A 46,882-nucleotide genomic window follows, 5' to 3' on the forward strand; every position below is an offset into this window, starting at 1 on the left:
ATCTCGTACCAGTACATGATCCGCGGCGGCGTCCTGGCCGCGGCCGTCATCTTCGACGTTCTGACGCGCAAGAAGAGAGCTTGATTTTAAGGAGCCGTCCCGGCCCGCCGCGCGATTTGCGGAGGCAGGGGCGGCTTTTTGCCGTTTGAGACGGGTGATGCGGCCATCGACTGCTATACAGCAGGGGATGGCGCCAGCATGCCCGTAGATTCTCCAATCGCCTGCTATATAGCAGGCGATGCCGCCCGCGAGTCCACAAACTAACTCAACGCCTGCTATACAACAGGGGATGCTGCCGCCTCGTCCACAAACTAACTCAACGCCTGCTCTACAGCAGGGGATGGCGCCAACGTGCCCGTAGATCCCTCAATCGCCGTCACTACAGCAGGCGTTGCGACACACGCCAGGCTTACGTATTGACACACTGAACAGATTTAACTAACATCTAATTAGATAATTACCTAATCTTTAGTGTGGAGGTGTGTAACCCATGCAGCTCGACAAAGTCGTCGCCTACCACAAGGCGCTGGCGGATCCGACGCGGCTGCGGATGTTGATATTGCTGGCCGGCGGGGAACTGAGCGGGCTGGAGCTGGCGGAGCGGCTTCATCTGACGCCCGCCACGATTACGCATCATGCGGCGAAGCTGCGCGAGGCCAGTCTCGTTCGCGAGCGGCGGGAGAAAAATACGATTTATTTCTCGCTCAACGACTATTTTCTTAAAAACAATGCAAGCGCGGCCGTAGCGCTCATCTATAAACACAGGGAAGGGGGCACGAACGAAGTGGACATCGAGCAGGATACGCGTCTGAAGGAGACGGTAGTCAAAAACTTCTTCACCGCGGAAGGCAGACTGAAGCATCTGCCCGCGCAGCTTAAAAAGAAGCTGATCGTGTTGGCTCATCTCGCGTCCAAGCTGGAAGCGGGGCGCCGCTACGGCGAGCAGGAGATCAATGCGTTTATCAAACTTTATCACGAGGACTTCGCGACGATTCGAAGAGAATTCATTATGCATCAGTTCATGTTTCGGGAAAACGAGGTGTACGAGCTGAATCCGCCGGAACTGTGGGCGAGAACGTAACGTAAGCGACCAAACCGGCGAATTCCGAACAATTCGCCGGTCTCATAAACCCGTCTTTACCGCACAAGCTCCCGCGCCAGCAAGCGAAACACGTTGAGTCGCTCGGCCATGCCGTGCGGCGTGCTGTTGATCATCACTTCGTCGAAGCCGTAAACCTCCTGGTCCCGGCGCAGCTGGTCGGCGACCTCGGCGGGCGTGCCGACGAGATGGAGCTTGCGGTTTTCGCGGATGATGGCGAGGTCGGTCTCGGTCAGCGGATAATCCCGCGCCTCCTCCGGCGTCATGATCTGCTGCAGCGAGCCTCGCATAAGCGACAGACGCATCAGGTCGGCCGGCTTCGCAATATATTCGGCTTCCTCGCGGGTCTCTGCCACCGTGGCCGCATACGTCACGAGAATGAGGGGTTTCGGCATGAAGTAGGACGGCTCGAAGTTGTCCCTGTAGGCGTCGAAAATCTCGCGCGTCATTTCACCGTTAAAAAACTGAGCGAACGAATAGCCCACCCCGAGCCGTCCGGCCCGGACGGCGCTGTTGCCGGTGGAGCCGAGCAGCCAGGCTTCGGGCAGCGGCACGTCGTACGGGGAAGCCAGCAGACCTTCGTACAGCGGGTCCTTCGGCGCGCGGTCGGCGATGAGCTGCATCGTCGTATACAGCTTGTCGTACAGGTCGCCGGGCAGATGCGCCCTTCCCTCGGCGAGCGCGCGTGTCGAGTAGTGATCGCCGCCCGGCGCGCGGCCGGCGCCGAAGTCGATGCGCCCGGGCGAGAAGGCGCTGAGCGTCTTGAATACTTCGGCCAGCTTGAGCGGCGAATAGTGCATCATCATGACGCCGCCGGTGCCGATCCTGATGCGCTTCGTCAGTGCAGCGAGCCGCGCGGCGATGATCTCCGGCGCCGTGCTCGCGAAGTTGCGTGTATTGTGATGCCCCGCCATCCACATCCGATGGTAGCCGAGCTCGTCCGCAAGGACGGCGATCTCCTCGGCGTTACGCAGCGCCTGGGGCGCGTCGCTGCCTTTCACGATCGGGGCTTGATCCAGGATTCCTACTTTCATGCACGCACATTTCCTTTCCGAATTCCGTCTTCGCATATTCCATGCCTATACCGTAGCATATCCGCGGCCATAAAAAAAAAGCGCCCGAAGGCGCCCGGCTTGCGCTATTCCTTGATCAGCGACAGCGCGGTGTCTGCTTTAAGCACGTCGTGTTCGACCTGCTTTTCCACGTTGTAGGGATGATACATCTCGTTTTCGATCATATATGCCGCGATCTTCTGATGCGTGTCGATCGCCGTGTCGAGCTGTGCGCGCAAAATTTTGTGAACCTTCGGGGTCGCCGTCTCGGTCAATGCGATGGCGTAGCTCCGTACGGCGGCTTTCGCCGACAGCAGCATATCCGTCGCGATCGCCAGATCGTCCAGCGGCGCAGTCGCTTTTACCAGCTCTTCCTTTTTCATCGTCGTCGTTGCCATGCGGATCACCTCTTATTGTAGGATGGACTTCAATTCTTCGATCGCCTTGGAAGAGTTCACCAGGTCCTGCTCGATCAGCGCCTTCAGCTTCTCATCCTGCGCGAATGCCACCATCGCGCGCGCCTTCGTGGCGCACGACGTCTTCAGCGTCAACAGTTCATGAACCTCAAGCTTCTCGTGCAGCGCCAGTTCCTTTGCCATCTCGATCGCTCCTTCCGTTTGGGTGCCACCAACAACATACCCCGTCCGCATGGCGGGATAAACACTTTTCGGCATATTCCGCCGGCACGCGTCGATCGCGCGCATGCGCCGTTCGTTTGACTGTGGTATATTGAATCATAAATAGCGGAGGAGGCGCCGACATGCTACCGATTCAAACCGTGGAAATTCAGAACAGGATCGATTCGCTCAAGGATCAGGACCTGTACATACACCTGGAATTGACGACGGGCGCTTATGCGGCCCACAATGATAGTACCAAACATCCTGCGGCCAACTTTATTACGAACGCTTTGATCCGTTACGGCATCGGCTCGATCTCGGGCAGCGGACCGTATCGCGTCGGCTTAAAAATGGAAAAAGGCTGGATTTACGCAGAGGGTCTGACGCATTACGACGAGACCGACGCGGATCGCCTCATTATGGCCGGACACGACAGCTCGGGCAAGCTGGTCGTCGCACTGCAGCTCAGCCGTGAGCCCTTTTAATCTAACGACCGGGAGAGGAAGAGATCGATGGAACAACGTATACTAGTCGTGCTGCCGCATCCGGACGACGAATGCTTCGGCATCTCGGGCACGCTGGCCAAGCATATCGCGGCGGGCGCCCATGTCACTTACGCTTGTCTGACGCTAGGCGAGCGGGCGCGCAATATGGGCAATCCGCCTTTCGCGAACCGCATCACGCTCCCGCAGATCCGCAAGGGCGAGCTTGAGCAGTCCTGCAAGGCCATCGGCATCCAGGATCTTCGCCTGCTCGGCTTTCACGACAAGACGCTTGAATTCGAGGATCAGGATCTGCTGGATCTGAAAATCGGGGAACTGCTCGCGGAGCTCGATCCGACGCTCGTCATCACGTTTTTCCCGGGCTTCGCGGTCCATCCGGACCACGACGCGACCGGCGCCGCGGTCGTCCGCACGATCGGCAAGCTGGATCCGTCCTCCCGTCCGCCCGTGCACTGCCTTGCCTTTTCGCACAATCACCAGGAGTCGATCGGCGCTCCCGACGTCTTTGTGGACGTGAGCGACTTTCTGAAGCAGAAGATCGCGTCAATCCTGTCGCACCGCTCGCAATTTTACGTCCCGCAGCTGTTCGAGAAAAATCCGCACAAAAACCGCGAAGTGCAGGAACGCTTCGGCACGGAGCGCTTCTGGACGTACAAGTTCGCATAAAGAAGGACGCGCGCCTTCGGGCGCGTGGCCCCGGCAAGGCTGCCGGCGTCAGGAAAACGTGACTCGGCAGCCTGTTCGGGATCGCTACGCCCGCTTCAAGCGGCAACTATCGATCTATGTGCACACTTCACACCCCAACTCCGACCGCAAGCGCCAACGATCGATCTACGTGCATACTTAACGCCCCGACTCCGGCCGTAAGCGCCAACGATCGATCTACGTGCATACTTCACCCCCCGACTCCGGCTGCAAGCGCCAACGATCGATCTACGTGCACACTTCCGAACCTCATGGCTCACGGCGCTCGCCGGCACGCTTCCCTATTGCCTGCTTCTCTCGCAATTTTGTTCTATTCGCCCTCGAATTCCCTCATTTTGTTCTATCGCCTGCATCATTTTGTGGCTGACGCGGCCCGCGGCCCGCATGATACGATAAGCCTGTCGCCGATCCCGGCGGCCGTTCATGCAAGCGCTTCACCGGCGTCCGCTGCCGAAGCGGCCGCTCCGCAAGCTGCGGTTCATTCCAAGCGATGGAGAGGAGAAGGTGGATGATGAATTGGAAAAGTCAGCTCAAAACGTGGATCGCGGGGCTCGCGCTCGCGTCGCTCTTGCCCGCTGGCACGGGAAGCGCGGCGGCGACGCTGACGCAGGTGCCGTACGCGATGGATTCGAGCAATCAGGCGGGCTGGTGGAGTCCGCTGGAGACGTACGGAACCGGTCTCGAATACGCCTATATGGCGTACAATGCGCCGGGCAGCACCGCAGGCAAGCACAAAGTGTATATCGCGAGGCGGGACGGAGCGGGGGCTTGGTCGAATATCCCCGTCATGGACGGCACGGCCGTAGCGGAGTACGCCGACGACAACGGTCACAACCAGCCGTCGATCGCGCGCGACGGCAGCGGACGTTTCCACGTATTCGCCTCCATGCACGATTCGGCCTGGCATTACTTCAGGTCGGATACGGTCGGCGGCGTGCCGCAGAATCACTCGGCCGATATGCCCGACCAGACGATGAAGGTCACATACCCGATCGTGACGACGGCGCCGAACGGTGACCTGTACCTGCTCGTCCGGTCCAGCCAGGACGCTGCCGGCAAGCGCAACGGCGTGTTGCTGCGCTGGGACAATGCGGCTTCGACGTGGAGTCAGATCGCGGTTATCGCCTCAACGCTTAATCGCTCGGTGTACCCGGACGACCTGGCGTTCGACGCAAACGGCGACCTGCATATTTTGTTCGAATGGGCGTACTTCGCGGCCAGCCCGCTGCGCCATCAGCTGTCGTACCTTAAATACAGTCCTTCCACGAACGCGTTCTCCAAAGCGGACGGCACGCCCGTATCGGTACCCGTATCGCTGACGACGGCCGACATCGTGCAGCCGATGGCGCCGACCGAGGCTTACGTGCAGAGCGGCAGCGATCCCGGCGGCCCCGGCGTGCAAAGCGCCAAGCTCACCGTCGATTCGGCCAACCGTCCGGTCATCGCTTACCGTTACCGCGAAGAGGGAAGCACGACGTTCTCGGTCAAGCAGGCGACGCGCGGATCGGCAGGCTGGAGCTTGCAGACCGTCTACGACGCTTCCGAGACGACGGCCGCCATCGACGTCACCTGGACAGGCGCGCAATCGCGCGTCTACTTCGTGACGGCGGCCGGTACGGACCGCGCCTTCATGGCTGTGCAGTCGGGCACCGGATGGAGCCAGTCGTCGCTCGCGCCGGGCATCCCGATCCAGCGCCTCGCGGTGGAGCGAAACGCGAACGGCGTCGATATTTTGTATCTGGTCGATATCGCCAATCTGAAGCTGTATTACGGACGCAACTAAGCCGATGCGGTCGGGGAGCGGTCGGACGCGCGCGGCGTCGGGCCGCTCTCTTTTTTTTCCATCCGTTGACAACAAAAAGAGGGAGCGATTATAGTTAGTGCACGAATGCAACTCGGGAGAGAAGCCTTATGAACGTGTTCCGAACGCTCCGCACGCGCAAGTTTCTGCAGCGAATCCTCCTCAGCTTCATGCTCGTCGTCGTCACCCTCGCGGTGACCGCCTATTTGCTCAACGTCAACGCCCGCGGCAAGGTGCTCAGCCTGCAGAACGACGCCGACCGCAAGCTGCTCACGCAGATCAACTACAACATCGAGAACATGAACGGCATCGTCAAGGACATGGCCGTCTCCCTGTTCAACGACGACGAGTTGATCGCGCTGAAGGCGGGGGCCGACTACCGGCAGAGCATTCTGAAGATCGACAGGCTCGATCGTACGGTCGCCGAGTCGCCCTATTTGCATGCCGTGGCGTTTTACAACCCGAACCAGAAGCGCTTTTATTCCTCGCTGAACCACGGGATGGACAACAGCCGGTTATACGAGGTGTTAGGCGGATACCTGCAGCAGCACCCGGACGTTCCGAAGCTCCAGCTCATGCCACTCGACCTGGACGGCGGCGGCAGCGGCATCGACGTTTTCGCCTGCTTTCTGTACGACGGCCCTTCGCTAGGTTCGGTCAACGGCAGCGTTCTAGTGCTGACGGTGAAGCCGGACTGGATGCTGGACAACGTGAAGGCGCTCAACAAGCTGGCGGACCGGGAAAAGGACCTGCTTCTCGTGACCGACGGAGACGGCAACGTCCTCATGTCCAGCGAGCCGCTGACGCCGGCCCAGCTGGCGCTCAAGGACGAGGTGATGCCGCGGATCGCGGCCTCCTCCAGCAGTCTGGAGGACTTCGTGCATCGGCACGCCGGCAAGAAGTACAAGGTCGCCTACTTGGGTAAAGGGATGAACAATTGGCGTATTTTGAGCCTGCGCGATTACGATGCGGTGCTGGGCAACGTGAACCGGATGAAATGGACGGAAATCGGGGTCATGCTGTCGGTCGTCCTGTTCGCTGTGCTGCTGTCGGTATTTTTCTCCCTGCGGCTGTACCGCCCCGTCGGGCGACTGCTCAGTCTCATTCCCGAGGATCCGCGCGGACACCTGCAGGTAAAGGACGAGCTGACGCTCATCGAATCCAATTACATCGGTATGGTCGACAGGCTCAGGGGTTTGGAGCGCGACGAGGCTTCCAAGCGCAACATCGCCAAGGTGTACCATCTGCGGAGCCTGCTCGGCGGGAGCGAGGCCGTATCGGAACCCGAGTTCTTGCAGAACCGCGAACAGTACGGCATCGATATCGCGGCATCCGGCGCGCTGAGACTTGCGGTCGTACGTCTCGACCGTAGGGAGACGCTCGTCGCGGCATCGGGCGCCGGCTCCGAATCGCTCTTTACGTTCGCCATCGCCAATATCGGCGAAGAGCTGCTTCGCGGCGACTACGACTGCGAGTACGCGGATATGAAAGACGGCCATCTCGTGTTTATCGTCAGCGGCAGGGGAGAAGGGGGCCTTGAGGCGCTGGGCGAACGGTTCCGCGAGCTGCAAGCGACGATTATGTCCTTTTACCGGGTATCGTTCACCGTTGCCTTGAGCCGCCCCTTCGGTCATTACCGCGACATCTCGCGGCACTATGCCTTGACGCTGCGGCAGTCCGACTACCGGATGAGCCTCGGGCACGGAGCGGTCATCGAGCCGGAGGATATCGAAGCCAACGAGCGCAACGAGCAGTTCCGGATTCCCGGCGAACTGGACAAGCAACTGATCGAGGGGCTCAAGAGCGGTAACCTGGCGCAGACGACCGAGGCGATCGAGAGCTGGCAGCGGGCGATCGGCGCGTTTAGCTTCGAAAATATGTTTTCGGCGCTCCTGCAGATGGGGATGACGATCAGCAACACGCTCGGCGAGATGAATCAATTCAATCTGAATCCGGTATCCGTCGACCTTCACGCGGTCAACCGGCGCCTGGTCGGCACCGAGACGCTGGACGAGGCGCGGGACGTGCTGCTCGCCGTGGCGCGGGAGATGTTCGAGCAGCGTCAGAGCGGCAAGGAGGACAAGAGCCGGCTGCTTGCCGACACGATCGCGGAGATCGTGGACAAGCACTTCGCCGATCCGGACCTGAACGTCCAGAAGATCGCCGACATGCTGAAGATGAACCCGGTATACCTCGGCCAGGTGTACAAGGCGCAGGCGGGGGAGACGGTCGTCGACCGGATCAACGCCGCGCGGCTTGCGCAGGCGAGACTGCTGCTCGAGCAGCAGGACTTGACGGTGTCGGAGATTATGGAGCGGGTCGGCTTCGGCAATGAGAGCTACTTTTACCGGCTGTTCAAGCGCCGGTACAGCGTTACGCCCAAGGAGTACAGACTCAAATCCGCTATCGAACGCAATACGTAAGCCATCGTGAGCCATGCCCGTCCGGTAACCCGGTACGGGCTTTTTGCTGCGCAAATTTACCGAGTCGAACTGGCCCGGGTGAGGGCGTTGGCTGGTTGGCGGATCAAAGTAACGTTTACGGACGTTACTTCCGGGACAACGGGCGGTTGGTGTGTCGAAGTACCGCTCACGGACGTTACTTTCGCGAAAACCGCGGGTTAGGGAGCAAAGTAGCGTTCACGGACGTTACTGCGACGCGATAGTCGGGCGGATGTGCGAAGAGGTGCCGATTGAGACTTCTTTTGACTCGCTGGTCAGGCGGATGTGCCAAGTAGTGCTAGCTGAGACTACTTTCGGCGCGCTGGTCGGGCAGGTGGGCGAAGAAGTGCTAGCTGAGACTACTTTCGGCGCGCTGGTCGGGCAGGTGGACGAAGAAGTGCTGACTGAGACTACTTTCGGCACGCTGGTCTGGCGGGTGGACGAAGAAGTGCTGACTGAGACTACTTTCGGCGCGCTGGTCGGGCAGGTGGGCGAAGAAGTGCTGACTGAGACTACTTTCGGCGCGCTGGTCGGGCGGGTGGACGAAGAAGTGCTACCTGAGACTACTTTCGGCGCGCTGGTCGGGCGGGTGGACGAAGAAGTGCTACCTGAGACTACTTTCGGCGCGCAGGTCGGGCGGGTGGACGAAGAAGTGCTGACCGAGACTACTTTCGGCGCGCTGGTCGGGCGGGTGGACGAAGAAGTGCTAACTGAGACTACTTTCGGCGCGCTGGTCGGGCGGGTGGACGAAGAAGTGCTGACTGAGACTACTTTCGGCGCGCTGGTCGGCCGGGATATCCGGCTGGCTTGTTTGTCGCGAAGCTGGCCGCACCACCGTACCTGTACAGCACACTGTACGCCACCTGTACAGCCCGCAAGCCGCGCCGTTACAACATTCTGGCATACGTACAGCCTGCGTTTACAGGAATCCTGCATATGTACAGTACCGCCTCCGAAGCCCTCTGCGCTATCGTTAGACCTGCAAGCGGGAGCAACAACGCAGCAAGGGGAAGCAAGGGAAGGAGCATTCGTCATGCCGAACAAAGCATCGGTCGCCCTGAGCGACCAGAGCCGCACAAGCGCATTAGCCGACGCACAGTCGTCGCCGGCAGGCACCGCCAACAAGCCGAAGCGCCAATCGTTTATCCGAAGAGAGCTCAAGCATTTCAAGAACAACCGGGAGCTGTTCCTGCTGTCGCTGCCCGGCCTCATTTACAAATTGATCTTCGCGTACCTGCCGATGATCGGGCTCGTCATCGCCTTCAAAAATTATCGTTACGATCTCGGAATGTTCGGGAGCAAGTGGGTCGGCCTGGACAATTTCCGGTTCCTGTTCACGACGGACACCGCCTGGCGAATCACGCGCAACACCGTGCTGTACAACGCCGGCTACATGCTGATCACGACGCTCGGCGCCCTGTTACTCGCGGTGCTCATGAACGAGCTGAAGGCGAAGTATACGAAGTTTTACCAGACGGCGCTGTTCCTGCCTCACTTCTTATCCTGGGTGCTCGTGGGCTACATCGCCTACGCGTTCCTGAATCATTCGGACGGCTTCATCAACCGGATGCTGATCTCTCTCGGGTTCGATCCGGTCAGCTGGTATCAAGATTCGGGTCCCTGGCCGGTCATCCTCATCGTCGTACACCTTTGGAAGGCGATCGGCTTCACGACACTGATCTACTTCGCGGGCATCATGGGCATCAGCGGCGATTATTACGAGGCTGCCCGAATCGACGGCGCGACCAAAGCGCAGATGGCGCTCAAAATCACCGTGCCGCTGCTCACGCCGCTCATCATCATCATGCTCATTCTGTCGATCGGCGGCATGTTCCGCGGCGACTTCGGGCTGCATTACTTCATTCCGAACAACTCGGGCTTCCTGTTCTCTTCCACGGACGTCATCGACACCTACGTATACCGGGCGCTTCGCGAAGTCGGGAACGTGAGCATGTCGGCCGCGGTAGGCTTCTATCAATCGATCGTCGGCCTCGTCCTGGTGCTCACGGCGAACGGCATTGTACGCAAAATCAACCCGGATCACTCGATGTGGTAAGGAGGAATCGCAGATGCAGCAAGCAAGACCGATCCCGCGCACGTTTATCCACCTGTTCTTCGTCATCCTATCCGTGGCGATGATTCTGCCGTTCCTGCTCGTCGTTTCCGTCTCCTTCACGGACGAACAGGCGCTGACGCAGCATGGCTACCAATTCTGGCCGAGCGACTTCAGTCTGAACGCTTACCGCTACATGCTCGACTCCCCGGTCATTCTGTTCCGGGCTTACGAGGTGACGCTGATCGTGACGGTCGTAGGCACGATCGTCAGCCTGCTCATCACCGCGATGACCGCTTACGTCGTCTCCCGCCCGGATTACCGGTACAACCGGATGACCACGTTCTACGTTTTCTTCACGATGCTGTTCAGCGGAGGACTTGTTCCTTCTTACATTTTGGTCACGCAATACTTGCATTTGAAGGACAGTCTGCTGGCGCTGATCCTTCCCGTCCTGCTGTCGCCTTTCAATATCATGGTAATGAAAGGGTTCCTGTCGAAGCTGCCGTTCGAGGTGATCGAGTCGGCCAAGATCGACGGGGCGCGGGAGTTCAAGATTTTCTTCCGCATTATCCTGCCGCTGTCCACGCCGGCGCTGGCGACGATGGGCCTGCTCATCGCATTCGCCTACTGGAACGAATGGTTCAACGCCATGCTGTACATCGACGACCCGAACAAGGTGCCGCTGCAGCTGCTGCTCGTGCGGACGCTGAACAGCATCGAGTTCATCACGGCCAACTCGGACTTCGCCCAGCAGCTGGGCATCGATCTGTCGCACTTCCCGAACAACTCCGCGCGAATGGCGATCGCCGTTCTGGCGGGCGGTCCGATGCTCATCGTGTTCCCGTTTTTCCAGCGTTTTTTCGTCAAAGGACTTACGGTTGGCTCCCTCAAGGGTTAACATATTCAAATCAGAGCACAAAACTAGGAGGTCACAGGAATGCTGAAAAGAAAAATCGGCTCCACGGCGGCGATCGCGCTGCTGACCGCAACCGCGCTGGCGGCTTGCGGCAACAACAACAACGGGGGCAATTCCGCCGCTTCGCCTAGCGCGAGCGGTTCGTCCCCGGCGGCGTCCAGCGCGTCGGCGACGGCATCGAGCGGCTCCGAGCTCAAGCCGGTCGAGCTGACGTGGTACTATCCGCTGAACCAGATGCAGCCGGACCAGCAGAAGGTCGAAGACGCGGTCAACAAGATCGTCAAAGAAAAGATTAACGCAACCGTCAAACTGAAACCGGTTGCATTGGGTGACTACGTGCAAAAGATGAACACCGTGCTGGCCGCCAGCGAGACGTTCGACATCATGTGGACCGGCTACCTGATCAAGCCGGAGGAGCTCGTCCGCAAGGGCGCGCTGCAGCCGCTCGACGATCTCATCGAGCAATATGCGCCGGCGCTGAAGGCCGACATGCCGCAGTATATGTGGGACGGCCTTACGGTTGACGGCAAGATCTACGGCGTCGCCAACCAGCAGATCAACGGCTCGCGCTACGGCTTTATCATCCAGAAGCGTTTTGCCGATAAGTATCAGCTCGACACCGCCTCCATCAAGAAGATGGAAGACATCGAGCCTTTCCTCGAGAAGATCAAGCAAGGCGAGCCGGACATCATTCCGTTCAACGGCTACTACAATACCGTGCTGCACGACGCGACGTACTGGGGCGTGCCGGGGCTTGACGACCACTTCTTCATCAAGTCGGGCGACCCGACCTACAAGCTGTACCGCTATCCGGAGGAAGAGCTGAACACGTTCAGACTGGCAAGCAAGTGGTACAAAGCCGGTTACATCTACAAAGACGCAGCTACGGCCAAGATGACGGATTACCAGGCGAAAGGGCAGATCGCGGTCGATTTCCAAAACGTCTTGAAGCCTGGCGTCGAAGCCGAAGTCAAAGGCCGCAACGGCGGCAACGACGTGATCGTCGTGCCGATCAGCGACTGGTTCACGAACGGCTACTCCGCGACGACCAACCTGTCGATCAGCCGCACGTCCAAAAATCCGGAGCGCGCGATGATGCTTATCAACCTGATGAACAGCGACGCGGAGCTGTATAACCTGATCAGCAACGGCATCGAAGGCGAGCACTATACGAAGAGCGCGGAAGGCTTCATCACGCCGAAAGAAGATTCCAAGTACCGTCCGAACATGGACTTCATCTTCGGCAACGTGTTCAACAGCTACCTGAAGGAAGGCCAGCCGAAGGACGTATGGGAGCAAACGAAGAAAATCAACGAAACGGCCGAATTGAACCCGGTCGGCGGCTTCAAGTTCAACTCCGAGCCTGTCGTCACCGAGATCGCCAACCTGAACGCGGTATGGGGCGAGTACAAGAAGGGCATCCAGACCGGCACGCTCGACTTCGACAAGACGTGGCCGGGTCTGTACGAGAAGCTGAAGGAAGCCGGAGAAGAGAAGTACGTCGCCGAGGTCACGAAGCAATTCGAGGAGTACCTGAAGACGTCGGGTCTCAAAAAATAATCGAAAAATAATCGCATAAACGGTTCGCGGCAACGAGAAAGGCGCCGAAGTCGGGCGCGGTGTTCCAGACTCATACGTTAAGGAGAGATGGAAACGCATGCACATGAAAAGACGGATGACGGCTTGGCTCGCAGGCTTGATGGTATTATTCTGCGCTTTTCCGATGATGCAAGTATCCGCTGCGACCGACGAGGCGCCCGGTAACGGCGCGGTCCTGTACGTCGCGACGAACGGCAGCGACGCCAATGCCGGCACGATCGCCGCGCCCTTCAAGACGCTGGAGAAGGCGCGCGACGCCATCCGCGACATGAAGGAGAACGGCGGCCTGCCGGACGGCGGCGTCACCGTCTACCTGCGAGAAGGGCTGTACGAGCGAACGTCGAGCTTCGAGCTCGGCGCGGACGACTCGGGCGAAGCCGGCAAGACGATCACGTACATGGCGTACCCCGGGGAGACGGTCCGCCTGTCCGGCGGCCGCGACATCCCGAAGAGCGGGTTCGCGCCGGTGACCGACTCCGCCGTGCTGAATCGCATCATTAGTCAGGACGCGAGAGCGAAGGTGCTGCAGATCGACCTTGCGGCGCTCGGCATTACCGACTATGGCGTGATGAGCCGCCACGGCTACTATCTGGCGAACGACCTGAGCCAGGTGCCGCCGATGGAGCTGTACGTGAACGGCCAGGGCATGACGCTCGCCCGCTGGCCGAACGAAGGTACGGTCCAGATGGGGGACATCATCGACCCGGGCCCGACGCGCAAGGACGCGGACCTGCAGCAGCGCGGCGGCACGTTTACGTATACGTACGACCGGCCGCAGTACTGGACGCAGGCGGACGATATCTGGCTGGACGGCATTTTCGGCTACAGCTGGGAATGGTCGTACAACAAGATCGCCAATATCGACACGACGAACAAGACGATCACGCTGCGTTACGGCGAGATGAGCGGGTTGTACAAGAACTGGTACCCGGACTTCCACTTCGCGCAGAACCTGCTCGAGGAGATCGATATGCCGGGCGAGTACTACATCGACCGTGGCACCGGCAAGTTGTATTACTTGCCGAACGCCGAGTTTAACACCGCGAATCCCGAAATTACGGTGACGATGCTGAAGACGCCGATGATCAATTCGATCGACGCTTCTTATATCGACTTCAAGGAGCTTATTCTCGAAAACGGGCGGGACTCCGCGGCCGTCATCGTCGGCGGCAGCCACGTGCGCATCGTGAACAGCGAGATCCGCAACTTTACGAACAGCGGCGTGCTGATCAACACGCAGAGCCGGTTTTTCTACAACATCTTCGACGGCGCGCCGGGCACCGATCTCGGCGTCGTAGGCTCGCATATCCACCATATCGGCGGCACTGCGGTCACGCTGAGCGGAGGCAACAAGACGACGCTCGCGCCGGGCAACAACTACGTCGAGAACTCGCATATTCACGACTTCGCCTATTATCACAAGGCGTACAATCCCGGCGTCATCCTGTCGGGTGTCGGCAACCGGATGTCGCACAACGAGCTGCACGACGCGCCGCACCCCGGCGTACTCGTCTTCGGCAACGACCATCTGATCGAGTACAACGAGATTTATGACGTGTGCAAAAGCTTCTCCGATCTCGGCGCCATTTACATGAACGCGGGCGAGACGCCGCAGCAGCGGGGCACCGTCATCCGGCGCAACTATTTCCACGACATCGGCACGAGCAAGGCCGGCGTCGAGGGCATCTATCCCGACAACTTCACGATGGGGCTGAAGATCGAGGAGAACGTCTTTTACAAAATGGGCAATTCCGCCATCAAGAACAACGGCGGCTCGTACATTTTGTCGCGCAACAACATTTTCGTCGACGCGAAGGTGCCGTACGATTATGCGGACATCTATCTGGGCGATAAGCCGGATGGGCAGATTGCAAAAAACTACATGCCGAAGTGGCAGGCGCTGTTCGCCGCGAACAACAACTTCGTTGGAACGCCGTACCTGACCAAGTATCCTGAGCTCGCCACCTTCTTTGACGAAAACCGATACTATCCGGACTCGAACACGTTCCAGGGCAACATCGTCTACAATCCGAATGTCGCCCGGAGCGTGACAACCAATGTGTATGGCGCCTACGACAAATTTAATCTGGTCCAGTACGCGAACAACTGGGTGACGACGACCGATCCCGGCTTCGTCAACCTGGCCGGCGGCGACCTGACGCTTGCGGCGAATGCGCCTGCTTACACACAGATTCCAGGTTTCCCGCAAATTCCGTTCGGCGACATCGGCACGTCAGGAACACCGGGAACGACCGCGGGGCCGCATGAATTCCCGGTCACCGGCGTCGCTGTGTACAACGACGACATCGCCGTCGACCGCTTCAAATCGGTAAAGCTGCAAACGGCGGTCTTGCCGTGGAACGCCACTCAGTCGGCGCTCACGTTCGTCTCCGCCGATCCGTCGATCGCCACGGTCAGCGCGGCCGGCGTCGTCACTGGACAGTCGGTCGGCGATACGACGATCACGGTCGCCTCGGCCGTCAATCCGAGCCTCACGGCCGTCGTATCGGTGCACGTCGAGACCGGCGACGGCGTCATGGACCGGACGGACTTCGAGTCCGGATCGGGCCTGTGGCCGCAGGATGCGAACCGCTCGATCGTGAAGGTCGACGACAATCGGTGGTATAAGCTACTGAACAACGCGTCGACGCTCATCAACAAAGATTTTACCGACTACGAGCTGACCTTCAAGTTGAAGACGCCCGAAGTCATGCCGGCTTTCGCTACGCTGTACATCTTCGATAAGCAGGTGGGCAGCGGCTCGACACGGATCGGCTACAAGGTGCGGGAGGACGGCACATCATCCTGGATTTTGTACAACTCGGCCTGGGCGGTGCTCAAGGAAGTGAAGCTGCCGGGGCAGGACCTGCTGCCGAATACAACGTACGATATTAAGGCGCTCGTCAAGGGCTCGGACTACAGCGTCTACGTGAACGGCGCATTCCGGATGAAGGGCTCGGATCCGGGACATAACGCGACCGGCAAAGTCGGCTTCTACGTCAACAACGTCACGAACATGATGTTCGACGATATTCAGTTCAAGGCGTCGACGACAGACGTGTCCGGCGTATTCCCGACGGAAAATCCGGTGCGCATCACCGCCGGGGAGACGAAGCAGCTCGCCGTGTCTTTCGATCCGGTCGACGCGGCCAACAAGGGATTGACCTGGACGTCGAGCGATCCGTCGGTGGCGACGGTGAGCGCGAGTGGCGTCGTTACAGCGGTGAGCGAGGGCGACGCGACGATTACGGCGACCTCGGTCGAAAACGCGAAGGCGACGGCGGCCATCCAGGTCATCGTGTCGAACGTCTTGCACTTCACGAACTTCGAATCGGGCGGCAACGGCTGGCCCGTCGACCCGAACCGCAGCATCTATGCGGACGCGAACGGGAACCGCTGGTACAAGATTTTGAACGGCGCCACCGGAATTCTGGATAAAACGTTCTCGGATTATATGCTTGAGTTCAAGCTCCGCACGCCGCCGACGCTGCCGACGGGCGGGGGCACGCTGTACATTTTCGACCGGCAGGATGCGACGGCTTCAACGCGCATCGGCTACAAGATGAAGACGGATGGCACGTCGGATTGGGTGCTGTATAACGGCAGCTGGGCCGTGCTGAAAACGGCGCCTCAGACCGGCTGGGATCTCGCAGCCGATACGACGTACGACGTGAAGGTTCTGGCTGAGGGCGGACATCTCAAGGTATACGTAAACGGGGCGCTGCGTCTGGACGCCACCGATCCGGGCTACCGCCCGTCGGGCAAGGTCGGTTTCTACGCCAGCGGGTTCAGCTACCTGCTGTTCGACGACGTCCGCTTCTCGGTCTTGCCGCAGGAGCCGGCGCCGGCCTTGTCGACGCCGCTCGCGGTGGCGCCCGGCAGCGCGCCGGGCTCGACCAAGGTGACCGCCGTCGCTTCGGATGCGACGCACAGCCTGCACCTGGTCGTCTCGGCGGCGCCGCTCGCGACGCCGAAGCTGGGCAGCGCGGCGCTGCCGGACGGGGCGGTTCCGCTGGAGAGCGGAACCGCGCTCGAGGTGCCGGCGGCAGCGGCCGGCGCTTACGTCGGCGTCTACGAGACGGCGACGGCGACGGGCAAGATCACGCGGTTCGGCTCGCGGCAGCTCGCCGCGGCCGACATCGCGCCGTATCCGGCGGCCGCGCTTAGCGTGTCGGCGGCGCCGGGCACGGCCGCGGGTACGACGCGGCTCGCGGTGGGCGACGTGCCGGCGGGCCATGCGCTGAAGGCGGCCGTGTATGCGTCGGCGGCGGAGCTGCCGGCGGCGCCGGATCTGGGCGGCGCGGCGCCGGAAAGCGCGGCCGACTATGCGGCGGACAGCGATCTCGCCGCCGCCGAGGGCAATGCGGTCGCCGTCTACGAGCTGGACGCCGCAGGCAAGATCGCGGCATACGGCACGGTGACGCTGACCGCGGAGCAGATCAAGGGCGAATTGCCTACCGAGGGGCCGGGTCTGCCCGGCAAACCGGTGCTGTCGAGCGACAACGGGTACGACACGGGCTTGCTCGACGGCGACTACAAGATCACGATGAATCTCTGGTATGGCGAGAACGGTACGGTCTACAAGCTGTACGAGAACGACGTGCTCATCGATACGAAGTCGCTCGCCAGCGCATCGCCGGCCGCGCAATCCGCGGTCACGACGATCTCGGGACGGACCGATGGAACCTACCGCTATCGGGCCGAGCTGATCAATGCGAAGGGCAAGACGATCAGCGAGACGCTCACCGTCACCGTCAAGGACGCGAAGCCGGGCAAACCGGTGCTGTCCGCGAACAATTGGGACGGCGACGGCAGCTACGACGTGTCGATGAACATGTGGTGGGGCACGAACGGCGGGACTTACCGTCTTTACGAGAACGGCGAGCTGATCGATACGCAGCAGCTCACTGCCGGGACGCCGTCCGCGCAATCCGCCAAGACTTCGGTTTCCGGCCGGGCGCCGGGCAGCTACGAATACCGCGCGGAGCTCGCCAACGCGGCCGGCGCGACGACAAGCGAGACGCTGGTCGTGCAGGTGACGAAGTGAAGTAAGGCAAGGCAAGGCAAGGCAAGGTGGACCATACTTAAAAGAAACCGTTCCTTTATGAAGATGACTGCGATAAGCGGTCGTTTGCGGAGGGGCGGTTTCTTTGCGCGTTGCGGCGTTTCTCCAAACATCGGTTGAGCTTGGCCTTGCGAGCGAATAAGGGATTTGCGGTCCGCCAGCCTGCAGAGTAACTTTTTGCCCTTACAGCTTCCTGTAGACCGAGATACCGCAGCAAAGGATGGGCTAGCGTCACTTTTGCGCGATAGATTGAAAAGAACGCCATACTCTCCTGAGCGAAGCAGCGGAACTCTGGCGATCTCCGGTCCGCGCGTACGCATCTTAATCTGTTTTTTTGAAGCTAATCTCTTTTTTTGAAATAGCGAAATAGTTGCACGGATCGCGATATCCGTTCATATACGGCGGCCGAGAGGCTGGGCTACCATAGGCGTGTACGGAAGGGAGGCTTGATCGAAAGCGTTTCCAATGCGGCGATGCGAGACCTGCCGGCAGCAGTCTGCCTGACGAATCACATCTATTAGGCTGAAAAGGAGCTGGGACGATGAGGGGTTGGACGAAGAAAAAAACGATGGCGTTCGGCATGGTCATCGCGATGTTCGCGAGCCTGCTGAACGTCGGTGTCGCCTTCAAGAGCGCACAGGCGGAGGAGACGGGCCTAGCCTGGCCGGCGTCGGTGTGCGGCGGCTACAATATGCCGTTCGCGCCGGCCGAAGGTTTGGTCACGACGCAAAATCCGCCGGACTTCAGATGGCCTGCGGTACCTAACGCGACAAGCTACGACCTGCAGGTCAGCCGAGACGTATCGGTATCGAGCGTCACATACGAGAAACTCGCACTGACGGAAAACGTCTATAATTTCCCCAAAGCGTTCGATAGCGGCACCTGGTACTGGCGGGTGCGCTTCCACAAGGCCGAAGGGACGTCGGTATGGAGCGACGTGCGCAAGTTCCGGATCGAAGAGCAGTACACGAAGTTCGAAGTGCCGCCGGTCGCAAAGTTGATCGAGAATGTGCCGGACGGACATCCGCGCATCTGGACGACGCCGGACGGGCTCCAAGGCTTCAAGGATCTCGCCTTGTCGGGCAGCGGGAAGGCATTCATCGAAGCGAAAATCAAAGATCTCGTCTTGCTGAAGGCCGGTCAGGCACCTCCGAAAGATCCGCCGCTTAGTACCGATCCTAATCTTACGGAAAGGGAAAGGTTGGACCAATATGCGGAGAAAGCCAAAGATCTGCTGAACAAAATGGTCGACACCGCCTTTCTATACCTGATTACGGAAGATCAGAAGTATTTGACCGACGCGAAAATTCGGCTGTTCGGCGGCAACAACGTCGCCGGCATCGCCGGCTGGGACCCGACAGGCCCGTCCGGTCAGCAAGACCAGATTCAGCGTTCGGTCGCGCTCGCTTCGGCGATGGCATACGACTGGCTGTACGACGAACTGACGGAGCAGGAACGCACGACCCTTCGGGATCTGATCGCCTTGCATACCATAGCGATGGTAGAGGCGCTCGTCGACAATCCGGATTACAACATTAAGATCAATCCGTACAACTCGCACGGCTGGTCGGCGTTCGGCTATCTCGGCATTATCGCCACCGCCATGCTGGGCGAATATCGCGACGGCATAGCCGAGCAGTGGTACGCTAAGATCGTGCCGGCTTACATCAACATCCTGCCGCCTTGGGGCGGGGAGGACGGCGGCTGGTCCCAGGGTACGGGCTATTGGCAGTGGTCCAGCACCATCGCGCAAGAGTTCGAGGACGTGCTCCTGGCTTCGACCGGGCTCAATCTATACGAAAAAGGTTATTCTCGCAACGCGGGGCTGTACCCGCTATACGTTTTCCCGCATGGGACCCCGAAGGGCGTCTTAGGGGACGACAGCCAATATCTGCCTTCTGGTACTAGCGTCACCATATACAACCGGCTGTCCCAGTTGAGCGGAGACGGACGGCTGAAATGGGCGGGCGAGGCCATCGGCACGGGGCCGTCTCTCACGCTTAACAACAACTACTTCTACGGGGACGACAATCTCGATTCCCGCCCGCCGGTCGATCTGCCGAAAGCCAGGTGGTTCGAGGACGTGGGCGTAGTGGCCATGCATTCCGAGCTGTACGACCCGGACCGCGTCTCGATGTATTTCAGGTCGAGCCCGTTCGGCAGCTACAACCACAGCTATGCCGATCAGAACGGCTTCGTCATCAACGCTTTCGGGGAGTCGCTGGCGATCGAAGCCGGTCATTACGACGGCTATAACACGGCGCACCGAGAGCAGTACACAAGACAGACGTTGGCGGCCAACGCGATTACGTACGACGGCGGCGTCGGTCAGAAGGCCAACGATATCGATGCTGACGGCAAGGTGAAAAGCTTCGTGACGACGCCTGCCTTCGACGCGGTCAGCGCCGACGCGAAAACCGCTTACGGCAACGCGCTGAGCCAGTCGGACCGCGACGTGATCTACTTGCGTCCCGGCATGTTCGTCATGATCGACAGATTGAAATCCGCGGATCCGCAGGGCAATAAGTTCGAATGGCGGCTGCATGCCCAGGATCAACTCGATTTCGACGAAGACCAGGCCGGCGCGACCATTCTTAAAGGAGATGCGGCGCTTAAGGTCCGCTTCTACACGCCGGACAATCTGAGCGCCTCGAAGACGAATCAATACATCGGCGTCACGGGCGGCGAAGTGAAGCCGGGCGGCACCTTCAAGTTGAACGAGCAAGTGCATGCCGTCTTCAGTACGCCCAAGACGGCGTCGACGACCTTCGTATCGACGATGGAAGCGTACAAGCGGGATTCTGCCGCGCAGGACGTCATTTCTGAAAAACACGGCGATTATATGAAGCTGACCTTCGCGGATGGCACGGTCGTGTATGTCCGCCTGACGGCGTCGGCCGGCGAAATCGATGCCGGCAGCATCCGCTTCGACGGTTCGGCGGTCGCGCTAAAGGGCGATTCGGTGCTGCTCGTCGACGGGAAAAAGGTCGTTAAAGACGGCGTTACGCTGATCGAAAGCGACCAGCCCGCGACAATCGCCTACGACGGAGAGCGCCTGTCCGTGTCGGGCCAAGCGGATCCGACGAAGGTGTCCGTCGAAGCGCCGGGCGTTCAGCGCGTTCGCGACTTCGATACCGGGACCGACTTCCCGAGCGGAGGCGCCGTCGCAGCTGGTCTCGCCGATCGCGGCGTGCACTGGGCGGTATCGGGCAGCAAGCTGACGCTGCGCGTCGAGAAGGGGCAGCACGCCTTCAAGCTGAACGACGCGCCGATGCCGGGCGCACTGGAGGACGTGACGCTGCCCGTCGAGATCGACGGCGCGCAGAGCAGCGTGACGATGCAGGTATACAGCGATATTGACAACATGCCTGTCGCATGGGGCAAGCTGAGCAACGAAGCGGGCTTGTATGAGGTTCAGGAAGCGCCGGCGGGCTTGGTGTTCGAAAAGCACGGCAGGCCGAGCAGCGTCTATCTCGAAGCCAACGCTTCCATTCTTGTGCGCGGCGCGGTCGGTCCGCTGAAGCTGACGCGCATCGGCACAAGCCACACGACACCCGCGGAGGTGTGGGAGGAGCCGGACGCTCAGCGGGCTGCGCTGAACATGGTGTGGAAGGAAGCGGAGTTGTACACGTCCATCGGCAGTCCTAATCCCAAAAAGTATTCGCGCGATACCCTCTCGGGCCAAGCCGGTATCGGAGAATGGAAAAAGACCGGGGAATGGGCGAAGTGGACGGTCAATGTGCCCAAGGCGGGCAAGTATGATCTCGTCCTTAAATACGTGGCCGGCTTCGATCCGATCGGTACGATGACGGGCCGACTCACGATGATCGGCGAGCAACCGTATTACATCGAGGCGCCGGTGACGTTGGGAGGACCGGATTTAATTCCCGATTGGGGACGTTGGCCTGAATCCTGGAATGGTCTTCGCGTCCACACCAACCAGCAGCTGCCTGCCGGACCTATCGACATTACGATGTGGAATGCGCAGGGTGCCATGAACCTGGACTGGATCGCCCTGATCGAGAACAAAGACGACGAGGTTCGCCCGAGCGTGCCGGGCGGCGTGCAGCTCGTCTCCCGCACGAATACGACCGCGACGGTCTCCTGGACGGCGTCGACGGACAACGTGGCGGTGAAGGAATACGCGATCTTTGCGAACGGCGAGCAGAAGACGGTCGTGCCAAACGGCCAGACGACCGCTACGGTCACGGGGCTCGTGCCCGGCACGGCGTATGCCATCATCGTGCGGGCGATCGATACGAGCGACAATCCTTCGCTGGACAGCGTACCGCTTGAACTGCCGGCCAGCGATACGGAGCCGCCCGAATGGGGGAGCGCTGCCCTTAAAGCAAGCCGCCTTTTCACGAACACAGCCAGATTAGCATGGGATGCCGCAACGGACGACTCCGGCAGCGTGGCCTCGTACGAGATCTCTCGCAAAACGGCGTCGCAGACCACGTTCGAAAAAATTGCGACGGTCGCGGGCAGCGTGTATGCGTACGATGCGACCCAGCTGCAGTCCGGCGGCGCGTATACGTTCAAGGTCGAGGCGGTCGACGGGGACGGCAATCGTTCGGAAAACGGGCCGAGTTTGACGGTGACGCTGCCTTCCGCAGCCGGCGGGGATTATTACGATTCGTTCGACGAATATCCGGCAGCCACGCTGCCGTCAATGCCAGGCTGGACCGTCACGAAGGCGAGCGGCGACAATGCGTCCGCCGTCACGGTAGAGGCCACGCCGGGCGGCGCCGGACGATCGCTGCAGGTCAAGGACGACTTTTCTCCGAACAACGACAGCTATACCGAGAGCCCGGTCGCGAAAAGGACGACGACACCGATCGCGGGGAAGGTCAAGTTCGAGACCCGCTTCATGTTCAACAGCCTGTTCAAGGACAACGCGACGGGCTACGAGCACGGCAACTACGAGCTGTATTTGCGGGGGAATGGCGCGAATATCGTCCGGTTCACCGGCTTTACGGGAGGCACCTTCGGCTATTATGTAGACGCGGGGACAGGGAACGTTAAGATCCCTGGCAACGCGCTCGACTTCAAGCTGCCCAAGGATCAGTGGATCACGCTTCGCATTGATCTTGACACGGATACCGACACCTACGATTTGACGCTGCAAGCGGACGCGCTTAAGTCCTACGGCGGCATCAGTGTGCCTCCCGGCGCGCTGGACAAGGAGAAGGGAACGTACACCGTACGAGGCATTCCTTTCTTGAACAACCAGAATGTGAACACCGTCGATACGTTCCAGTTCAGCGGCAACCGCTACAAGAGCCAGTTCCTGTTCGACTACGTTGCCATGTACAAGGACACGACGCCCGCGACTGCGGACACGTCCGCGCCCACGACGACCGCGACGCTGTCGCCCGCGCAGCCGGACGGCACGGGCGGCGCTTACGCAAGCCCGGTCACGCTCACGCTGAGCGCGACGGATGCCGGCGGCTCGGGCATCGACAAGACCGAGTACAGCCTGAACAACGGCACCGCCTGGCTGCCCTACGCAGGGCCGGTCACGTTCGACCGCCAGGGCACCTACAGCGTGCGGTACCGGTCCGCGGACAAGGCGGGCAACGTCGAATCCGCCCATAACGTCGGCTTTGCGCTCTCGACGACGACCGTCCGCGCGAAGCTGGCGGACAGCGCGGGCAACCCGATCGCGGGCGCGACGGTCAGCTATTACGACGGCGACTGGAAGACGTTCGGCACGACCGATGCGACCGGGACGGCGAGCAAGATGCTGCCGGACGGCAACTACACGATCGCCATGACCTATGAAGGCAAGACGGTGCAGAAGACGCAAAATACGGGCATCGACAACGTCGCTGCATTCCAGACCGCCAAGGTCAAAGTACGGCTGAAGGACAGCCAGAACAACGCGTTAGACGGAGGTGTCGTCTCCTTTTATTCAGACGGCTGGCGGACGTTCGGTCCGGCGACGGGCGGCGAGGTTACAAAGGAGCTGCTGCCCGGCTCGTATTCGTTCACGATGACGTACGAGGGCACAAGCCAGCAGAAAGAGCAAAACACCGGCGACAACGCCACGGTCGACTTCCGGACGGTCAAAGTGCGGGTGCAGCTGAAAAACAGCCAGGGTGCGCCGCTCGAAGGCGGAGAGGCAGCCTACTACGCGACCGGCTGGCGCACGCTCGGCACGACCGCGGCTTCCGGCGAGACGTCCAAGGAGCTGCTTCCGGGCAACTATGCGTACGCCGTGACTTACGCGGGAGGCATCCTTCAGAAGAGCCAGGATACGATCGTCGACCCGATCGTCGTGTTTCAGACGACGAATGTCGCGCTTCAGTTGAAAGATGTCCAAGGCAACATGCTCGAAGGCGGCGAAGCCGCGTACTACGCGGGAGGCTGGCGTACGTTCGGTACGTTCTCGGGCGGCATCGCGAGCAAGGAGCTTCTGCCCGTCACGTACACGTTCAGCGTCACTTTAAACGGCACGATCAAGCAGGCTTCGGCGGACATCGCCTCGAATCCGACGGTACCGTTCATCATCTAATTTCGCGCTAGGCGTACCTCTATTAGGGCGATCCCCGGATCCAAGCGGATTCGGGGATCGCTTTTCTGACGCGGCCGGGATGTTCCGATTTACACGTGCGAATAGGCTTGTTAAGATTGAGGTGCCCGATCGGCGAAGCACATTATTTTCCACGCTTGGGGGACGCATGAGACAACTTCAGCCGTTGCTTTTTTTCCGACGCAGATCCTATTCGCTGTTCATGCGGCTCATCGCCGGGTTTCTGTGCATCATCGTGCTGCTCGTCTCGCTCACGGTGTATGCGATTTCCGTATCCAAGCGCAGCGTCAAGCAAGAGATCGTCAACTACAATACGCTCATGCTGGACAACGCGATGAACGGCTACGAGAAGCACCTGGATCTCGTCAAAAAACAAATGTACCTGTTCTTCAGCGAAGAAGTGCAGCGGCTTCAGGCTCCGCCCCGCTACGACGAGTTCCCGCAGATCATCGGCGATATCTCGACCTGGGTCGCCAACCCTTACCTGTTCATAGATAACATCGCTTTTATCGTCGACCAAGGCAAGACGGTGCTGGAAAAAAACACGAGCACGAGCGCCAGGGCGATGTTTGGCAAATTTTACGCAAGCGAAGCGTATCCGCCGGATTTTTGGACCGCACAGTTTTCCGAATCCTATACCTACCGGGTGTTCCCTTCGGCCCCTTTTTATAATTCCATGTTCAAAGGCGGCTCCGAGCCGATTGGAGACTTGATTCCGATCGTGTTCAAATACGACGGAAGCGCGGAATTGTACATGGTCGTGTTCCTTAACGCCGGGAAAATGTACGACGCGTTCCAGCAAAGCAAATACGACGACTTCGTCGTCTACGACAAAGACGGGCGCGTGCTCTACCGCAGAGAAGGAGAAAGGCCGTTCCTGAGCTATGCCGAGCTGACGAATCCGGGCAAGGACCGATTCGTTCGCGGCGAGGATTACTATTTCATCCGGAAAGGAACCGCAACCGGCTACAGCTATGCGTACCGGGTACCGGCCCAGCAGATCGCCTATCAGTCGCGGCTGAGCGCGACGCTGATCGCCATCCTTGCTGCCGCCGTGCTTCTCAGCTTGCTGATCGCGGTCATGTTCGCCGTCCGCATCAACAATCCGCTGAAGCGCGTCATCGAATCGCTGCGCTCGATGAACGAAGCGATGCCGAACCGACCCGGCATCCGGGAGTTCAACCTGATCGACGACGAGCTCCGCGGGAGCCGGGAGCTGCGCCGGCAGGTCGGCTTTGTCAACCGGCTGAAGGCGATCCGAAGCCTCGAGGCCGACGGCGCGGGCTTTTCCTTCCCGGACAAGCCGTTCGTATTTATCTTGTATCAGGTGCAGCCAAGGCGTCGCGATGCGGGCGATGCCGAGCCGATCGACAAATGGCTCTATTACATGAAAGCCTATATCGACGTCCATCTGCAGGCGGCGTTTCCCGATGCGCAGACGTTTCAGATCGAGCGCAATCAGGTTCTGAGCCTTGTGCCGACCGACCGGCCGGTCGAGCTTATCCCTGTGCTGGAGCGCGCAAAGGAGGTGTTCGATCAGGACAAAGCGTACGGCATCGTGACCATCGTCCTGACGCCGGTCCACCGGTCCTCGGATGAACTGACGTCGGCCTACGAGGAGGCGCAGCAGCTCGTCAGGGACCGGCGCCTGACCGACGAGACGCAGATTATCGTCGAGCCCGCGCCGGTGCAGCCGCCAGTCGAGCTGCCGCCGGACGAGGACAAGGAGTTTCTCGTTCAGTTGAAGGAAGGGAACGGGCAGCGCGCGGCGGCGATCATGCAGCGAATGTTCGACCGGCGGGGGGCGGGGACGCTGCCGGCATCCGCGCTGCTGCGGTTCGCCGAGTCAACGGCGAGCAAGATACGCGTCGCGGCCGTCCAGTCTCCGGCCGATCCCGACCGGCTGACGTCTATCCTCGCGCAGGCGGAAGCGCGGCTTCCGCGATGCGAGACCGCGGCCGAGCTGGAGAGGCTGCTGGCTGATCTTGTACGGGAAGCGGCCGAAGCCTTCAAGGCCAAGAAAGAAGAGAAGCATCCGGTCACCGATTTCGTCATCGACTACGTGAACGCGCATTTGTCGGAGGCGATCTATCTGGACGTGCTCGCGGAGAAGCTGAAGATGAACAGCAGCTATTTGTCAACTTATTTCAAAGGAAAAACGGGCGTCAATATCGTCGACTACATCAACGAGACGCGTATCGCGAAGGCGAAGGAGCTGCTGTCCGACAACCGCGCCAAGATTAACGACGTCGCGAAGGCGGTCGGCTACCAGAACATCACGTCCTTCAACCGAATGTTCAAGAAGTTCACGGGCATGACGCCGAGCGAGTACCGGAAGCGGCAAGATATCTCGTAAGAACGGCAGCGGAATAGGGGGATCCGGCTTGATCGAGTCTAGCAAACGAATAACGGGGACTGCCGCGCGGACGGCGCTCTCCGTCCTGGGCGCGCTTGCCGTCTCGGCCGCGCTGACCGGCTGCTTCGGCGGCGGGGTCACCGATCGGGCGGCTTCGACAGCCGTGTCTTCTAGTGCGGACGAGCGGACCGCATCTGCGACTTTATCGACCGCTGCGCGGCTTAAGATGCTTACGGAGGAATCGCAAGCTTGGCCGGCTAGGCCGGATTGGCCCGTATGGCGGTGGGTACGGGAGGCGACCAACATTGCGATCGAGCAGGAGACGCAGACCGGGTCCGAATCGATGACGCTCGCGATCGCGTCGGGCGACATGCCGGACTTGTTCACGCTGTATCCGACCGACGCGCAGAAGTACGGCTCGCGGGGCGCTTTTCTGGATCTCTCCGAATATCTGGACCGGATGCCTCACGTGAAGGCTTTTCTCGCTTCTAGGCCCGACGTCGCCGCGCGTATGACTTCGCCCGGCGGCGAGATATACCAGTTGCTCAGCGACGGCGCCGGCGCGGGCAATCAGATCGTTTGGTTTTACAGGGACGATATTTTCGACAAACACGGTCTCAAGCCGCCCGCCACCTGGGACGAGCTCTACGAGACCGCCAAGGCGCTCAAGCGCCTCTATCCGGACAGCTACCCGTTCGTGTTCAGGCACGGGCTCGGCACTCTCGCCACGTTCGGTCCGGCGTTCGGCATCCATCCGTCGTTCTACCGGGACCCCGAGACCGGGGACGTCGAGTACGGCCCGACCGATCCGAATTTTAAAAAGCTGATCGAATATTTAAAGAAGTTCTACGACGAAGGGCTGATGCCCCCGGATTGGCTCTCGATGGATTATAAAGCATGGACCCAGTTCATGACGACGAATCAATCGTTCATCACGGTCCAATACATCGGTCAGATCGAGATCATGAACGCGCAGCTCGAAGCCGGCGAGCACCTTTCGTTTATGGCGCCGCCAAGCGGACTGGCGGGATACGCCTATCTCCCGCGCAACGACTACGAACCGCTCGGCTTCGCGATTTCCGCGAAAACGGACCGTCTCGACACGGCGCTGCGCTATCTGGACTTTTTGTACTCGGACGGGGGCATGGACCTGATGAGTTGGGGCAAGGAAGGAGAGACATACGAGGTAGTAGAGGGCAGACGGCAACTACTGCCTCTGTTCAAGGAGCCCAACGATCTGCGCAAGGAAGCGGGCATCATGACGGCGGGCACGTACGGCCGCTTCGACTACGGTTCGCTTATGTCGCTCAGCAGCGCGGGCGAGCAATATGCGTATCGCGAAGCGGCCAAGTACACGTCCCCGATCTCCGGCGAGCCGCCGATGCTGACCGCGAGCGAGATCGCCTGGGCCTGGCCGGCGCTGGAGCAGCTGGACAAGTACTACGGGTCCAACGTCTCCCGGTTTATACTCGGTTACAAGCCGATGTCCGAGTGGGACGCCTTCATCGATGGCCTGGACGAGCTGGGCGTGACCAAGCTGAAGGAATTGTATGAGCTGGCGTTCAATCGGGCAAAGGAAGGCGGGCGACCGTGAACGCCGGAGGCGCGGATGACCGTTTGCGTCTCCGTCATTCAAGCATCCTGCGTCGGGCGATGTCCTGCGCCTCTCGTGCCATGTCCGCGATAATGCGCATCTGTGCGGTCGCCTGTTCGGCATACACGGCCTCCAGCTTCGCGTCCTGAAGCGAACCGAAGTTAATCTCCGCGGTCAGCATAGCAGATCGCGCAGCAGCCTCCAGCAGAATCGCGGCGATCGCCAGATCGGACAAGACGTTTTTGTTGGCGCCTTCCGCGATTCGCAGCGTATGGGTCAACCCTTCCCGGCATTGATCCATGAGCCGTAGGGGCACCGCGGTTGCCTGCAAGGCTGCTTCGCGCAGCGCCGCCCGGCGCTGCGTTTTTTCCTCATCCGTCGCCTTGGGCAGCCGAAGCGCGCTCATGTACCGGTCGAACGACGCAATATCCGCGTGCATCAATGTCTCGCAATCCGCGCTCAGGCGGTTCATCTCCGCGAGCGTCTCTTCGACCTGCGGCCGGATGGCGGCGAACTTGTCGCCTTGCGATAGCCGGCCGACCATCGACGTCATAGCGGCCCCAAGTGCGGCGACCACTGCGGCTACGCTGCCGCCGCCGGGCGTCGGGTCCGCGCTGCCCGCTTGTGCGACGAAGCTCCGAATCGATTGCTCCCACGAGATATCGCTCATGCGCCCGTCGCCTCCTTTCGCTGCCAATCGATCGCGTCCATCAGATTGTTGAACACGATCGCGGTCGTCAGCGTACCGACGCCGCCGGGCACCGGCGAATAGGCGGCAGCGAGCTCGCCCGCGCCTGCGACGACATCGCCGGCGATGCTGCCGTCGGCAAGCTCGTTGATGCCGGCGTCTACGAGCACGAGGCCGGGATGGACCATGCCGGGCGTCACCGTATCCGGGCGGCCGACGGCGACGAAGGCGAACGCCGCACGCGCGAGGTGCTTCGCGATATCCGGCGTGCGGGAGTGGCAGACGGTGACGGTCGCTTGCTCCCGCTGCAGCAGATGCAAGAGCGGCAGCCCGACGGTCTGGCCCCGTCCGATGAGCGTAACGTCGGCGCCCTCGAGCGCATAGCCGTAATGCTTGACGAGCGCGATGCAAGCCTGGGGCGTGGCCGGATAGAGGCCGGCCTCGCCCGTGACGACGGCGAGCTTGTTGGCGGGCGATACGCCGTCGACGTCTTTGGCCGGCGCGATCGCCCGCTCGATACGACGCGCGGACATGTGGGCGGGAAGCGGCAGCTCCAGCAGAATGCCGTGAACGGCGGGATCCGCATTGCAATCGGCGATCAATTGCAAGAGCGAAGCTTCGGTCGCGTCTGCCGGCAGCTCGTGAAGGCGATAGGCGATGCCGAGCCGGTCCGCGATTTTTCGTTTGGCCTGCGCGTAATACGCCGAAGCGGGGTCCCCCTCGACAAGAATAACGTCCAGCTGCGGCAGTATGCCGGACGCCTTAAGCGCCTGCACGCGCGAGCGGACATCGTCGTAGATGCGTTCCGCGGCTTCTTTAGCTTTCATGATCGTCGTCATGCCTTGTTCCTCCTTGAGATGGGAATATGGATTCGTAAAACGAAAAGGACCCGCGGCAGTCTCGCACTCACATACGAGTGCTGCGCGCGGATCCTTTTTTCCCAGGCGAACGGAAGGGTCCCGCCGCATGCTCCCTCGTGGTCGATTCCACTGATCTCGCCAGTCGCATGCGGCTTATTGCTTATATAGTAACAGACCGGGCTGATATTGGATACTGTCGGGCAACGCGAGGGAGCTGTCAGAAGGAGGAAGCGAATGGTAAAATGGACGCAACGCAAAAAAACGAAAGCAGAGGAGCGTGCACTGGATGCCAAAGGGGAGGGGATCGGCTGCCGAGATGGCGGCAGCCGACTTCATGGACAAGCTTGAGCACCCGATGAAGCAGGAGATTGAGGCGCTGCACGCGATTGTGCACGATGCGGACGCTCGTCTCGTCGAGGGCATCAAGTGGAATGCGCCGAGCTACAGCGTTGACGGCCAGGATCGGGTCACGTTTAATCTGCAGGGCAAGGGGATGATCCGGCTTGTCTTCCATACAGGCGCCAAGAAAAGCGATCTGAATGTCCGCGCTGCGCTGGGAGAGGACTCTTCAAGTCTGCTCGAATGGGCGGCCGACGATCGTGCGATCGTTAAGCTCGTCGATATGGACGACGTGCGGGAAAAAGCAGATAAGATCGGCGAAGCCGTACGGCGGTGGCTGGAGGCGACGAGCTGAGACTGCGGTGCTCGGTAAGTTGCGTTTGCAGCCGACGGACCGGATTCGTTGCGACCGCCTGGCGTCAATCGTCGCCGTGCGGCAGCCTTCCAAGAGGAAGCGTTTGCCATAGCGCTGCGGCATGTGTTAGAATCGAGTTACTTTATGAAACGGAGGGTTGCCGTGTGATAGACTACATCCGAGTTCGCACTTTGGTCGGCTAATGATTAGCGCCCAAGCTCTGCCTGCCGGCAGGGGACTCAGATGAAGTCTGTCTACATTCGAAGGCAACCCGCGCGGGAGCTGCGCCGGTTCGCTTGTTCGCGGACGTTTTGACGTTCGCCGGCGGCCGGCCTTTGGATAGGCATGATTTCGAACGCGATTTGCCCTCGTCGGGCGAATCGCGTTTCCTCGATCTGATCACCCTGAGCGCAGGCGGACGACGCCTGTGTTTTTTTGTTTTACCGATCATGAGAGGATGATAAATGTATGGAACGAGAAAATATCGAACCGAACAACCTGGCGCGCGCGATCGTCGTCGGCGTTCAGCTGAACAACGCGCCCGGTTTCGAATATGCGATGGAAGAGCTGCGCAACCTGGCTGACGCCTGCGGCATCGAGACGGTCGGCGAGCTGACGCAGAAGGCGGAACGCGTGAATTCCGCCCATTATATCGGCAGCGGCAAGGTGGAGGAGCTGAAGGCGATCGCCGCGGAGCTCGACGCCTCGACGGTCATTTTTAACGACGAGCTGTCGCCCTCCCAGATCCGCAACCTGGAGTCCGCGCTGGAGCGCCGGGTTATCGACCGCACGATTCTGATCCTCGACATCTTCGCCGAGCGCGCGCAGACGAAGGAGGCGCAGCTGCAGGTCGAGGTGGCGAAGCTCCAGTACATGCTGCCTCGGCTGGTAGGCCTGCGCGAATCGCTCGGACGCCAAGGCGGCGGGTCCGGGCTCAAGAACCGGGGCGCGGGGGAGACGAAGCTGGAGCTCGACCGCCGGCGGATCGAGGAACGCATCTCGCATATGCAGCAGGACCTCGAGAAGCTCGTCGCCCGCCGTCAGGTGCAGCGCAAGCAGCGCCAGAAAAACGAGGTACCCGTCGTGGCCCTCGTCGGCTACACGAATGCGGGCAAGTCGAGCCTCATGAACGCTTTGCTCGCCGCCTACGAACCCGAATCCGGCAAGCGCGTGCTGGCCAAGGATATGCTGTTCGCCACGCTGGAGACGGCCGTCAGAAGCATCTCGCTGCCGGACCGCAAAACGTTTCTGCTCGCGGACACGGTTGGCTTCGTCAGCCAGCTGCCTCATCATCTCGTGAAGGCGTTCCGCTCCACGCTCGAGGAAGTGTCCGAAGCCGATCTGCTCATTCACGTCGTCGACGCGGCCAATCCCGAATTCGAGCAGCACATCGCGGTCACCCGGGAGACGCTGAAGGATCTGGGGGCGGACGAGATTCCGGCCATCTACGCCTACAACAAGGCGGATCTGCTGCCGGACGGCGACTACCCGCGCATCGACGGCGACATCGTCTATCTGTCCGCTGCGGGCGGTCAAGGCATCGAGGAGCTCGTGAAGCTGATTCGGGACCGCGTCTTCGGCGACTATGTAGAGGGCGAGGTGCTGATTCCGTACGATCAAGGGCGGCTCGTCGCTTACTTTAACGAGCATGCCGACGTACGAAGCACCGAGTACGAGGAAACGGGCACACGCCTGTCGCTCAGCTGCAGGGCGGCGGACTACGAGCGGTACCGCGAGTTGTTCGTAAGCGTTAATTAAAGAGGCGGACCGCCTTCGAGGCGGTCCGCTTTTTGAACTTTACTTGTTGCGACGGGCATTATCGTCCTTGGGAAACGGGGCTAAACGCATCTCGAGCGCTTCGCGATCCGCTTTTCTCAGCTTGCTCACGACCGCGTCGTAGGAATGATCGACCATCGCCTTCAGGTCCGCGTCAGGCACGGTGCCGTCGAGGCGCACGGTGTTCCAATGCATCTTGTTCAAATGGTAGCCGGGAATGACGGCGGCGTACTGCTGCCTGAGGCTCTCCGCGAGCACGGGATCGCACTTCAGGCTGACGGAAGGCGGCTCGCCGCGCTCGTCCACCAGCGCGAACACTTTGCCCGACACCTTCAGCACGAGCGGCTGGTCGCCGAACGGATAATCTTTAATAGCGCCTTTTTTGGTCAGGATGTACTTGACCAGCGACGGGACGTTCATCCGGGAGACCTCCATTCGGGAATTGATCCTTCAGATATAACACGTTGGGCGATAAAAGTTAAGCCTTTCCAACGCTCGAATTGCAATCAGTATTTAAAAAAGGAGTTGTTAGTCGATGAGCGAAAAAGACATCGTCGACCGCACGAGGCGGCCGAATACGATAGCGACAATGGCGGCGCAGATGGGACAGCTGGGCGTTCAATCCGGCGACACGCTGCTCGTCCATTCCTCCCTGTCCCGCATGGGCTGGGTATGCGGCGGTCCGCAGGCCGTGATCTTGGCGCTCCTGCAGGCTGTCGGCGAAGAGGGCACGCTCGTCATGCCCGCGCAGAGCGGCGACTGGAGCGATCCGGCCGAGTGGCAGCATCCGGCTGTGCCGGCGGACTGGATCGAGACGATCTACAGCGAGATGCCCGCGTTCGACCCGGCGCTGACGCCGTCGCGAGGGATGGGGCGGATCGCCGAGCTGTTCCGGACCTGGCCGGGCACGCAGCGCTCCGACCATCCGCAAGTATCCTTTACGGCCAACGGCCGGCACGCCGCGTACATCGTAGCCGAGCATCCGTTGACGCCGCAGTTCGGGGAAGCCTCGCCGCTCGGCAGGCTGTGCGAGCTGGACGCCAAGGTGCTGCTGCTCGGCGCAGGGTACGATTCTTGCACCTGCCTGCATCTGGCCGAAGCCCGGCTCCCGGGCATGCCGAGGAAGCGCATGGGAGCGGCCGTCCGGTCGGACGGGGAGCGCTCATGGCGTTGGTTCGAGGACTATGCATACGACGCGGACGACTTCGAGCGGATCGGGGTCCTGTTCGACAAGAGCGGGCATGTCGCGTCCGGCCGTATCGGCGAAGCCGAGTGCCGGCTGTTCGGGGCGAAGGAAGCGGTCGAAGCGGCGGAGAAATGGTTGAGCGCGAACCGATATCGGGCTTGAGACGGGTCAAAAAGAGGAGGGGGAGCTCGCCCACTACGGGCTGCAAACCTGAGACGACTTTCTCGCGTGGATCGCGCGCAGCTGGGACACGCGGCGGTATGGCGTAGGCGATTGCAAAAAGCGCGGCGCGCCTTACCGCAACGCCAATCTGCTGCGAAAGACGGAGGCGCGTTACGCCATCGGCGCCAGCAGCGTGCTCGATCTGGATCGCAGGCACGGGCATATGAGCATGAACGTGTCCTACTCGACGCACGCAGGTCTGCCTTGGCCGGCTGCGCTGAGGCAGCATACGGACCGCGGGCGGATCGAATGCTCGCCTTACGATCACATCGGCGCGTCCGTGAGCGGAGAGACGGCGGTTCGGCCGATCGGCGGCCATGTCGTAGCGGAGGTTTATCCGAAAATATGCAAGGAACGTCTCGCCTACAAGGCGTCTTCTCCGTCCATGCGATACGATATGACGCTGTCGGATCACGAGACAGACGCCTTCGCCATCGCCGAGTGGGCGCAGCAGCGCGACTTGGCAGGCGCGTTCGCGCCATACTTCCGGCTCGAGACGCTGACGCCTCAAGAGCTTCGAACGGCGGCGCTGGAAGGCTGGGTGCTGGGCTGCCTGTAACTGCGGTGCCCCGGTGCCCTTTACCGCGCGGCGCTTTCGTATTTTTCGCGATGTCGCTTCTTCATCTCCAGGTACTCGGAATCCGTGCGCGCCTCGTCCCACTTCCTTTTGAAAATCGCCGCCGACTCCGCCTTGACCGGGTCGTATCGGTCGGGCAGCTCGGCGCCGTCGGCAGACGCATACTTCCGGCCGCTCCGGTGGTTCGCATAGCGGCGGGCGCGGGTGAAGCCCATCTGCAAAAATTTGCGGGCCATATCCATCCCGACGAAGTCGTCCGCCGCCTTGTATGCCAGGAACAGGTCGAAAATTTTCTTGGAAGATGCGACCGCTTTCTCGGGCGTCTTGAACCGCCAATGCGGCAAAATCTCGCTCTTGTAGGGCTCCACCAGCAGCCCGCCCTGCTCGCCGCGGCCCACCGCGTACAGCTCGGGATGCGCGCGCAGATCTAGGCTGGCGTAGTCCAGCGAATAGTCGAATGGCTTCATGCGTTCGCTCCTCCTTCAAACGGCTTCGTGCCGCACTGCATTACCTATGCTTTACCCCGCCCGTCCCCATCTCCTCGCCCGGCCTCGTCGAATCGTTTCCCTTAACCGTACGTTCACCGCTCCCCGATCGCCGGACGGCTCGATTATCATTGTAGGTATGCGTTCACCATGACATAATCGGGACATACAACCGACTTCTATCGCGAGGCGTGATCCATCGATGAACATCTCCAAGCTGTCCTTTCGCAACAAGCTCAAGTCGGCCTTCCTGGTCATCTCGATCTTGTCGATTTTGATTACCGGCCTGTTCTCCTACACGACGACAGCGCGCATTCTGGAGGACAAGGCACTGACGTTGACCCAGGACACGGTCGTCAAGTCGGCGCAGGTCGTCGACGAGAAGCTGAATAATCTGATGATCGTCATGATGACGTTCATGATCAACAATTCGTTCCAGAGCATGCTGAAGGACGCTGCGAGCGGAAATGCGAGCGCTTACTTCACGCATCTGTCCAATATGGACAACGTCTTCTCCCAGGCCCGCATCGCCGAGCCGCTCATTCAATCCATCTATATCTCTACGCCGATCGGCGACTTCTATCCGCTGTCGATGAATTTGAACCGGTCCGTCGCGTTCAAGGATACGGCGCTTTACGCGCGCGCGGCGAAGGCGAAGCGCAACATCTGGATCGAAGGGCACGAGGACCCGCTGTTCAAGGGCAAGCCTCGCGTCGTTTCCCTGATCTTGCTGCCGATCGCCGAGTTCCCGACCCGCGATGTCTATGTCGTCGTCAACATCCGCGAGAACGGCCTGCGCCAGATCGTCGGTTCGCCGGCATCCGGCGGCTCCGAGCGGTTTGTGCTGAACGCGGACGGCGGACTCGTCTACGCGGACGACGATCCGCTCGCCGTACAGACGGCGCGCAGCGGCCGTGCGTCGGCATTTCTCAAGGACGAGGCGCAAGCGGGGTATACGACGGTCCGGCTCGGCCGGGAGGACTATCTGCTCAACTACGCGCGTCTTGAGCTTAACGACTGGACGGTTGTGGCGGTGCAATCCAAGAGCGAGGTGCTGAAGGATCTCGACGCCGTCAAATGGGCGATTCTCTTCATTACCGCGCTTAGCTTAATCGTCACCTTTCTGCTGTCCGGCTGGTTTACCCGCTACCTGCTCCGCCCGCTCAAGGGATTGCAGCTCGTTATGAAGCGGGTCGAAGGCAACGATCTGACCGCGCGCTTCGAGAGCGATAGGGAGGACGATCTAGCGCAAGTGGGCTACCGCTTCAACCGCATGCTGGAGCAGATCGTCGTGCTGATCGACGAGGTCAAGGCGGCGGAGGCGAGCAAGCGTTCCGCGGAGATCAAATCGCTGTCCGCGCAGATGGACCCGCACTTTTTGTACAACACGCTGAACACGATCTATTGGAAATTGAACCTAGGGCAGGTGGAGCCCTCGCAACGGATGGTCGTCGCGCTGTCCCGCCTGTTCCAGCTGGGTCTGAACAAAGGGCGGGAGATGACGACGCTGGACAAGGAGCTGGAACATGTCCGCCAGTATCTCGAGCTGCAAAGCTGGTGCTACGAGAATCTGTTCGACTATACGATCGAGGTCGAGGACGACGCGCTGCTCGTCCGGCCGGTCCCCCGGCTAATCCTGCAGCCGCTCGTCGAGAACGCGATCCTGCACGGCTTCAAGGACATGGAGGACGGCGGCCGCATCGCAATCGAGGTACGGCGGGAAGCCGGCGGCGACGCATGGATCGTGGAGGTCGGGGACAACGGGCGCGGCATGGACGAGATGAACGTCCGGCAGCTCGGTCGCGGGGACGGGGATAACGGCGGTTATGCCTTGGGCAATCTGGTCAGCCGCCTGCAGCTCGTCTACGGCGACGAGGCGCGGCTTGGCATCGAGAGCGCGCGGGAGCGCGGCACGACGATCACGCTGCGCATTCCGTGGAGAGGAGAAGATCACGATGGAAGACGTTGAACAAATCCGCATGATCGTCATCGACGATATCCGCAGCGTGGTCGCGGGTCTGACCGCGATCGACTGGGCGTCCCGCGGCATCGAGTTGGCCGGGTCCGCCTACAACGGCGAGGAGGGACTCGCGCTCGTCGAGCGGACGAAGCCGGATATCGTCGTCACCGATATCCGGATGCCCCGCATGGACGGGCTGGCGATGCTGAAGGCGGTTCTCGCGCTTCAGCCGTCTTGCAAGGTCGTGCTCATCACGGGGTACGCGGAGTTCGACTATGCGCAGCAGGCCGTGCAGCTCGGCGCGTTCGACTTCGTCCTGAAGCCCTTCACCGAGACGGAGATCGCGGACGCGGTGCTGCGGGCGAAGGAGAAGGCGCTCGAGGAGCGAACGCAGTCGCTCGGACGCAAGGAGCTGGAGCGCAAGGTGCGCGAGAGCATGCCGCTGCTCCGGCAGGAATATTTTTCGCTGCTCGTCCGCCATCGCACGCTCTGGGAGCGGGCGGAGCCGCGCTGGACGTTTCTGGGCGTCGAGCTTGCCCCCCGGGGCTTCACGGTCATGCTGATGAAGATCGATGGCTTCCCCGAGCAGGTGGCGGACCTGTCCATCCGCGAGGTGGAGCTTATCCGCTTCTCCCTGCAAAATATCGCGGAGGAGACGATCGCAAGACACGCGGGCTGCGTCGTCTTCCGCGCGGGCGACGACCGGTTCGCCGCCGTGCTGAACGACCCGAGCCTGTTTGGGACGGACGAGATCGCGGAGCGCGTCTGCCAGAACGTGGAGCGGTATACGAAGTTCACCGTATCCGTCGGCACCGGCGGACGCGTCGAGGAGGTGGCCGAGCTGCCGGACTCGTACCGACAGGCGGAATCGGCGCTCGCTTACCATCTGTATACGGAGGGCAACGGAGCGATCGGCTACGGCAGCCTGCCGAAGACCGATCGGCAGGAGCCGATCGCCCTCGAGCACAAGGACGAGCTGCTGCTCGTTCTGCGCGCCGGCAGCGCCGAGCGGGCGACCGCGCTGCTGGCGGAGATGGCGCAGGCGCTCGGACGCCTGGAGCCGCAGCCGAATCCCGACTACCTGCTCGGCCTTTACGAGGAGCTGGCGGCCGCGGCGATTCGCACGCTCTACGAGCTTGTGCCGCAGCCGGAACTGCAGCCGCTCGTCGATCGGTACAAGGCGCAGCGCGCCTCCGCGGGCGCGACGCTGGCCGGCCTGCAGCAGCAGCTTCGCCAGCTGTGTGCGAGCGGTTCTGAGCTGGTGCGCAGCCATGCGCGCTCGGAGGGGGAGGCGGTCATTTACAAGTCGCTCGAGTATTTGAAGTCCCGTCTCGACCGCAACGTGACGGTGAGCGAATGCGCCTCGCGCGCGCATCTGAGCGTGAGCTACTATTCCAGCCTGTTCAAGCGCGTCACCGGCCTGACCTTCACGCAGTATGTGACCGGTGAAAAAATAAACCGGGCCAAGCAGCTCATTCTGAGCGGCAAGCCCGTGCAGGACGTTGCGGCCGAGGTCGGCTACGAGGAACGGCGGTACTTCAGCGAGACGTTCAAGCGGGTGACGGGGATGACGCCGTCCGAATTCCGCGACAGCTACGCCGCGGGCGGCGACCGGCCGCCAAGACCGTAAGATTGTCGCCCTCGACAGTCGACTCGCCGCACGTCCCCGCAGCCGGTCCGGACCTATAATGAACACGTAGCGACAATATACGATTTCAAAAAGGGGTAGTTACACATGTGGAAAAAAAGCCTGGGTCTCGGCCTGACGGCCGTGCTCGCGATCGGCACGGCAGCGTGCGGCAATTCCTCGAACAACGGCGGCGCAAGCTCCGCGCCGGCGTCGACCGCGGCTTCATCGTCGCCCGCTGCGTCGTCCGCCGCGCCCTCCAAGGCGTCCGGCGACAAGGCCGTCATCACGTACTGGACCGACGACCGTCACGACCAGGAATATATCAAATCGCTCATCGACAAGTTCAATGCCGAAAATTCGGACAACATCGAGGTCGAGCTCACCGTGCTCTCCGAGAATTACAACCAGAGCGTGGACATCGCCTTCTCGAGCAACAAGGCGCCGGACGTTCTTCGTCTAAAGAGCGCCAATACGGAGACGTTCGTCAAAAAAGGCTATCTGGCGCCGATCGACGAGTACGTCACGGACGACATGAAGACGAAGTTCTCCTCGCTGCTGCTTGACGGCGTCAACATTTTCGGCGGCAAGCTGTACAGCCTGCCGAACTCGGGGCAGACGCTCCGCCTCGTTTACAACAAGGATCTGTTCGACAAGGCCGGCATCGCCAATCCGCCGCAATCGCTGCAGGAGATGGTCGACGACGCCAAGAAGATCACGGCGGCGGGCAAGAGCGAGGGCGCCTACGGCTTCGCGCTCAACTTCAAAAACCCGAAAAGCGCGTTCGACCGCTCCATGCGCGAAATTTTGTCGCTCAGCGGCTATCAGGGTCTTGGCTACGACCTGAAAACCGCGCAGTTCGACTTCAAGCCTTACAGCCAGGTCGTCGAATACTTCAAGCAAATGTGGGAGGACGGCAGCGTGCTGCCCGGCGCTGAGACGCTCGACATCGATCCGATGCGCGCCCAGTTCGCGGCCGGCAAGATCGGCATGTACCTCTCGTTTGCCACAGAGCCAGGCGTGTACAAGGATCAATTCCCGACGACGATCAACTGGGGGGCCGCGCTCGCGCCGACGCTCGAGGGCAAGCAGGTCGGCACGTCGGAGATCGTCTCCGCCGGCACCTGGCTCGGCATCAGCGACAAGTCGAAGCATAAGGACGCTGCCTGGAAATTCATGGCGTACATGTATCAGGACGATATCTTAACCGCTTATCACGAGCAAGGCTTCGGCATTTCGGTCGTCCCGAGCATCGCGGAAAAAGCCAAGAACCCGGACATCCCCGGCATGGAAGGCTTCCTGGTCGGCGAGCACGATTCGATCTGGCCGGTCTCTCCGAGCGTGACGCCCGAAGGCGCGAACTACGCCGACGCGTTCTTCAAGTACATGCTGGGCGGCGGCGACGTGAGCAAGATCGTAACGGATCTGAATACGCGCTACAATGACGCCTTGGCCAAAGCGGTCGAGAAGGGCGACGTCAAGACGCAGCCGGATCCGTCCTTCGATCCGTCGAAGCTGGGGTCGTAATCGCAAAATTATAGAGAAGGAAGCGGGGCTTTCGTGCGCGATCGGCGAAGGCCCTTCGTTATCCCCGGAAGGAGTGGAAGACATGACGCGCTGGACCCGTCTGAGAGAAAACTCGCTGTTGCTGCTCCCCAGCGTCATCCTGACCGTCGCGCTTGGCATTTACCCGTTGATCTGGGTGCTGCGCTATATGTTTTACGACTACCCCGGCTACGGCGCGGAGACGTTCGTCGGGCTGGACAACTTCAGGCGGCTGCTGCGCGATGCGGCATTCTGGGAATCGGTGCGCAATACGTTCGTATTCGCGGGCGGCAAGCTGCTCATCACGGTGCCGCTGTCGCTGCTGCTGGCGGTCATCCTGAACGGCAGGCTTCGCGGGCGCCATTTCCTGCGCGCGGTATTTTTTATGCCGACGGTCATCAGTACGGCTGTCATCGCCGTCGTGTTCTACTTGATCTTCAACTCGTACAACGGCATGGTCAACCAGCTGCTCATGAAATATCACCTCATCGGCAGCCCGTTCGAATGGCTCGGTCCGAAGCATGCGATGCTGACCGTCATTCTGGCGGCGGCGTGGGGCGCCGTCGGCAACTACATGCTGCTGTTCCTGGCGGGACTGCAGAGTATTCCGCACGACCTGTACGAGGCGGCGTCGATCGACGGCGCGGGTCCCGCGCAGCGCTTCTGGCGCATCACGGTGCCGATGCTCGGACCGGTCATGCAGATCATCATCATGCTGGCTATCATCGCTTCGCTCAAAGGCTACGAGAGCATCATGGTTATGACGGAAGGCGGCCCGATCGGTAAGACCGAGGTCATGTATCTGTATTTGTACAAGCTGCTTTTCCCGGTCGCTACGTCAGGCGCGGTCGTCGACCAGCAGTTCGGCTACGGCAGCGCGGTCGGCTTTACGACGGCCATCATCGTCGGCATCATCACGGCGGCGTATTACGCGATGAGCCGGAAAATGAACAAGGTGTTCTAAGGAGGCGATTCGCATGAACGAACAAACGGCTGCAATGGGCAAGCCGGTCCCGCGCAAGCGCCGGGACGGCGCCGCCTCCGGCCTGGCGGGCGCACGGGTTGCGGCTGTCGCGGGCCGGGCGGTCCTCTGGCTATTTCTGCTGACCGTCGCCGCCCTGACCTTGTTCCCGATCCTGATGACGGTGACAGGCTCGCTGATGACCAACGCCGAGCTGATGGGCGGCGGCCATATTCTGCCGAGCGATTGGCAATTCGGCAACTACGCGGAGGCGTGGCGACAGAGCAACTTCGCCCGCTTCACCTGGAACAGCGTCTACATGAGCGTTGCGGCGACGGCAGGCACGCTGATCGTCGCGGCGGCTGCCGCCTACGTCGTCGATCGCCGGAGCTTTCCCGGCAAGTCGCTGTACGTCGGGCTTCAGGCGTCGACGATGTTCATCTCGGTCGGCGCGGTCGTACTGCGGCCGCAGTTCGACCTGATGGTCAAGCTGCACCTGAATTCCTCGCTGTGGGGCGTCATCCTCATTCTGATCAGCGCGCATGCCAGCACTTTTTTTATTCTGCTCGGCTTTTTCAAGGCGATCCCGCGCGAGCTCGACGAGTCGGCCATGCTGGACGGCTCCGGCTTCATCCGCACCTTCTACCGGATCATCCTGCCGCTGCTCGCGCCGGGACTTGGCGTATCGGGCCTGTTCGCCTTCCGCCATGCATGGAACGAATACATCCTGCCGCTCGTGTTCACGCTGACCGATCCGCATCTGCAGACGCTCACCGTCGGCCTTGCCAATCTCCGGTACGGCGCCTCGGCGGCGATGCAGCTCAATCTGATGATGGCCGGCGCTTGCCTGTCCATCCTGCCGATGCTCATCGTGTACATCCTTGCGAACAAATCGTTCATGCAGGTGACGGCCGGCTCCGTCAAAGGCTAGACATAGAGAACATAAGAAAATACGATGAGATAGACGATATGGAGGATAAACGCATGACTGTATCGACGATCGGCGCGCTGGCGTCCAGTCCGCTCGTTCGCCGCCATCCGGCGAATCCGATTGTGAAGCCGGAGGACGTGCCGTACGGGCCGGCGATGGTGTTCAACGCGGGCGTGACCAAGTACGAAGGCAAATACGTGATGGTGTTCCGCAACGACTACGGCAATGCCGCGCTCGGCACGATCGAGCCGCACAGCACCACGAATCTGGGACTCGCCTACAGCGACGACGGCGTGACCTGGGAGGTGCAGCCCGCGCCATGCTGGAGCTGGCACGACGAGGAAGTGACCCGCGTGTACGATCCGCGGCTGACCGTCGTCGACGGTCGATGCCATCTGTGCTTCGCGGTCGATACGAAGCACGGCGTACGCGGCGGCATCGCGGTCACCGACGACTTCAGCCGTTTCGACGTCCTCAGCCTGTCCGTGCCGGACAACCGCAACATGGTGCTGTTCCCCGAGCGGGTCGGCGGCAAGTACGTGCGGCTCGAGCGCCCGTTTCCCGTATACAGCCGGGGCGGCGTCGACCGCTTCGACATGTGGCTGTCCGATTCTCCGGACCTGCGCTACTGGGGCGGCTCCCGTCTCGTCATGGGCGTCGAGCACGTGCCGTTCGCCAACGACAAGATCGGACCCGGCGCGCCGCCGGTCAAGACGGACAAGGGCTGGCTGACGACGTTCCACGCCGTGGACATCGACCCGTCCCGCGGCAAAAACGGCTGGGAGCCGGCCTGGAGGAAGCGCTATTCGGCCGGCATCATGCTGCTCGATCTGGACGATCCGGGCAAGATCGTCGGCATGTCCCGCGCTCCGCTGCTTGCGCCGGAGGCGCCCTACGAGACGGACGGAGGCTTCCGCAACGACGTTATTTTCCCCGGCGGCATGATTCTGGAAGATTCCGGCGAAGTGAAGATTTACTACGGCGCGGCCGATACGGTGGAATGCCTGGCAACGGCCGACGTGAACGATCTGATTCGGCTTTGCCTGGAAGGCGAAGAGAGAGGTGCCGGGGCATGAGCTTCGATAGAAAGGCCGGACAGCCGGGGAAAAGCGTGACGCTGCCCGCTCAAGACGTTCCCGTCTCGCACGAGGCCGATGTCGTCGTCGTAGGCGGTGGCGCTTCCGGCATCGGGGCGGCGATCGCCGCAGCCATGAATGGCGCGAGCGTGCTGCTCGTCGAGCAGCGCGGCTACCTTGGCGGCATGGGGACGGTGTCGCTCGTGCCGGCTTTTTGCCCGTTCACGGACAAGGAGAAGCCGATCGTCCGCGGCATCGGCATGGCGCTGATGGAGCGGATGAAGCAGGCGTGCAACGCCGACTATCGCAGCGAGTACAAGGACACGCTCGACTGGGTGCCGATCGACCCAGAGACGCTCAAGCGCGTATACGACGACGCGCTCGAGGAGCACGGCGTCCGCACGCTTTTCCACACCTTTGTCTACGACGTGCTGAAGTCGGCGGACGGCCGGCGCATCGAGGGCATCGTCGTCGTCAACAAGACGGGGCGCTCGGCGATTCGCGCGCGGTACGTGATCGACGCCACGGGCGATGCGGACATCGCCGCGCTGGCCGGTGTTCCGTTCCAGAAGGGCGGGGATGAAGGCGAGCTGCAGCCAGGGTCCATGTGCTATTTGCTGGCGAACGTGGACCGCGAGCGCTTTCGCCGCTATCTCGACGAGACCGGAGATTCCGGACAGCTGCACGCCACGGTTGAGCGGGCGATCGCGGAGGGAGCGCTCCCCGAGGGGCGCAAGTCGATCTCCGGCCTGGCCTGGGTGAACGATTACCTCGTGGGCGTCAACTTCGGCCATGTGTTCGGCATCGACGGCACAAAGGCCGAGGACCTGACGCGCGGCGCGATCGAGGGACGGCGGCTGGTCGAGCGGCAGCTGCGCTTTTTTCAGACGTACGTGCCGGGCTTCGAGCGCGCGCATCTGGTCGCGAGCGGCGAGCAGGTCGGCATCCGGGAGACCCGCCGCATCCAGGGCGATTACGTCCTGACGGCGGACGACTTCATGAACGCCCGCTCGTTCCCGGACGACATCGCGCGTAACGCTTATTACATCGACATTCACCTGGCGAACAGCAAAGGCAAGATGACGTTCACGCATCTGAAGCCAGGGCAGTCGCATGGCGTGCCGTATCGAGTGCTGCTGCCGGTCGGCCTGGACAATCTGTGGGTGCCGGGACGCGCCGCATCGTCGGACCGCGCAGTGCAGGGCTCGCTGCGGGTTATGCCGAACTGCTTCGCGATGGGGCAGGCTTCAGGCACCGCGGCGGCGCTGGCGATGCGCGAAGGCACGGGCTCGCGCGGGATTCAGGTGCCCGAGCTGCGCCGTCTGCTCGTGGAGCAGGGCGCATGGCTGGGCGAACAAGCGGCGGCTTCGGCTACGGCGGCGGAATAGCTTCGGCCGCCGGCCGCGGAATAAAGAAGCGGTCATACGAATGGGAGCGTGATGTGGCTTGAAATGGCAAGGAAAACGCTGGGGGACGCTCGGGGACAGCATCACGGCCGCTAACGGCTACCAGCCGATCGTGCAGGCTGCGCTAGGCTTCTCGGAGGTGCTTAACTACGGCAGGAGCGGCTGTCCGATGACGGCAGGCGGCGCGACCGACGAAGGCGCCACCGTCAACATGGCAGCGGCGGTCGACGCCGGCTTGGATTGTGTCACCATATTCGCGGGTACGAACGACTATCGGCTTGACAAGCCGCTGGGCAGCCGGGACGGGCACGACCCGTCGACGTTCGTCGGCGCGTACCGGACGCTGATCGAATCCGTGCTGACGGCGAACCCGGGCTGCCGCTTAAGCCTGTGGACGCCGCTTCAGCGGGACAAGGACGGCTACGATATCGAGAGGCCCAACGCGCAGGGGCACCGGCTGGGCGACTATGCGGAGGCGGTGTCCGCGCTCGGACGCGAATACGCGCTTCCCGTTCTGGACCTGTACGCGGAGAGCGGGCTGAACCGGCTGACGCTCCCGCTGTTCACGGACGACGGCCTGCACCCGAACGCACGGGGGCACGCCCGAATCGCTGCGATGGCGATTCCGTTTCTGGAGCGGATCTAGGGCGGGTCTAATTGAGGTTCACCAGCGGCTGCAGCGCGGTCCGTCGGAAAACAAGCGCAGGCGCCCGCCTGCGCTTGCTTGCGTTTTAAAGAGGAGGCTGTAGAGTAGAGTAACTTCTTGCCCCTATAGCGTCATTTGGATCGTGTCGCGAGGCTGTAGAGTAACATTTTGCCCCTATAACATCATCCGGATCGTGCCGCTCATGCCTGCGCCTCTATAGCTCCGACCGACCGTCCACGTAGCCGTCGTCGATGGCCCGCCACAAGTAAAGGCAGGCGATGCTCCGGTAAGGGCTCCACCGATCCGCGTACCGTGCGAGGCAGCCGGGCGCTTCGTCGGGATTGAGGCGTCCGTACAGCCACTGGGCGGCGCGCTGCAGGCCGGCGTCCCCGAGCGAGAGCACATCCGGCCGTCCGAGCGAGAAGATGAGGAACATCTCGGCCGCCCATTTTCCGATCCCCTTCACCTGTGTCAGCATGGCGACGGCTTCCGCCTCCGGCAAAACGCCAAGCGCCTCGTAGTCCAGCGAGCCAGACAAGGTCCGCCGGGAGAGATCGTGGATCGAGCGAATCTTGGCGTAGGACAGACCGACGCCCCGGAGCGCCTCCTCGTCGTGCGCAAGCAGCGATTCGGGCGTGAGCGGCCCGCCGATCAACGCCGTCAGCCGCTGCTTGATTACGCCGGCGACCTTGGCGGAGAGCATCTGGGAGACGATCGAGCCGACGAGAGCTTCGTACGGCGAGCGGCTCGGCGACAGACGAATCTCCCCGATGCGTTCGATGAGTCGGCCAAGTACGGGATCGGATTGCCGCAAGCGGCGTCCTTCGGGCGTGTCGGCATGTACGATCAAGGTCAAGGAATTTCCCTCCTGCCGGATTGCACGCCTGGTTCGCCCGGAGCCGGAGGGACGAGATAGCGAACCGGGACGCCCGTGCGCGTCGCGTATTCGATCTCGCCCCGCGTGCTGTCGCCGATATAACCGCCCGGATTGACGACGAAGATCTCGTCGGCCATGTCGATTTTTTGCAAATGAACAAGGTCCAGCAGCTGCTTCTGCGCTTCGTCGACTTCGGAGCCTTCCGCGTGAACGAAGACGCCGACGGAGATGACGACGTTGCCCGCCAGCGTCAATTCGGCGTTGATGCGCTCGAAATCCGGCTTGAACCGCGTGGAGCCGCACAGTGTGACGACTTTGAAGCGGCCTTCCGTAAGTTCTGGTGCGTTGCTATTCATGCTGGGTAGCCTCCCTCAGTAAAGGGTATATTTAATTCATATAGTAGCAGAATCGATAGTCAGTTGCTTCGCGGCATCTGGAGAATTGCCTTTTTTTGCATTTTCATGCGGCGATATGGCGTCATTGCCTTTCAATCGCCGTCCGCCATAGGGTATAATGGTTGGATATGGCCGTTGTACGATACGCTTTAACATAAAGGAGATTCCATGAACTTCAATGACCTTAAGCTCAAGCCGGCGATTCTCAAAGCGCTGAGCGAAGAAAATTATACGACGCCTACGCCGATCCAGGAGCAGGCGATCCCCGTCGTGCTTGCGGGCAGAGATCTGTTCGGCTGCGCGCAGACGGGCACGGGCAAGCCGGCCGCGTTCTCGCTGCCGATGCTCCAGCTGCTGAGCGACCAGCAGAAGCCGCCGGGCAAGCGCCGTCCGATCCGCTCTCTAGTGCTCACCCCGACCCGGGAGCTGGCGATCCAGATTTACGACAATGTGCGCGCATACGGACGTCACCTTGACGTGCGCGGCATCGTCATTTTCGGCGGCGTGTCCCAGAAGCCTCAAGAAGATGCGCTTGCGCGCGGCGCGGATATCGTCATCGCCACGCCGGGACGTCTGATCGACCTGATGAACCAGGGCTTCATCGATCTGTCGCACGTGCAGATCCTCG

Annotated in this window: 34 protein-coding genes and 1 riboswitch; of the genes, 25 read left to right on the forward strand and 9 right to left on the reverse strand. The window is 61.1% G+C overall.

Annotated features, from left to right (window positions below; all coding sequences use genetic code 11):
* The first annotated feature begins 490 nt into the window (after window positions 1-490).
* The gene (locus tag KVT38_RS26665) at window positions 491-1,081 is read left to right on the forward strand and encodes a DUF2087 domain-containing protein (protein ID WP_217596795.1); all 591 of its coding nucleotides are present in this window, start codon (window positions 491-493) and stop codon (window positions 1,079-1,081) included.
* 56 nt (window positions 1,082-1,137) lie between these two features.
* Here KVT38_RS26665 and KVT38_RS26670 read toward each other — a convergent pair whose 3' ends face one another.
* From KVT38_RS26670 to KVT38_RS26680, 3 genes are all read right to left on the reverse strand, one after another.
* Window positions 1,138-2,133, reverse strand: coding sequence for an LLM class flavin-dependent oxidoreductase (locus KVT38_RS26670; protein WP_217596796.1), 996 nt, complete (start codon window positions 2,131-2,133; stop codon window positions 1,138-1,140).
* A 104-nt stretch (window positions 2,134-2,237) separates the two neighbouring features.
* On the reverse strand, window positions 2,238-2,549 hold the full coding sequence (locus KVT38_RS26675) for a spore coat protein (protein ID WP_217596797.1): 312 nt from the start codon (window positions 2,547-2,549) through the stop codon (window positions 2,238-2,240).
* 12 nt (window positions 2,550-2,561) lie between these two features.
* A complete protein-coding gene (locus tag KVT38_RS26680) occupies window positions 2,562-2,750 on the reverse strand; it encodes a spore coat protein (protein WP_217596798.1) in 189 nt (62 codons plus the stop codon).
* A 161-nt stretch (window positions 2,751-2,911) separates the two neighbouring features.
* Between KVT38_RS26680 and KVT38_RS26685 the strand changes: the two genes are divergently transcribed.
* The 11 genes from KVT38_RS26685 to KVT38_RS26735 all read left to right on the forward strand — a co-directional run bounded on the left by KVT38_RS26685 (window position 2,912) and on the right by KVT38_RS26735 (window position 28,342).
* Window positions 2,912-3,256, forward strand: a complete 345-nt coding sequence (locus KVT38_RS26685; protein ID WP_217596799.1) for a YojF family protein — start codon at window positions 2,912-2,914, stop codon at window positions 3,254-3,256.
* 27 nt (window positions 3,257-3,283) lie between these two features.
* Window positions 3,284-3,940, forward strand: a complete 657-nt coding sequence (bshB2, locus tag KVT38_RS26690; protein ID WP_217596800.1) for a bacillithiol biosynthesis deacetylase BshB2 — start codon at window positions 3,284-3,286, stop codon at window positions 3,938-3,940.
* 547 nt (window positions 3,941-4,487) lie between these two features.
* Window positions 4,488-5,762 carry a BNR-4 repeat-containing protein gene (locus KVT38_RS26695; RefSeq protein WP_217596801.1) on the forward strand — a complete coding sequence of 425 codons (1,275 nt, stop codon included), beginning with the start codon at window positions 4,488-4,490 and terminating at the stop codon, window positions 5,760-5,762.
* Between the two features lie 128 nt (window positions 5,763-5,890).
* The gene (locus KVT38_RS26700) at window positions 5,891-8,203 is read left to right on the forward strand and encodes a helix-turn-helix domain-containing protein (protein WP_217596802.1); all 2,313 of its coding nucleotides are present in this window, start codon (window positions 5,891-5,893) and stop codon (window positions 8,201-8,203) included.
* Window positions 8,204-8,516: 313 nt separating this feature from the next.
* On the forward strand, window positions 8,517-10,277 hold the full coding sequence (locus KVT38_RS35635) for an ABC transporter permease (protein WP_368859167.1): 1,761 nt from the start codon (window positions 8,517-8,519) through the stop codon (window positions 10,275-10,277).
* Window positions 10,278-10,290: 13 nt separating this feature from the next.
* Complete coding sequence (locus KVT38_RS26710) at window positions 10,291-11,175, forward strand: carbohydrate ABC transporter permease (protein ID WP_217596803.1); 885 nt, start codon at window positions 10,291-10,293, stop codon at window positions 11,173-11,175.
* Between the two features lie 39 nt (window positions 11,176-11,214).
* Window positions 11,215-12,753: an ABC transporter substrate-binding protein gene (locus tag KVT38_RS26715; RefSeq protein WP_254639581.1), complete on the forward strand. Its 1,539-nt coding sequence runs from the start codon at window positions 11,215-11,217 to the stop codon at window positions 12,751-12,753.
* 103 nt (window positions 12,754-12,856) lie between these two features.
* Entirely contained in the window at window positions 12,857-17,839 is a 4,983-nt protein-coding gene (locus KVT38_RS26720) for an Ig-like domain-containing protein (protein ID WP_254639586.1), read from the forward strand.
* Between the two features lie 559 nt (window positions 17,840-18,398).
* Window positions 18,399-24,374: a DUF4962 domain-containing protein gene (locus KVT38_RS26725; RefSeq protein ID WP_217596805.1), complete on the forward strand. Its 5,976-nt coding sequence runs from the start codon at window positions 18,399-18,401 to the stop codon at window positions 24,372-24,374.
* 166 nt (window positions 24,375-24,540) lie between these two features.
* Entirely contained in the window at window positions 24,541-26,748 is a 2,208-nt protein-coding gene (locus KVT38_RS26730; RefSeq protein ID WP_217596806.1) for a helix-turn-helix domain-containing protein, read from the forward strand.
* Between the two features lie 28 nt (window positions 26,749-26,776).
* Window positions 26,777-28,342 (forward strand): extracellular solute-binding protein, encoded by a 1,566-nt coding sequence (locus tag KVT38_RS26735; RefSeq protein ID WP_217596807.1) that lies wholly within the window; start codon window positions 26,777-26,779, stop codon window positions 28,340-28,342.
* A gap of 34 nt (window positions 28,343-28,376) precedes the next feature.
* Here the strand turns inward: KVT38_RS26735 and KVT38_RS26740 are convergent, their stop codons facing one another.
* Entirely contained in the window at window positions 28,377-29,012 is a 636-nt protein-coding gene (locus KVT38_RS26740; protein WP_217596808.1) for a cyclodeaminase/cyclohydrolase family protein, read from the reverse strand.
* Complete coding sequence (locus tag KVT38_RS26745; RefSeq protein ID WP_217596809.1) at window positions 29,009-29,869, reverse strand: bifunctional 5,10-methylenetetrahydrofolate dehydrogenase/5,10-methenyltetrahydrofolate cyclohydrolase; 861 nt, start codon at window positions 29,867-29,869, stop codon at window positions 29,009-29,011. The genes KVT38_RS26740 and KVT38_RS26745 overlap by 4 nt, the downstream gene beginning before the upstream one ends.
* A gap of 92 nt (window positions 29,870-29,961) precedes the next feature.
* Window positions 29,962-30,046: riboswitch (ZMP/ZTP riboswitch) on the reverse strand.
* A 130-nt stretch (window positions 30,047-30,176) separates the two neighbouring features.
* On the opposite strand from KVT38_RS26745, the gene KVT38_RS26750 reads away from it, so the two are divergent.
* Both KVT38_RS26750 and hflX read left to right on the forward strand, forming a co-directional pair.
* Window positions 30,177-30,584 (forward strand): DUF1801 domain-containing protein, encoded by a 408-nt coding sequence (locus KVT38_RS26750; RefSeq protein WP_254639582.1) that lies wholly within the window; start codon window positions 30,177-30,179, stop codon window positions 30,582-30,584.
* 468 nt (window positions 30,585-31,052) lie between these two features.
* Window positions 31,053-32,342 carry a GTPase HflX gene (gene hflX, locus KVT38_RS26755; protein ID WP_217596810.1) on the forward strand — a complete coding sequence of 430 codons (1,290 nt, stop codon included), beginning with the start codon at window positions 31,053-31,055 and terminating at the stop codon, window positions 32,340-32,342.
* A gap of 39 nt (window positions 32,343-32,381) precedes the next feature.
* Here the strand turns inward: hflX and KVT38_RS26760 are convergent, their stop codons facing one another.
* Window positions 32,382-32,780 carry an MmcQ/YjbR family DNA-binding protein gene (locus KVT38_RS26760; RefSeq protein WP_217596811.1) on the reverse strand — a complete coding sequence of 133 codons (399 nt, stop codon included), beginning with the start codon at window positions 32,778-32,780 and terminating at the stop codon, window positions 32,382-32,384.
* Window positions 32,781-32,895: 115 nt separating this feature from the next.
* Between KVT38_RS26760 and KVT38_RS26765 the strand changes: the two genes are divergently transcribed.
* Together KVT38_RS26765 and KVT38_RS26770 are read left to right on the forward strand one after the other, a co-directional pair.
* Entirely contained in the window at window positions 32,896-33,708 is an 813-nt protein-coding gene (locus KVT38_RS26765; RefSeq protein WP_217596812.1) for an AAC(3) family N-acetyltransferase, read from the forward strand.
* A 193-nt stretch (window positions 33,709-33,901) separates the two neighbouring features.
* Complete coding sequence (locus KVT38_RS26770; protein WP_217596813.1) at window positions 33,902-34,327, forward strand: hypothetical protein; 426 nt, start codon at window positions 33,902-33,904, stop codon at window positions 34,325-34,327.
* A 20-nt stretch (window positions 34,328-34,347) separates the two neighbouring features.
* Here the strand turns inward: KVT38_RS26770 and KVT38_RS26775 are convergent, their stop codons facing one another.
* Window positions 34,348-34,812: a DUF4385 domain-containing protein gene (locus KVT38_RS26775; RefSeq protein WP_217596814.1), complete on the reverse strand. Its 465-nt coding sequence runs from the start codon at window positions 34,810-34,812 to the stop codon at window positions 34,348-34,350.
* Between the two features lie 220 nt (window positions 34,813-35,032).
* On the opposite strand from KVT38_RS26775, the gene KVT38_RS26780 reads away from it, so the two are divergent.
* The 8 genes from KVT38_RS26780 (at window position 35,033) to KVT38_RS26815 (ending at window position 44,982) form a co-directional block, all read left to right on the forward strand.
* Window positions 35,033-36,799 (forward strand): sensor histidine kinase, encoded by a 1,767-nt coding sequence (locus KVT38_RS26780; RefSeq protein WP_217596815.1) that lies wholly within the window; start codon window positions 35,033-35,035, stop codon window positions 36,797-36,799.
* Complete coding sequence (locus tag KVT38_RS26785; RefSeq protein ID WP_217596816.1) at window positions 36,786-38,420, forward strand: response regulator; 1,635 nt, start codon at window positions 36,786-36,788, stop codon at window positions 38,418-38,420. Before KVT38_RS26780 ends, KVT38_RS26785 begins: the two co-directional genes overlap by 14 nt.
* Window positions 38,421-38,525: 105 nt before the next feature.
* On the forward strand, window positions 38,526-39,944 hold the full coding sequence (locus tag KVT38_RS26790) for an ABC transporter substrate-binding protein (protein WP_217596817.1): 1,419 nt from the start codon (window positions 38,526-38,528) through the stop codon (window positions 39,942-39,944).
* A gap of 82 nt (window positions 39,945-40,026) precedes the next feature.
* Entirely contained in the window at window positions 40,027-40,926 is a 900-nt protein-coding gene (locus KVT38_RS26795; protein WP_217596818.1) for a carbohydrate ABC transporter permease, read from the forward strand.
* A gap of 13 nt (window positions 40,927-40,939) precedes the next feature.
* Entirely contained in the window at window positions 40,940-41,854 is a 915-nt protein-coding gene (locus tag KVT38_RS26800) for a carbohydrate ABC transporter permease (RefSeq protein WP_254639583.1), read from the forward strand.
* Window positions 41,855-41,907: 53 nt separating this feature from the next.
* Window positions 41,908-42,930 carry a glycoside hydrolase family 130 protein gene (locus KVT38_RS26805; RefSeq protein ID WP_217596819.1) on the forward strand — a complete coding sequence of 341 codons (1,023 nt, stop codon included), beginning with the start codon at window positions 41,908-41,910 and terminating at the stop codon, window positions 42,928-42,930.
* Window positions 42,927-44,318, forward strand: coding sequence for an FAD-dependent oxidoreductase (locus tag KVT38_RS26810; RefSeq protein WP_217596820.1), 1,392 nt, complete (start codon window positions 42,927-42,929; stop codon window positions 44,316-44,318). Before KVT38_RS26805 ends, KVT38_RS26810 begins: the two co-directional genes overlap by 4 nt.
* A gap of 58 nt (window positions 44,319-44,376) precedes the next feature.
* Entirely contained in the window at window positions 44,377-44,982 is a 606-nt protein-coding gene (locus KVT38_RS26815; protein WP_217596821.1) for an SGNH/GDSL hydrolase family protein, read from the forward strand.
* A gap of 214 nt (window positions 44,983-45,196) precedes the next feature.
* On the opposite strand, the gene KVT38_RS26820 is transcribed toward KVT38_RS26815, so the two are convergent.
* Entirely contained in the window at window positions 45,197-45,838 is a 642-nt protein-coding gene (locus KVT38_RS26820; RefSeq protein ID WP_217596822.1) for a DNA-3-methyladenine glycosylase family protein, read from the reverse strand.
* Complete coding sequence (locus KVT38_RS26825) at window positions 45,835-46,215, reverse strand: hypothetical protein (RefSeq protein WP_217596823.1); 381 nt, start codon at window positions 46,213-46,215, stop codon at window positions 45,835-45,837. The genes KVT38_RS26820 and KVT38_RS26825 overlap by 4 nt, the downstream gene beginning before the upstream one ends.
* Window positions 46,216-46,422: 207 nt before the next feature.
* Here KVT38_RS26825 and KVT38_RS34995 point away from each other — a divergent pair.
* The coding region (locus KVT38_RS34995; protein WP_254639584.1) for a DEAD/DEAH box helicase at window positions 46,423-46,882 on the forward strand (460 nt) is incomplete at its 3' end.

Origin of the sequence: Cohnella sp. GbtcB17 (assembly GCF_019091135.1) — a bacterium.
In the GTDB taxonomy this organism is placed as follows: domain Bacteria; phylum Bacillota; class Bacilli; order Paenibacillales; family Paenibacillaceae; genus Cohnella.

Coding starts and splice junctions, on each gene's coding strand:
- KVT38_RS26665 (WP_217596795.1), top strand. CDS start 491: ATGCAGCTCGACAAAGTCGTCGCCTACCACAAGGCGCTGGCGGATCCG.
- KVT38_RS26670 (WP_217596796.1), bottom strand. CDS start 2,133: ATGAAAGTAGGAATCCTGGATCAAGCCCCGATCGTGAAAGGCAGCGAC.
- KVT38_RS26675 (WP_217596797.1), bottom strand. CDS start 2,549: ATGGCAACGACGACGATGAAAAAGGAAGAGCTGGTAAAAGCGACTGCG.
- KVT38_RS26680 (WP_217596798.1), bottom strand. CDS start 2,750: ATGGCAAAGGAACTGGCGCTGCACGAGAAGCTTGAGGTTCATGAACTG.
- KVT38_RS26685 (WP_217596799.1), top strand. CDS start 2,912: ATGCTACCGATTCAAACCGTGGAAATTCAGAACAGGATCGATTCGCTC.
- bshB2 (WP_217596800.1), top strand. CDS start 3,284: ATGGAACAACGTATACTAGTCGTGCTGCCGCATCCGGACGACGAATGC.
- KVT38_RS26695 (WP_217596801.1), top strand. CDS start 4,488: ATGATGAATTGGAAAAGTCAGCTCAAAACGTGGATCGCGGGGCTCGCG.
- KVT38_RS26700 (WP_217596802.1), top strand. CDS start 5,891: ATGAACGTGTTCCGAACGCTCCGCACGCGCAAGTTTCTGCAGCGAATC.
- KVT38_RS26710 (WP_217596803.1), top strand. CDS start 10,291: ATGCAGCAAGCAAGACCGATCCCGCGCACGTTTATCCACCTGTTCTTC.
- KVT38_RS26715 (WP_254639581.1), top strand. CDS start 11,215: ATGCTGAAAAGAAAAATCGGCTCCACGGCGGCGATCGCGCTGCTGACC.
- KVT38_RS26720 (WP_254639586.1), top strand. CDS start 12,857: ATGAAAAGACGGATGACGGCTTGGCTCGCAGGCTTGATGGTATTATTC.
- KVT38_RS26725 (WP_217596805.1), top strand. CDS start 18,399: ATGAGGGGTTGGACGAAGAAAAAAACGATGGCGTTCGGCATGGTCATC.
- KVT38_RS26730 (WP_217596806.1), top strand. CDS start 24,541: ATGAGACAACTTCAGCCGTTGCTTTTTTTCCGACGCAGATCCTATTCG.
- KVT38_RS26740 (WP_217596808.1), bottom strand. CDS start 29,012: ATGAGCGATATCTCGTGGGAGCAATCGATTCGGAGCTTCGTCGCACAA.
- KVT38_RS26745 (WP_217596809.1), bottom strand. CDS start 29,869: ATGACGACGATCATGAAAGCTAAAGAAGCCGCGGAACGCATCTACGAC.
- KVT38_RS26750 (WP_254639582.1), top strand. CDS start 30,177: ATGCCAAAGGGGAGGGGATCGGCTGCCGAGATGGCGGCAGCCGACTTC.
- hflX (WP_217596810.1), top strand. CDS start 31,053: ATGGAACGAGAAAATATCGAACCGAACAACCTGGCGCGCGCGATCGTC.
- KVT38_RS26760 (WP_217596811.1), bottom strand. CDS start 32,780: ATGAACGTCCCGTCGCTGGTCAAGTACATCCTGACCAAAAAAGGCGCT.
- KVT38_RS26765 (WP_217596812.1), top strand. CDS start 32,896: ATGAGCGAAAAAGACATCGTCGACCGCACGAGGCGGCCGAATACGATA.
- KVT38_RS26775 (WP_217596814.1), bottom strand. CDS start 34,812: ATGAAGCCATTCGACTATTCGCTGGACTACGCCAGCCTAGATCTGCGC.
- KVT38_RS26780 (WP_217596815.1), top strand. CDS start 35,033: ATGAACATCTCCAAGCTGTCCTTTCGCAACAAGCTCAAGTCGGCCTTC.
- KVT38_RS26785 (WP_217596816.1), top strand. CDS start 36,786: ATGGAAGACGTTGAACAAATCCGCATGATCGTCATCGACGATATCCGC.
- KVT38_RS26790 (WP_217596817.1), top strand. CDS start 38,526: ATGTGGAAAAAAAGCCTGGGTCTCGGCCTGACGGCCGTGCTCGCGATC.
- KVT38_RS26795 (WP_217596818.1), top strand. CDS start 40,027: ATGACGCGCTGGACCCGTCTGAGAGAAAACTCGCTGTTGCTGCTCCCC.
- KVT38_RS26800 (WP_254639583.1), top strand. CDS start 40,940: ATGAACGAACAAACGGCTGCAATGGGCAAGCCGGTCCCGCGCAAGCGC.
- KVT38_RS26805 (WP_217596819.1), top strand. CDS start 41,908: ATGACTGTATCGACGATCGGCGCGCTGGCGTCCAGTCCGCTCGTTCGC.
- KVT38_RS26810 (WP_217596820.1), top strand. CDS start 42,927: ATGAGCTTCGATAGAAAGGCCGGACAGCCGGGGAAAAGCGTGACGCTG.
- KVT38_RS26825 (WP_217596823.1), bottom strand. CDS start 46,215: ATGAATAGCAACGCACCAGAACTTACGGAAGGCCGCTTCAAAGTCGTC.